Source organism: Massilia sp. GER05 (assembly GCF_052056005.1).
GTDB lineage: Bacteria > Pseudomonadota > Gammaproteobacteria > Burkholderiales > Burkholderiaceae_D > Telluria > Telluria orientalis.
The window spans coordinates 3264740-3320507 of record NZ_CP178858.1; the positions used below are offsets into that span (position 1 = coordinate 3264740).

At 66.3% G+C, this 55768-nt stretch carries 51 protein-coding genes, 9 tRNA genes and 1 pseudogene (1 of these 61 only partly in view); 36 read left to right on the plus strand and 25 right to left on the minus strand.

Features of this window, described 5'->3' with window-relative positions; all coding sequences use genetic code 11:
* The 3 genes in view from ACL58G_RS14655 to ACL58G_RS14665 are tightly spaced (at most 10 nt apart) and all read right to left on the minus strand, a layout consistent with a single transcriptional unit that may run on beyond the window.
* Window positions 1–283, minus strand: partial view of a YciI family protein gene (locus ACL58G_RS14655; protein ID WP_440967534.1) — the start only. 599 nt of this gene lie to the left of the window's left edge; 283 of the gene's 882 nt are visible here — the first part of the coding sequence; the start codon lies at window positions 281–283; its stop codon lies beyond the left edge, outside the window.
* Window positions 284–293: 10 nt separating this feature from the next.
* Complete coding sequence (locus ACL58G_RS14660; RefSeq protein ID WP_413344758.1) at window positions 294–719, minus strand: YciI family protein; 426 nt, start codon at window positions 717–719, stop codon at window positions 294–296.
* A complete protein-coding gene (locus tag ACL58G_RS14665) occupies window positions 716–1204 on the minus strand; it encodes a VOC family protein (protein WP_413344760.1) in 489 nt (162 codons plus the stop codon). Before ACL58G_RS14665 ends, ACL58G_RS14660 begins: the two co-directional genes overlap by 4 nt.
* A 247-nt stretch (window positions 1205–1451) precedes the next feature.
* Here ACL58G_RS14665 and htpG point away from each other — a divergent pair, with 247 nt between their 5' ends.
* Window positions 1452–3374, plus strand: a complete 1923-nt coding sequence (gene htpG / locus ACL58G_RS14670) for a molecular chaperone HtpG (protein ID WP_440967537.1) — start codon at window positions 1452–1454, stop codon at window positions 3372–3374.
* Window positions 3375–3427: 53 nt separating this feature from the next.
* Here the strand turns inward: htpG and ACL58G_RS14675 are convergent, their stop codons facing one another.
* Genes ACL58G_RS14675 through kynU form a run of 4 tightly spaced genes read right to left on the minus strand, consistent with a single transcriptional unit; the run spans window position 3428 to window position 7273 of the window.
* Window positions 3428–4543 carry an acyltransferase family protein gene (locus ACL58G_RS14675; protein WP_440967538.1) on the minus strand — a complete coding sequence of 372 codons (1116 nt, stop codon included), beginning with the start codon at window positions 4541–4543 and terminating at the stop codon, window positions 3428–3430.
* A 14-nt stretch (window positions 4544–4557) separates the two neighbouring features.
* Window positions 4558–5103 carry an RBBP9/YdeN family alpha/beta hydrolase gene (locus tag ACL58G_RS14680; protein WP_413384624.1) on the minus strand — a complete coding sequence of 182 codons (546 nt, stop codon included), beginning with the start codon at window positions 5101–5103 and terminating at the stop codon, window positions 4558–4560.
* 46 nt (window positions 5104–5149) lie between these two features.
* Window positions 5150–5947, minus strand: a complete 798-nt coding sequence (gene kynA, locus ACL58G_RS14685) for a tryptophan 2,3-dioxygenase (protein ID WP_440968041.1) — start codon at window positions 5945–5947, stop codon at window positions 5150–5152.
* Window positions 5948–5998: 51 nt separating this feature from the next.
* Complete coding sequence (gene kynU, locus ACL58G_RS14690; protein WP_440967540.1) at window positions 5999–7273, minus strand: kynureninase; 1275 nt, start codon at window positions 7271–7273, stop codon at window positions 5999–6001.
* A 584-nt stretch (window positions 7274–7857) separates the two neighbouring features.
* Between kynU and flhD the strand changes: the two genes are divergently transcribed.
* The 15 genes and pseudogenes from flhD to ACL58G_RS14765 all read left to right on the plus strand — a co-directional run bounded on the left by flhD (window position 7858) and on the right by ACL58G_RS14765 (window position 20747).
* Entirely contained in the window at window positions 7858–8175 is a 318-nt protein-coding gene (flhD, locus tag ACL58G_RS14695) for a flagellar transcriptional regulator FlhD (protein WP_036230363.1), read from the plus strand.
* Window positions 8176–8293: 118 nt separating this feature from the next.
* Window positions 8294–8842, plus strand: a complete 549-nt coding sequence (gene flhC / locus ACL58G_RS14700) for a flagellar transcriptional regulator FlhC (protein WP_259447566.1) — start codon at window positions 8294–8296, stop codon at window positions 8840–8842.
* Window positions 8843–8862: 20 nt separating this feature from the next.
* Window positions 8863–9636 (plus strand): class I SAM-dependent methyltransferase, encoded by a 774-nt coding sequence (locus ACL58G_RS14705; protein ID WP_413384628.1) that lies wholly within the window; start codon window positions 8863–8865, stop codon window positions 9634–9636.
* Between the two features lie 134 nt (window positions 9637–9770).
* Window positions 9771–10631 carry a flagellar motor stator protein MotA gene (gene motA, locus ACL58G_RS14710; protein WP_413384630.1) on the plus strand — a complete coding sequence of 287 codons (861 nt, stop codon included), beginning with the start codon at window positions 9771–9773 and terminating at the stop codon, window positions 10629–10631.
* A gap of 36 nt (window positions 10632–10667) precedes the next feature.
* Window positions 10668–11573, plus strand: a pseudogene (motB, locus tag ACL58G_RS14715) (flagellar motor protein MotB); the annotation flags it as partial.
* A gap of 270 nt (window positions 11574–11843) precedes the next feature.
* Complete coding sequence (locus ACL58G_RS14720; RefSeq protein ID WP_413384635.1) at window positions 11844–12395, plus strand: chemotaxis protein; 552 nt, start codon at window positions 11844–11846, stop codon at window positions 12393–12395.
* 145 nt (window positions 12396–12540) lie between these two features.
* A complete protein-coding gene (locus ACL58G_RS14725; protein ID WP_036230353.1) occupies window positions 12541–12906 on the plus strand; it encodes a response regulator in 366 nt (121 codons plus the stop codon).
* 35 nt (window positions 12907–12941) lie between these two features.
* Entirely contained in the window at window positions 12942–15119 is a 2178-nt protein-coding gene (cheA, locus tag ACL58G_RS14730; RefSeq protein ID WP_440967543.1) for a chemotaxis protein CheA, read from the plus strand.
* Between the two features lie 35 nt (window positions 15120–15154).
* Window positions 15155–15652, plus strand: a complete 498-nt coding sequence (locus ACL58G_RS14735) for a chemotaxis protein CheW (protein WP_036230347.1) — start codon at window positions 15155–15157, stop codon at window positions 15650–15652.
* A gap of 76 nt (window positions 15653–15728) precedes the next feature.
* The gene (locus ACL58G_RS14740; RefSeq protein WP_413384640.1) at window positions 15729–16586 is read left to right on the plus strand and encodes a CheR family methyltransferase; all 858 of its coding nucleotides are present in this window, start codon (window positions 15729–15731) and stop codon (window positions 16584–16586) included.
* Window positions 16587–16603: 17 nt separating this feature from the next.
* The gene (cheD, locus tag ACL58G_RS14745) at window positions 16604–17203 is read left to right on the plus strand and encodes a chemoreceptor glutamine deamidase CheD (RefSeq protein WP_259447559.1); all 600 of its coding nucleotides are present in this window, start codon (window positions 16604–16606) and stop codon (window positions 17201–17203) included.
* A gap of 17 nt (window positions 17204–17220) precedes the next feature.
* Window positions 17221–18294 (plus strand): protein-glutamate methylesterase/protein-glutamine glutaminase, encoded by a 1074-nt coding sequence (locus ACL58G_RS14750; protein WP_413342043.1) that lies wholly within the window; start codon window positions 17221–17223, stop codon window positions 18292–18294.
* A 156-nt stretch (window positions 18295–18450) separates the two neighbouring features.
* A complete protein-coding gene (gene cheY / locus ACL58G_RS14755) occupies window positions 18451–18846 on the plus strand; it encodes a chemotaxis response regulator CheY (protein ID WP_036230336.1) in 396 nt (131 codons plus the stop codon).
* Window positions 18847–19479 (plus strand): protein phosphatase CheZ, encoded by a 633-nt coding sequence (gene cheZ / locus ACL58G_RS14760; RefSeq protein ID WP_440967546.1) that lies wholly within the window; start codon window positions 18847–18849, stop codon window positions 19477–19479. It begins immediately after the preceding gene.
* Window positions 19480–19538: 59 nt separating this feature from the next.
* The gene (locus ACL58G_RS14765) at window positions 19539–20747 is read left to right on the plus strand and encodes an EAL and HDOD domain-containing protein (protein WP_440967548.1); all 1209 of its coding nucleotides are present in this window, start codon (window positions 19539–19541) and stop codon (window positions 20745–20747) included.
* A gap of 27 nt (window positions 20748–20774) precedes the next feature.
* Here the strand turns inward: ACL58G_RS14765 and ACL58G_RS14770 are convergent, their stop codons facing one another.
* The 5 genes from ACL58G_RS14770 to ACL58G_RS14790 all read right to left on the minus strand — a co-directional run bounded on the left by ACL58G_RS14770 (window position 20775) and on the right by ACL58G_RS14790 (window position 25016).
* Window positions 20775–21530 carry a flagellar brake protein gene (locus ACL58G_RS14770; RefSeq protein WP_440967550.1) on the minus strand — a complete coding sequence of 252 codons (756 nt, stop codon included), beginning with the start codon at window positions 21528–21530 and terminating at the stop codon, window positions 20775–20777.
* 108 nt (window positions 21531–21638) lie between these two features.
* Window positions 21639–22478 (minus strand): pantoate--beta-alanine ligase, encoded by an 840-nt coding sequence (gene panC, locus ACL58G_RS14775; protein ID WP_440967552.1) that lies wholly within the window; start codon window positions 22476–22478, stop codon window positions 21639–21641.
* A gap of 21 nt (window positions 22479–22499) precedes the next feature.
* Window positions 22500–23381, minus strand: coding sequence for a segregation and condensation protein A (locus ACL58G_RS14780; protein ID WP_440967553.1), 882 nt, complete (start codon window positions 23379–23381; stop codon window positions 22500–22502).
* 30 nt (window positions 23382–23411) lie between these two features.
* Window positions 23412–23609 carry a DUF3460 family protein gene (locus tag ACL58G_RS14785; protein ID WP_056137239.1) on the minus strand — a complete coding sequence of 66 codons (198 nt, stop codon included), beginning with the start codon at window positions 23607–23609 and terminating at the stop codon, window positions 23412–23414.
* Between the two features lie 90 nt (window positions 23610–23699).
* A complete protein-coding gene (locus ACL58G_RS14790) occupies window positions 23700–25016 on the minus strand; it encodes an enoyl ACP reductase FabMG family protein (RefSeq protein WP_413384652.1) in 1317 nt (438 codons plus the stop codon).
* Window positions 25017–25297: 281 nt separating this feature from the next.
* Between ACL58G_RS14790 and ACL58G_RS14795 the strand changes: the two genes are divergently transcribed.
* Complete coding sequence (locus ACL58G_RS14795) at window positions 25298–25543, plus strand: hypothetical protein (protein WP_440967556.1); 246 nt, start codon at window positions 25298–25300, stop codon at window positions 25541–25543.
* A gap of 16 nt (window positions 25544–25559) precedes the next feature.
* Here the strand turns inward: ACL58G_RS14795 and metG are convergent, their stop codons facing one another.
* Window positions 25560–27686 (minus strand): methionine--tRNA ligase, encoded by a 2127-nt coding sequence (metG, locus tag ACL58G_RS14800; RefSeq protein ID WP_440967558.1) that lies wholly within the window; start codon window positions 27684–27686, stop codon window positions 25560–25562.
* A gap of 147 nt (window positions 27687–27833) precedes the next feature.
* Here metG and apbC point away from each other — a divergent pair, with 147 nt between their 5' ends.
* Both apbC and ACL58G_RS14810 read left to right on the plus strand, forming a co-directional pair.
* Complete coding sequence (gene apbC, locus ACL58G_RS14805) at window positions 27834–28922, plus strand: iron-sulfur cluster carrier protein ApbC (RefSeq protein WP_440967560.1); 1089 nt, start codon at window positions 27834–27836, stop codon at window positions 28920–28922.
* Window positions 28923–29085: 163 nt separating this feature from the next.
* The gene (locus ACL58G_RS14810) at window positions 29086–30123 is read left to right on the plus strand and encodes an RNA methyltransferase (protein ID WP_440967562.1); all 1038 of its coding nucleotides are present in this window, start codon (window positions 29086–29088) and stop codon (window positions 30121–30123) included.
* Here the strand turns inward: ACL58G_RS14810 and ACL58G_RS14815 are convergent.
* Entirely contained in the window at window positions 30092–30811 is a 720-nt protein-coding gene (locus tag ACL58G_RS14815; RefSeq protein WP_413384662.1) for a 2'-5' RNA ligase family protein, read from the minus strand. The genes ACL58G_RS14810 and ACL58G_RS14815 overlap by 32 nt on opposite strands.
* Window positions 30812–30821: 10 nt before the next feature.
* Window positions 30822–31988, minus strand: a complete 1167-nt coding sequence (locus ACL58G_RS14820) for a diguanylate cyclase (protein WP_440967564.1) — start codon at window positions 31986–31988, stop codon at window positions 30822–30824.
* A gap of 186 nt (window positions 31989–32174) precedes the next feature.
* Here ACL58G_RS14820 and gltX point away from each other — a divergent pair, with 186 nt between their 5' ends.
* From gltX to ACL58G_RS14880, 12 genes are all read left to right on the plus strand, one after another.
* Complete coding sequence (gene gltX, locus ACL58G_RS14825; protein ID WP_440967566.1) at window positions 32175–33566, plus strand: glutamate--tRNA ligase; 1392 nt, start codon at window positions 32175–32177, stop codon at window positions 33564–33566.
* A 52-nt stretch (window positions 33567–33618) separates the two neighbouring features.
* A tRNA-Ala gene (locus tag ACL58G_RS14830) sits at window positions 33619–33694 on the plus strand.
* A gap of 28 nt (window positions 33695–33722) precedes the next feature.
* A tRNA-Glu gene (locus ACL58G_RS14835) sits at window positions 33723–33798 on the plus strand.
* A gap of 69 nt (window positions 33799–33867) precedes the next feature.
* Window positions 33868–33943, plus strand: a tRNA-Ala gene (locus tag ACL58G_RS14840).
* A gap of 36 nt (window positions 33944–33979) precedes the next feature.
* Window positions 33980–34055: transfer RNA gene (locus ACL58G_RS14845), tRNA-Glu, on the plus strand.
* Between the two features lie 104 nt (window positions 34056–34159).
* Window positions 34160–34235, plus strand: a tRNA-Ala gene (locus ACL58G_RS14850).
* A gap of 24 nt (window positions 34236–34259) precedes the next feature.
* A tRNA-Glu gene (locus ACL58G_RS14855) sits at window positions 34260–34335 on the plus strand.
* Between the two features lie 49 nt (window positions 34336–34384).
* A tRNA-Glu gene (locus tag ACL58G_RS14860) sits at window positions 34385–34460 on the plus strand.
* Between the two features lie 34 nt (window positions 34461–34494).
* Window positions 34495–34570: transfer RNA gene (locus ACL58G_RS14865), tRNA-Glu, on the plus strand.
* Between the two features lie 68 nt (window positions 34571–34638).
* Entirely contained in the window at window positions 34639–35787 is a 1149-nt protein-coding gene (earP, locus tag ACL58G_RS14870; protein ID WP_413384670.1) for an elongation factor P maturation arginine rhamnosyltransferase EarP, read from the plus strand.
* A gap of 66 nt (window positions 35788–35853) precedes the next feature.
* Complete coding sequence (locus ACL58G_RS14875) at window positions 35854–36429, plus strand: elongation factor P (RefSeq protein ID WP_259447543.1); 576 nt, start codon at window positions 35854–35856, stop codon at window positions 36427–36429.
* A 124-nt stretch (window positions 36430–36553) separates the two neighbouring features.
* Complete coding sequence (locus ACL58G_RS14880; RefSeq protein ID WP_440967568.1) at window positions 36554–38134, plus strand: amidase; 1581 nt, start codon at window positions 36554–36556, stop codon at window positions 38132–38134.
* Here the strand turns inward: ACL58G_RS14880 and ACL58G_RS14885 are convergent.
* The 10 genes from ACL58G_RS14885 to ACL58G_RS14930 all read right to left on the minus strand — a co-directional run bounded on the left by ACL58G_RS14885 (window position 38118) and on the right by ACL58G_RS14930 (window position 49894).
* Window positions 38118–39527, minus strand: a complete 1410-nt coding sequence (locus tag ACL58G_RS14885) for an MFS transporter (protein WP_440967569.1) — start codon at window positions 39525–39527, stop codon at window positions 38118–38120. The two genes, ACL58G_RS14880 and ACL58G_RS14885, sit on opposite strands and share 17 nt — an antisense overlap.
* A 3-nt stretch (window positions 39528–39530) precedes the next feature.
* Window positions 39531–40037 carry a TssQ family T6SS-associated lipoprotein gene (locus ACL58G_RS14890; RefSeq protein ID WP_440967571.1) on the minus strand — a complete coding sequence of 169 codons (507 nt, stop codon included), beginning with the start codon at window positions 40035–40037 and terminating at the stop codon, window positions 39531–39533.
* Window positions 40038–40057: 20 nt separating this feature from the next.
* On the minus strand, window positions 40058–41284 hold the full coding sequence (locus ACL58G_RS14895) for a hypothetical protein (protein ID WP_440967573.1): 1227 nt from the start codon (window positions 41282–41284) through the stop codon (window positions 40058–40060).
* A 112-nt stretch (window positions 41285–41396) separates the two neighbouring features.
* Window positions 41397–42806: an ATP-dependent RNA helicase DbpA gene (dbpA, locus tag ACL58G_RS14900; protein ID WP_440967575.1), complete on the minus strand. Its 1410-nt coding sequence runs from the start codon at window positions 42804–42806 to the stop codon at window positions 41397–41399.
* Window positions 42807–42855: 49 nt separating this feature from the next.
* A complete protein-coding gene (locus ACL58G_RS14905) occupies window positions 42856–43119 on the minus strand; it encodes a hypothetical protein (RefSeq protein ID WP_413384682.1) in 264 nt (87 codons plus the stop codon).
* 63 nt (window positions 43120–43182) lie between these two features.
* Window positions 43183–43259 (minus strand) — tRNA-Met (locus ACL58G_RS14910).
* 55 nt (window positions 43260–43314) lie between these two features.
* A complete protein-coding gene (locus tag ACL58G_RS14915; RefSeq protein ID WP_440967577.1) occupies window positions 43315–44478 on the minus strand; it encodes a methyltransferase in 1164 nt (387 codons plus the stop codon).
* A gap of 12 nt (window positions 44479–44490) precedes the next feature.
* Entirely contained in the window at window positions 44491–44703 is a 213-nt protein-coding gene (locus tag ACL58G_RS14920; RefSeq protein ID WP_105375634.1) for a hypothetical protein, read from the minus strand.
* A gap of 38 nt (window positions 44704–44741) precedes the next feature.
* Window positions 44742–48617, minus strand: coding sequence for an AAA family ATPase (locus ACL58G_RS14925; RefSeq protein ID WP_440967579.1), 3876 nt, complete (start codon window positions 48615–48617; stop codon window positions 44742–44744).
* The gene (locus ACL58G_RS14930) at window positions 48614–49894 is read right to left on the minus strand and encodes an exonuclease SbcCD subunit D C-terminal domain-containing protein (RefSeq protein ID WP_440967581.1); all 1281 of its coding nucleotides are present in this window, start codon (window positions 49892–49894) and stop codon (window positions 48614–48616) included. Before ACL58G_RS14930 ends, ACL58G_RS14925 begins: the two co-directional genes overlap by 4 nt.
* A gap of 136 nt (window positions 49895–50030) precedes the next feature.
* Between ACL58G_RS14930 and ACL58G_RS14935 the strand changes: the two genes are divergently transcribed.
* The 5 genes from ACL58G_RS14935 (at window position 50031) to crcB (ending at window position 55693) form a co-directional block, all read left to right on the plus strand.
* Window positions 50031–51266 carry a winged helix-turn-helix domain-containing protein gene (locus ACL58G_RS14935; RefSeq protein ID WP_440967583.1) on the plus strand — a complete coding sequence of 412 codons (1236 nt, stop codon included), beginning with the start codon at window positions 50031–50033 and terminating at the stop codon, window positions 51264–51266.
* Between the two features lie 233 nt (window positions 51267–51499).
* Window positions 51500–52096 (plus strand): hemerythrin domain-containing protein, encoded by a 597-nt coding sequence (locus ACL58G_RS14940; RefSeq protein WP_413384695.1) that lies wholly within the window; start codon window positions 51500–51502, stop codon window positions 52094–52096.
* A 116-nt stretch (window positions 52097–52212) separates the two neighbouring features.
* Entirely contained in the window at window positions 52213–54858 is a 2646-nt protein-coding gene (locus tag ACL58G_RS14945; protein ID WP_440967585.1) for a DUF349 domain-containing protein, read from the plus strand.
* Window positions 54859–54866: 8 nt separating this feature from the next.
* Window positions 54867–55325: a molybdopterin synthase catalytic subunit MoaE gene (moaE, locus tag ACL58G_RS14950; protein WP_371763041.1), complete on the plus strand. Its 459-nt coding sequence runs from the start codon at window positions 54867–54869 to the stop codon at window positions 55323–55325.
* Window positions 55310–55693, plus strand: coding sequence for a fluoride efflux transporter CrcB (crcB, locus tag ACL58G_RS14955; RefSeq protein WP_413384699.1), 384 nt, complete (start codon window positions 55310–55312; stop codon window positions 55691–55693). Before moaE ends, crcB begins: the two co-directional genes overlap by 16 nt.
* Window positions 55694–55768 lie beyond the last annotated feature (75 nt).

Consider the following 55768-nt stretch of genomic DNA (forward strand, 5'->3'; position numbering starts at 1 on the left):
GCGCAGCGCCGCGCGACGGCGCCTCGAACACGGCAAAACCGGCCGGCAGGCGCTCGCCGGGCGGGAAGGGACCGGACGTCACGGCTTCGCCGCCGGGCCACAGCTTCAGGCGCCGCGCGTCGGCGTCCGGCGCGAAGGCCAGCGCCAGCGCTGGGGCGCGCGGACCGTCGGCGGTCGCCGTTTGGCCGCCCGGCAGGCGGCGCAGCAGGTCGTCCAGCACGGCCTGCGGGTCGGCGGCCGCGGCGCGCGTGCCGTTGTCGGTACGGATGAGCATGAACTGCATGGTGGTCTCCTTAGCGCGCCGCCATTTGTTCGCGCAGGCGGTCTTCCTGTGCGCGGACGTCGGCCGGGAGGTCCGTGCCGAAGTCGTCGGGGCCGAAGATCTGGCGGATTTCGATCTCGCTCTCGACACCTTCGTGCGGATTCGGGCAGCGCTTGAACCACTCGATGGCTTCTTCCTTCGAACCCACCTCGATCAGCCAGAAACCGGCCACGAGTTCCTTCGTTTCCGTGAACGGGCCGTCGATCACGGTGCGCTGGTCGCCATTGAAGCGAATACGGGCGCCCTTGGAACTGGGGTGGAGGCCTTCGCCGGCCAGCATGACGCCGGCCTTGACGAGTTCCTCGTTGAAGTTGCCCATGTCCGTGAACAGTTTTTCGCTCGGCATGATGCCGGCTTCCGAGGCCGCGCTGGCCTTCACGATCACCATGAATTTCATTGCTGTGCTCCTGCGCAGCCCTGGCCCATCGATTGCAGCATTTCTTCCCGGATCTGCTCGGGCGTCATGTCGCGCTTGTGGGTGGCGATCGACCAGCGGTGGCCGAACGGGTCCTCGAGCTGGCCGTAGCGGTCGCCCCAGAACATGTCGGCGACCTGCATGATCGGCTTGCCGCCCGCTTCGATGGCGCGGGCGTAGGCGGCGTCGACGTCTTCCACGTACAGGTGGATGTACACGGGCGTGTTCTTCAGGGCCAGCGGGCCCACGCAGCCGTAGTCGGGGAAGTCGTCGGCCAGCATGAAGATCGAGTCGCCGATGCGCATCTGGGCGTGCATGATCTTGCCGTCCGGGCCAGGCATGCGGCTCATTTCGACGGCGCCGAAGGCCTGCGCGTAGAACGCCAGCGCCTCGGCCGCGCCGCTGCAGACGAGGTGCGGGGTAATCGTGTGGAAACCTTCGGGGATGGGACGCACTTGCTGGGTCATGATGTATCTCCTTCGTGAGTGGTTGTGGGTGCTGCCATCCGTACGACGATCGGGATTCCACGGTTTCGACATGCCCGCACAAAAAAATTTCGGCCGACCGCAACGTTATGCCGACTCGGTCAAAAAGTCGAGAATCTTAGTGTATGTATAAGAAATGCGATTCGGAAAAAATAGCTCTTGAAATCCCTGTTGGTATCCCAATATCGGACCGGTCTGTCCAACCCTGTTAGCAACGAGGATATAAAAGATGGCTGTCGCCGAAAAAGAAACCCTTGGGTTCCAAGCAGAAGTCAAACAGCTGCTGCAACTGATGATCCACTCCTTGTACTCGAACAAGGAAATTTTCCTCCGAGAACTGATTTCCAATGCGTCCGACGCGGCCGACAAGCTGCGCTTCGAGGCCATCAACAACGACAGCCTGTACGGCAACGACCATGAACTGAAGATCAAGGTCCTGTTCGACAAGGATGCGAAGACCGTCACCATTTCCGACAACGGCATCGGCATGAGCCGCGACGAGGTGATTTCGCACCTGGGCACGATCGCCAAGTCGGGCACCAAGGAATTCTTCAGCAAGCTGTCGGGCGACCAGCAGGCCGACGCCGCGCTGATCGGCCAGTTCGGCGTGGGGTTCTACTCGGCCTTCATCGTGGCCGACCGCGTCACCGTCGAGACCCGCCGTGCGGGCGCCGACGCGGCGGACGGCGTCCGTTGGGAATCGACGGGCGAGGGCGACTACACCGTCGAGCAGGTCGAGAAGACCGGCCGCGGCACCGACATCATCCTGCACCTGCGCGACGGCGAGGAGGAGCTGCTGTCGTCGTGGAAGCTGAAGTCCATCATCCGCAAGTACTCCGACCACATCTCGCTCCCGATCATGATGCCGAAGGAAGAGTGGGACGAGGAGAAGAAGGAAACCGTCGTCAAGGACGAATTCGAGACCGTCAACCAGGCGTCCGCGCTGTGGGCCCGCTCGAAGTCGGACATCACGAAGGAGCAGTACGAAGAGTTTTATAAACACGTCTCGCACGACTTCCAGCCGCCGCTCGCGTACACGCACAACCGCGTCGAAGGCCGCAGCGAATACACGCAGCTGTTGTACGTGCCGGGCCACGCCCCGTTCGACCTGTGGGACCGCAACAAGCGCGGCGGCATCAAGCTGTACGTGAAGCGCGTCTTCATCATGGACGACGCCGAGCAGCTGATGCCGGTCTACCTGCGCTTCGTGAAGGGCGTGATCGATTCGAACGACCTGCCGCTGAACGTCTCGCGCGAGATCCTGCAGGAATCGCGCGACGTGCGCGTGATCCGCGAAGGCTCGACCAAGCGCGTGCTGGGCATGCTGGAAGAGATGGCCAACAGCGACGAGCAGGAAGGCAAGGACAAGTACGCGACGTTCTGGAAGGAATTCGGCCAGGTGCTGAAGGAAGGCATCGGCGAGGATGCCACCAACAAGGACCGTATCGCCAAGCTGCTGCGCTTCGCGTCCACGCACACGGATTCCGCGGACCAGACCGTGTCGTTCGCCGGCTACATTGGCCGCATGAAGGAAGGCCAGGACAAGATCTATTACGTCACGGCTGACAATTACAACGCCGCGAAGAACAGCCCGCACCTGGAGATCTTCCGCAAGAAGGGCGTCGAGGTGCTGCTGCTGACCGACCGCGTGGACGAGTGGATGCTGTCGTTCCTGAACGACTTCGACGGCAAGGAACTGGTGTCCGTCGCGAAGGGCGGCCTGGACCTGGGCAAGCTCGAGGACGAGGCCGAGAAGAAGGAGCACGAAGAGACCGAGACGCAGTACAAGGATCTCGTCGAGAAGATGAAGAGTGCGCTGGCCGACAAGGCCAAGGACGTGCGCGTCACGTTCCGCCTGACGGATTCGCCGGCCTGCCTCGTGGCGGACGAACACGAACTGTCCGCGAACCTCGTGCGCATGCTGAAGGCGGCCGGCCAGAACGCGCCGGAGAGCAAGCCGATCCTCGAGATCAACCCGAACCACCCGCTCGTCACGCGCCTGAAGTACGAGGACGCCGCGAGCCCGCGTTTCGGCGACTGGGCGCACATCCTGTTCGACCAGGCGATGCTGGCCGAAGGCGGCAGCCTGACGGATCCGGCGGCGTTCGTGAAGCGGTTGAACGAGATGCTGCTGGCGACTGCGGCGAAATAAGCAACGCAATCATGGAAGCCGGGCACTGCCCGGCTTTTTTTTTCGACCTGGATTCAGGTCCGCAGGCCCATTCCGCGCGCACCCAGCGCGAGTGCGGCGTCGAACACGCGCCGCAGCCCCCGCTGCAGCGCTTCCGTGAGCGGATTCAGCGCCAGCGCCACGACGGCGATCGCGGTGCCGATCGCGAGCATCTCGTGCGCCGCCCCGCGCTCGATCGGCAGCAGCGATTGCCACAGCCCAATCACGATCCCGTGCGACAGGTACAGCGTGAACGTATGCCCGGCCACGAAGCGGATCGGGCGCGCCAGCCGCAGCAGGGCGTCGAACCGCGCCTGGCGCGCACAGGCGAAATTCAGCAGCACGAGCAGCATGACGGCGTAGTCGGCCAGTACGCGGTCGGCGCTGCCCATGCGGATGCCGGCGAAGGGCCACAGGCCGTTGGCGACGTCGCGCAGATACGGCTCCGGATCGAACCAGCCCCACAGGCCGATCAGGACGACGGAGAGCGCCCAGCCGGCGCGGGCGAGGGTGGCACCGAACGCGAGGCGGCCCTGCAGGCGGTACAGCGCGACGCCGGACAGCCACACGGGCAGCAACAGCCACAGGCGCGGGCCGACCACCGCCAGCACGGCACCGGCGGCGAGCCAGCGGCGCCGCCCCTGCGTGAAATGGAAGACGCCGAACAGCACGTAATACCAGGCTTCGTAATCGAGCGACCAGTACGGGATCAGCCACGGCGGCCGCTCGACGAGGCTCCATACGTCGCCCAGGAAGGCGAGATGGAACGGCACGTACAGCCAGGGGCGGCGCAGTTCGTACGAGTCCCCGATGGGCACGTGCAGCACGTCCTGCACGACCGTCGCCAGGATGAAGGCCAGGGCCAGCACGGGCAGCACGACGGAATACAGGCGCGCCGCCCGGGCCACGACGTAGCTGTGCGCCGTCAGGTTCTTGTGTTCGGCGCTGTACGCGATCACGAAGCCGGACAGCACGAAGAACGCGATGACCGCCTCGCGCCCGAAGTCGGGAATGCGGGCGATCTGGGCGTCGTCGAAGATGCGGAAATAGCCGAAGTGCGCCACCACGACGGCCAGCGCGGCGCAGGCGCGCGCGAGGTCGAGGTAGAGGGAGAAGCGCGCGTCGAGCGCGCCGGCCCGCGCCGGGGTCATCGTGCCGTCCGGCGTTACGGGTTCAGGTCGCGGCAGAATTCGTCGAGCATCGCTTCGCCCTCCGGCCATGGACCGTAGCCGCTGCCGCCGTTGATGTGGCCCGCCGGCCCGATCTCGACCAGCTTGCTGCCCCACGCGCTGGCGAACCTGCGCGCGCGGTCCGGGGCCACGTATTCGTCGTTGCTGCTGGCGACGACGATCGACGGGAACGGCAGCTTCGCCAGCGGGATCGGCTTGAACCCGTTGGCATCGATCGGGTAGGACGCCGCTTCGACGTCGCTCGGCGCGACGAGGAAGGCGCCGGCGATCTTGAGCTTCGATCCGGACTGCGCCCACTGCGCCACCAGCATGCACGCGAGGCTGTGTGCGACGAGGATCGGCCGGCCCTCGCATTCGGCGATGGCGGCATCCAGTTCGGCCACCCATTCGTCCCGGTCCGGGTTGTTCCAGTCGCGATGCGGCACCCGTGTCCAGGCGGGATATTTACGTTCCCAATGCGTCTGCCAGTGTTGCGGGCCCGAGTTCCATAGGCCGGCCAGGGTCAGGATGTCGCACTTCATGTTCGCTCCAGTGTGGTCTTGCCGGCCATTGTACGATGGCGCGCCGCTACAGCGCCGTGCGCAGCGCGAACAGCTCGGGGAACAGCACGACGTCCAGCATCTTGCGCAGATAGCTCACGCCCGCCGTGCCGCCCGTGCCCGTCTTGAAGCCGATGATGCGTTCCACCGTCGACACGTGGCGGAAGCGCCAGAAGCGGACGGCCGTCTCCAGGTCGACCAGCTTTTCTGCCAGTTCGTACAGGGCCCAGTGATGCTCCGGGTCGCGGTAGACCTCGAGCCACGCGGCCATCACGCTGTCGTCGTGGACGGTCGGCTGCGTCGGATCGGCGTCCAGCCGGCTTGGTGCGACTGCGAGGCCGGTGCGGGCCAGCAGGCGCACGGCTTCGTCGTAGATCGACGGCGCGTGCAGTTCGCGTTCGAGCAGCGCGTGGTGCTCGGGCGACGTCTTGTGCACGGCCAGCATGGCGGCGTTCTTGTTCCCGAGGATGAATTCCAGCTCGCGGTACTGGAACGACTGGAAGCCCGACGACGACGCCAGGTAGGGGCGGATCGCGCTGTACTCCGGCGGCGTCATCGTGGCCAGCACGTCCCACGCGTGCACCAGCTGGTCCATGATGCGCGCCACCCGCGCCAGCATTTTAAAGGCGGGCGGCAGGTCGTCGGCCCGGATGTGGGCGCGCACGGCCTGCAGCTCGTGCAGCATCAGCTTGATCCACAGCTCGCTCGTCTGGTGCTGGACGATGAACAGCATCTCGTTGTGGTTCGGCGACAGCGGGTGCTGGGCCGACAGGATCTGGTCCAGGCCCAGGTAGTCGCCGTAGCTCATGCTGCGGCTGAAATCCATCCGCGCACCGTGCCACTGCGCGTCTTTCTTGTCCTTGTCCACGATCGCTCCTCAGGTCACGACGCTGCGTTCGGCGCGGGTGTCGTAGTCCTCGCGGTCGAGGATGTCGCGCAGGGTCTCGACGGCATCCCAGACGTCGGCGAAGCTGGTGTACAGCGGCGTGAAGCCGAAGCGCATGATTTCCGGCTCGCGGTAGTCGCCGATGACGCCGCGTGCGATCAGCGCCCGCATCACCGCGTAGCCGTGCGGATGCGTGAAGCTCACCTGGCTCCCGCGCGCGGCGTGCTCGCGCGGCGTCACGAGGCCCAGCGGGTGCGCGGCGCAGCGGCTTTCCACCAGCGCGATGAACAGGTCGGTCAGCGCCAGCGATTTCGCGCGCAGCGCGGCCATGTCGGTCGCCGCGAAGATCTCGAGGCCGCATTCGACGAGCGCCAGCGACACGACCGGCTGCGTGCCGCACAGCGCGCGCCCGATGCCCTCGGCGGCCTCGAACCCGTGCGACATCGCGAACGGCGCCGCGTGGCTCCACCAGCCCGTGAGCGGATGGCGGAACGCGGCCTGGTGGCGCCTGGGCACCCAGATGAAGGCCGGGGAACCCGGACCGCCGTTCAGGTATTTATAGGTGCAGCCCACCGCGAAGTCGGCATCGGCCCCGTTCAGGTCCACCGGCACGGCGCCGGCCGAATGGGCGAGGTCCCACAGCACGAGGGCGCCGCGGGCGTGCGCGTGGTGGGTCAGCGCGGCCATGTCGTGCATGCGCCCCGTGCGGTAGTTCACGTGCGTGAGCATCAACACGGCGCAATCGGCGTCGACGGCCGCTTCCAGTTCTTCGGGCGAATCGACGAGGTGGATGCGGTAACCGCGGTCGAGCCAGCGCGCGAGACCGTCCGCCATATAGATATCGGTGGGAAAGTTGCTGCGCTCCGTGACGAGAACCTTGCGGGAAGGATGACGGTCGGCCTGGATCGCCAGCGCGGCGGCCAGCGCCTTGAACAGGTTCAGCGACGTCGTGTCGGTGACGACCACTTCGCCGGCGTCGGCGCCGATCAGCGGGGCGAGGCGGTCGCCCAGCCGGCCGGGCAGGGTGAACCAGCCGGCCGTGTTCCAGCTGCGGATCAGTCCCTGGCCCCATTCCTGGCCGACGACGTCGCGCGCGCGGTCGAGCGCGGCGCGCGGGCGGGCGCCCAGCGAATTGCCGTCCAGGTAGATGACGCCCTCGGGCAGGTCGAATCGGTCGCGCAGCGGTGCCACCGGGTCGGCGGCGTCCAGCGCGAGGCAGGCCGCGCGCGTGGTGACGGCGGCGATGTCATGGAGAGGTGGGTTCATGCGGGAAGTGTAGCCACTTTTGCATCAATCGGGCGCAGGAAAAAATTTTCAGGATTTTTTGGTCCGGACCCTAAAGTTCTCCGGAACCCGTCCGATAACCCACCCAGATACCCGGGAAAGGGTCTCGAAAAAATTTTGGCGAAAACCCTAAAGTTTCTCTAAAGGCTGCCGATATCCCTCTCAGATGACGAGGATTGGATCAAAAAAAAGTTTGTCGAAACCCTAAAGTTCGGCAAAAACGGTCCGATAACGAGTCAGTAGGGTTGCTCAAGGGACAAAAAATTTTTTTTGAGGAACCCTAAAGTTCCCGAAACCGTTGACGTAAACCAACACAGCAATACGTTGTTGGCGACGTCGCAGGGCAGGAAATGGCCCCGGTTGCACATCATTCTTCCGGCCCCTTTTCATAGGGGAGCCACCGCGATTCGGCAGGGTTTGTCAGACAAACTCCTACGGATCGATCTCGTCTTTGTCGGACGAAAAATACAGACAGTCTCCTATTCTCCAAAAGTTTCCTCACAGTCAGAATCTATCTCACCGGCAACACACAACGCCTCACAGATAGATCAAACGGAGAGATGGAAATGACTGCGAACGACATGATGGCTGAAATTCGTGATGCGAACCTGAGCTACCTGATGCTGGCACAGCAGATGATCCGCGCAGACAAGGTCACCGCAATCTTCCGTCTCGGCATCTCGGCCGACATCGCCGACCTGATCGAAGGCATGAGCAACGCGCAGATCCTGAAACTCGCCGGCGGCAACATGATGCTGGCCCGCTTCCGCTTCGACGACGCCGCGATCCTCGGCATGCTGACGAGCCACAGCAAGGACCGCGCCCTGGCCCAGTCGCACGCCGCCATCCTGATGGCCGGCCAGCCCGCTGAAGAAATCGCATAGGGTCAGAGCCCGGTTTTTCTTTTGGGGCTCTGACCCGGGTTCAATTGCCCATTTCAGGGCTCTGACCCCGGTTTTCAGCCAGCAGCACTACATCAGAAGCGAAGTCACGGAGAACAGCATGACCAAGAAAAGCGTCGTCTCGGAAGCCCAGGAAATCCAGCTGGCCATCGAACTGATCCAGCTCGGTGCACGCCTCCAACTGCTGGAAAGCGAAGTCTCCCTGTCGCGCGAGCGCTTGATCAAGCTGTACAAGGAACTGAAGGGCGTGTCGCCGCCGAAGGGCATGCTGCCGTTCTCGACCGACTGGTTCCTGACGTGGCAACCGAACATCCACGCTTCGCTGTACATCAACATCTATAAATTCCTGGTCGAGTACGCCGGTGCAACGGGTATCGAGGCCGTGATGAAAGCCTACAAGCTGTACCTGGAACAAATGCCGCCGGCCGCGGGCGAAGAGCCGCTGCTGTCGCTGACCCGCGCCTGGACCCTCGTGCGCTTCTTCCAGGGCAATATGCTCCAGCTGGCACCGTGCTCCAAATGCCAGGGCAAGTACGTCGTCAACGCCCTCGACCTGAACAACGATTACCAGTGCGGCCTGTGCCACATGCCTTCGCGCGCCGGCAAGACCCGCAAGGCCAAGGACGCCGCCGCACTCGCCGCCGCCTGAGCGGTTTTCCCTCCAGGTCGATGACCCCGCCTGCCTCGCGCCGCGCGTTCGCGGCGCCGTCCGTCCGCGCACTGCTGGCCCAGGCCGGCGCTTTCCCTCTCACCCTGATCGCCGTCTGGCTGCTCGCCCGTGCGGGCGTCCACATGTCGTGGGAGGGCGTCGCCCTCGTCCAGGGCGCCCTGGCCGCATTGCTGGCCTGGGGCCTGCGGCTCGCCATCTGGTGGCGGGCCATCGAACTCGTGTTCCCGACCGGCGTGCTGCTGGCGCGCGGCTTCGAGCTGCCGCCGGGCGTGTTCCTCGTATTGTTCGTGCTGTTCCTTCTAATATATTGGTCGACGTTCCGGACGCAGGTGCCGTACTACCCGTCCGGGCGTGCCGCCCGGGATGCCGTCGCCGGTGTGTTGCCCGCGGACCGTCCGCTCGCGATCGCGGACGTGGGCAGCGGCCTCGGTGGTCTCGTGCTCGACCTGGCGCGGCGCCGGCCGGATTCGCAGGTGGACGGTATCGAACTGGCGCCGCTGCCGTGGTTCGTCAGCCGCCTGCGCGGCAAACTGTCGGGCAGCCGCGCGCGCTTCCTGCGCGCCGACTACGAAACGGTGAATTTCGGTCACTACGACGTCGTGTTCGCCTATCTGTCGCCGGCCGCGATGGCCGGGCTGTGGCGCAAGGCGGAGAGCGAAATGCGGCCCGGTAGCATCCTGTTAAGTTACGAATTCGATATTCCCGGAAGAATGCCCGACCGTCGCATTGTGACGACTAACAGTAAGAAAATTCTCTTTCTTTGGCAATTTTGACGGTGGTCCGGGCACTTTTACTTGCCCGTGGGCCATTCTCAAGCTAATCTAGTTCCCTACGTAAATATTTCTCTTTGGATTCGTCAACTTGGATCCAATCCGGGCGACCCCCGGAATCACGCATCGGGAGTCCCGTGTTTGTCATTGTTGGTTACGTAATCGTCTGCGCATGCGTCTTCGGCGGCTTTGCCATGGCCGGCGGTCACCTGGCAGCTTTGTTCCAGCCGCTCGAACTGCTGATGATCGGCGGCGCGGCTACCGGTGCGTTCTTCGTCGGTAACACGCCCAAGGCCGTGAAGGCGACGCTGGGCGCGCTGCCCACGCTGTTCAAGGGCTCGAAGTACACGCGCGAGATGTACATGGAGCTGATGTCCCTGCTGTTCGACGTGCTGTCGAAGGTACGCAAGGAAGGCCTGATGTCGATCGAAGGCGACATCGAGAGCCCCGAGCAGAGCCCCGTGTTCTCGAAGTACCCGCTGGTGCTGGCGGACCACCACATTATCGAATTCATCACCGATTACCTGCGACTGATGGTTTCGGGCAACATGGACGCGTTCCAGATCGAGAACCTGATGGACAACGAGATCGAGACCCACCATCATGAAGGTGCGGTCCCGGCGCAATGTATCGCGAAGCTGGGCGACGGCCTGCCGGCGTTCGGTATCGTGGCGGCCGTGATGGGCGTGGTGCACACGATGGAATCCGTGGGCCTGCCGCCGGCCGAGCTGGGCATGCTGATCGCGCACGCGCTGGTCGGTACGTTCCTCGGCATCCTGCTGGCCTATGGCTTCGTGGGACCGCTGTCCGGCCTGCTCGAGCAGAAGCTGGAAGAATCGAGCAAGATGTTCCAGACCGTGAAGGTGACGCTGCTGGCGAGCCTGAACGGTTACGCGCCAGCACTGGCCGTCGAATTCGGCCGCAAGGTGCTGTACTCGACCGAGCGCCCGACGTTCGCGGAACTCGAGGACCACATCAAGAAGGCCAAGGGCAAGTAATGGTGCGAGCTGACCACATCGGCGCGGGAGTGCTGCATGGCTGACGAAGGCCAGAAGCCGATCATCGTCAAGCGCGTCAAGAAGGGCGGCCATGGTCACCATGGCGGCGCCTGGAAGATCGCGTACGCCGACTTCGTGACGGCGATGATGGCGTTCTTCCTGCTCATGTGGCTGCTCGGCTCGACGACCAAGGGCGACATGGAAGGCATCGCCAATTACTTCAAGACGCCGTTGAAGGTCGCCATGCAGGGCGGCTCCGGCTCCGGTAACAGCAATTCGATCCTGCAGGGCGGCGGCAAGGACCTGACGCGCCGCAACGGCCAGGTCAAGAACGGCGACATCGAGCCCAACAAGAAATCGATGGACCTGAAGTCCGCGCGCGAAGCCCTCGAGAAGCAGGAGGCGGCGCGCCTGGAAGAGCTCAAGCAACGCATCCAGCAGACGATCGACGCCAATCCGCTGCTGCGCAAGTACAAGAACCAGCTGCTGCTCGACGTGACGAGCGAAGGCCTGCGCATCCAGATCGTGGACGAAAAGAACCGCCCCATGTTCGCGTCGGCGAGTGCGCAGTTGCAACCGTACACCCGCGATATCCTCGATGTGCTGGGCCTCGTGCTGAACGACGTGCCGAATCGCATCGGCCTGTCCGGGCACACGGATTCCACGCCGTATTCGACGGCCGAAGGGTATACGAACTGGGAATTGTCGGCCGACCGCGCCAACGCTTCGCGACGCGAACTGGTGCATGGCGGCCTGTCCGACGCCAAGATCCTGCGCGTGGTGGGTCTCGGCTCGGCCGTCCACCTCGACCGCGCGGATCCGTTCAACCCGATCAACCGCCGCATCAGCATTCTCGTGATGAACAAGCGTACCGAGAACGCCGTGCTGCACGACGGCACGCCGCTGGACGTGCCGGGCGAGAGCGCGGATGCGGCAGTCAAGGCTGTTGCAGAAGCGACGGGTGCCGGGGTGGCGGCACCCGTCGAAAAGGGTGCCGGGGTGGCGGCACCCGTCGAAAAGGGTGCCGGGGTGGCGGCACCCGTCGAAAAGGGTGCCGGGGTGGCGGCACCCGTCGAAAAGGGTGCCGGGGTGGCGGCACCCGTCGAAAAGGGTGCCGGGGTGGCGGCACCCGTCGAAAAGGGTGGCGGTCTGGCACAGCCGGCGCAAGCGCCGGCCGGAAAGAAATAACGGGCGGGAGTTCTGGAGGATTTTATGACGACAAGAAAAAAGATTCTCGGGTCACACGTCAAGCGCCTCCTGTCGGGCGTGTCCGACCATGGCCGGCGCCACCTGTCCGAAGTCGAGACCGACCTCGTGCAGACGACGCTGTTGCTGGAGGAAGCCGTCGAGAAGCTGACGAGCAGTTTCATGGCGATCCACCACGTGGTCGACTCGCGCCAGGAGGCGATCAACCGCCTGCTGGCGGGCCAGGCGCCGACGGCCGAGGACAGTGCGTGCCTGACGGGCATGTCGGGCGAGATCGCCGGGCACGTGAACGCGGCCGTGACGAGCATGCAGTTCCAGGACATGACGAGCCAGCTGCTGGACCGCACGCTGCGTCGCGTGACCGGCCTGCGCGAGTTCCTGACGACGCTGTCCGAGCATGGCGACGAGATCCTGCCGGAGAGCGACGGCGACGAGATCGTCGAGCGCCTGGGCAAGGTCAGCATGGCGCTGGCGATCCAGTCGCTGGAGCTGCGGAGTATGCTGCGCAAGTCGGTGGAGCAGCGGCATCTCGAAAGCGGCGACGTGGAATTGTTTTAACCATGGGGTCAGAGCCCGGTGTTCGGGTTGGGCTCTGACCTCATCTGACTATAAAAAAGCGGCCGGGCGACTGGCGCGGATTGAAACCGGGGTCAGAGCCCCAAAAGAAAAACCGGGCTCTGACCCCAACAGCAGGAGCATAAAGATGGCAAAAACTATTCTCGCAGTCGACGATTCCAGTTCCCTGCGCCAGATGGTGGCTTTCAGCCTGAAGGCCGCGGGCTACCAGGTGGTGGAAGCCGTCGACGGACAGGATGGCCTGGAAAAGGCGAAGCTTCAGACCGTCGACCTGGTCCTGACCGACCAGAACATGCCGAAGATGGACGGCCTCACCCTCATCAAGTCGCTGCGCGGCCTGCCGGGCTACCAGAAAACGCCGATCCTCATGCTCACGACCGAGTCGTCCGAAGACATGAAGACGAAAGGCCGCGCGGCCGGCGCCAACGGCTGGCTGGTCAAGCCGTTCGACCCGCAGCGCCTGATCGAGGTGGTCAAGAAAGTCATCGGCTGATCGTTTCACGCCGATCGCACCAGACGGATAATGACATGACCATCGACATCAGCCAGTTTTACAAGGTCTTTTTCGACGAGGCGGAAGAGCTGCTCGCCGAAAAGGAGCGTCTGCTGCTGGCCGTCGATATCGATTCGCCGGACCCGGAAGACCTGAACGCGATCTTCCGCACCGCCCATTCGATCAAGGGCGGGGCATCGACCTTCGGCCTGACCGACATGAGCGAAGTGACGCACGTGCTCGAGTCCCTGCTGGACCGCATCCGCAAGGGCGAGATGGCGCTCACCGGCCAGCACGTGGACGCCTTCCTGGCCGCCAAGGACATCCTCAAGATGCAGCTCGACGGCCACCGCAATGGCGCGGACGTCGACCAGGAAGCGGTCGCCAACGTGCGCATGATGCTGCACGACCTGTCCGAAGGCGTGATCGTGCCGACGCACCAGCCGACCGTGCCGTCGTTCCTGCACGCGGAACAGAAGCAGCAGGTCGCCGAGGGCGCCCACCGCTACAAGATCGAGCTGCCCGACCTCGCCAAGCGCGACGTCGACGCGCTCGTGGACGAACTCGGCCTGCTGGGCCGCGTGTCCGTCGTGCCGCTCGCAGCGGGACGCACGGCGCTGATCATCATGACGCACGAGAGCCTGGACGACATCATCGCCATCTGCTCCTTCGTGCTCGACCCGAACGACCTCAGGATCTTCGAAGCGCCGGCGCTCACCCCCGAGCAGCGCGCCAGCGAAGCGGCGGAACGCGCCCGCATCGAGGACGAGCAGGGCTACGGTTTCTTCGACCCGGCCGATCCGGTGGACACCACCACGAACGAGCGTTCCGAGGACGAACTCGGCTACGGTTTCTTCCAGCCGATCGAGCAGATCCGCCGCGAAGCGGGCATCGTGGCCGAGGCACCGCCGCCCGCGCCGGTGCGCCCTGAGCCGGTACGCCCGGAACCGCTCGAAGTGACGGAGGCGGCGGCCGAAAAGAAAGCCGCCAAGAAGACCGCCGAGGGCAGCCACGCACAGGGCTCCGAATCGTCGTCGATCCGCGTGTCGATCGAAAAGGTCGACCAGCTGATCAACCTCGTCGGCGAACTGGTGATCACGCAGGCGATGATCGAGCAGCGCAGCGACGGCCTCGACCCGATGGTGCACCAGCGCCTGCTGGCGTCCGTGTCGCAGTTGACGCGCAATACGCGCGACCTGCAGGAAGCCGTCATGTCGATCCGCATGATGCCGATGGACTTCGTGTTCTCGCGCTTCCCGCGCATGGTGCGCGACCTCGCCGGCAAGCTGGGCAAGAAAGTCGATTTCATCACCAACGGCGCCGCGACGGAACTGGACAAGGGCCTGATCGAACGCATCGTGGACCCGCTCACGCACCTGGTGCGCAACTCGATCGACCACGGCATCGAGCTGCCCGCCGCGCGCGTGGCCGCCGGCAAGTCGGAGTCGGGACGCCTGTTCCTGTCCGCGGCTCACCAGGGCGGCAACATCGTGATCGAAGTCGCGGACGACGGCGGCGGCCTGAATCGCGAACGCATCCTGGCCAAGGCCAAGCAGAACGGCCTGCCGGTGTCGGACAACATGAGCGACGCCGACGTCTGGCAACTGATCTTCGCGCCGGGCTTCTCGACGGCGGAAATCGTCACCGACGTGTCGGGCCGCGGCGTCGGCATGGACGTCGTCAAGCGCAACATCCAGGCGCTGGGCGGCACCATCGACATCCGCTCGGCGCGCGGCTTCGGCACGACGATCCTGATTTCGCTGCCGCTGACGCTCGCGATCCTGGACGGCATGTCGATCCGCAGCGGCGACGAAATCTACATCCTGCCGCTGGGCTTCGTCGTGGAGTCCCTGCAGCCGGCGCGCGCCGACGTCAAGGAGATCCACGGCCAAGGCCGCGTGGTGAAGGTGCGCGGCGAATACCTGCCGCTGATCCCGCTGTACCAGATGTTCAACATCGAGCCGCGCATCACCGATCCGTGCGAAGGCATCCTCGTGATCCTCGAGGCGGAAGGGCGCAAGGCCGCGCTGTTCGTCGACGAACTGGTCGGCCAGCAGCAGGTCGTCGTGAAGAACCTGGAAGCGAACTACCGCAAGGTCGCCGGGATCTCTGGCGCCACCATCCTCGGCGATGGCGGCGTGGCGCTGATCCTGGACGTGGGCGCGCTGCTGCGCTCGTCGCGCCAGTTGTCCGACGAATCCGTCATCTCCTGATTTAACCCTTACTTTTGCTCCGATAAGGAACCGACATGTCCACTCAACCGACGAACAAGCCGAACGATGCCCACGACGGCAACGGCAGCGAATACCTGGCCTTCACCCTCGGCTCCGAGGAATACGGCATCGATATCCTGAAGGTGCAGGAGATCCGCGGCTACGAAGCCGTGACCCGCATCGCCAACGCACCCGAATTCATCAAGGGCGTGATCAACCTGCGCGGCATCATCATCCCGGTGGTCGACATGCGGATCAAGTTCAACCTGGGCACGCCGACCTACGACCAGTTCACGGTCGTGATCATCCTGAACATCGGCGGCCGCATCATGGGCATGGTCGTGGACAGCGTGTCGGACGTGACCACGCTCACGCCGGACCAGATCAAGCCGGCGCCGGAGATGGGCTCCGCCTTCAATTCCGACTACCTGACCGGCCTCGGCACCGTCGACGAGCGCATGCTCATCCTGATCGACATCGACAAGCTGATGTCGTCCAGCGAAATGGGCCTGATGGACCGGCTGGCGGCATAAGACACACAGCGCGGCGCAAGGGACACACCCGGACCGCACGCGGTCCGCAGAACGACAGCAATCCATAGGTTATAACGTGCCGCCCACCAATACGAACAAACAGGAGACGGGCAAGGAATTCAACTTCACGCGCGCCGATTTCGAGCGCGTGCGGGGCCTGATCTACCAGCGCGCCGGCATCTCCCTGGCCGACAGCAAGCAGGAAATGGTCTACAGCCGTCTCGCGCGCCGCCTGCGCGCGAACGGCATCGCCTCGTTCGCGTCCTACCTCGACGCGCTGGAAGCGGGCCGCATGCCGGCCGAGTGGGAATCGTTCACGAACGCGCTGACGACGAACCTGACGTCGTTCTTCCGCGAGGCGCATCACTTCCCGCTGCTGGCCGAACACGCGCTCAAGGCGCGCGCGAAACACGGCGCGCCGCTCACGATCTGGTGCTCGGCCAGTTCCACGGGCGAGGAGCCGTATTCGATCGCGATGACCGTGTGCGAGGCGTTCGATACCTTGAGTCCGCCCGTCCAGATCATCGCCACCGACATCGACACGAACGTTCTGGCCACGGCCAGCGCCGGCGTGTATCCGTCCGAGCGCGTCGACAAGATGGAACAGGCGCGCCTGCGCCGCTTTTTCCTGAAAGGCAAGGGCGCCCAGGAAGGCCTCGTGCGCGTGCGCCCGGAACTGCGCCAGCTGATCACGTTCCGGCAATTGAACCTGCTGGCCGACGGCTGGGACGTCAAGGGCCCGTTCGACGCGATCTTCTGCCGCAACGTGATGATCTACTTCGACAAGGCCACGCAGCGCAGGATCCTGTCGCGCTTCGTGCCCCTGATGAAGCCGGACGCGCTGCTGTTCGCCGGGCACTCCGAGAACTTCCTGTACGTGTCCGACTCGCTGCGCCTGCGCGGCAAGACGGTCTACGAATTGAACCAAGGCTGACGCCCACGACACCGCCCATGGAAACGAACAGCCATTTCGCCACCAACGTCTATTACGACCGGACCTTCGACTGCGACGCAGCCAAGATCCTGCCCGGCGAGTACTACTACACGGGCAAGGACATGCTGATCGTGACGGTGCTCGGCTCGTGCGTGTCGGCGTGCATCCGCGACCGCGTCAAGGGCCTGGGCGGCATGAACCACTTCATGCTGCCGGACGGCGGCGACCCGGGCAACCCCGTCTCGGCCTCGATGCGCTACGGCACGTATGCGATGGAAGTGCTGATCAACGACCTGCTCAAGGCCGGCGCCCGGCGCGAGCACCTGGAAGCGAAGGTGTTCGGCGGCGGCGCCGTGCTGCGCGGCTTTTCCGCGATGAACGTGGGCGAGCGCAATGCCGCATTCGTCATCCAGTTTCTCAAGACGGAACGGATTCCCGTGCTGGCCGAGGACCTGAACGATATCTACCCGCGCAAGGTGTATTTCTTCCCGCGCACGGGCAAGGTGCTCGTCAAGAAACTGATGCAGACCCATAACGACACGCTGGCGAAGCGCGAGCTCGATTACGCCAGCCGCCTCAAGGTCACGCCCGTCTCCGGCGCCGTCGACCTGTTCTGAAGAGAAAGGCAAAACCAATGACAAAGATCAAAGTGGTGATCGTGGACGATTCCGCGCTGATCCGCAGCGTGATGACCGAGATCGTCAATTCGCAGCCCGACATGGAAGTGGTCGGCGTCGCGCCCGATCCGCTCGTCGCCCGCGACCTGATCAAGCGCACGAACCCGGACGTGCTCACCCTGGACGTCGAGATGCCGAAGATGGACGGCCTCGACTTCCTCGAAAAGCTCATGCGCCTGCGCCCGATGCCCGTGCTGATGGTGTCGTCGCTGACGGAGCGCGGCTCCGAGATCACGATGCGCGCGCTGGAACTGGGCGCCGTCGATTTCGTGACGAAACCCAAGATCTCGATCCAGAGCGGCATGCGCGAATACACCGAACTGATCGCGGACAAGATCCGCGGCGCGTCGCGCGCCCGCATCAAGCCGCGCACCCTGCATGCGGCCACGGCCGGCGCCACGACCCCGCTGCCGCAACTGCGCAGCCCGCTGACGTCGTCGGAAAAGCTGATCATCATCGGCGCCTCGACGGGCGGCACGGAGGCGATCCGCGAATTCCTCATGCAGATGCCGTCGGACTGCCCCGGCATCCTCATCGCCCAGCACATGCCGGAAGGCTTTACCACGTCGTTCGCGCGCCGCCTCGATTCGCTGTGCAAGATCAGCGTCGTCGAGTCCGCCGGCAACGAGCGTGTACTGCCGGGCCACGCCTACATCGCGCCGGGCCACTCCCACTTGCTGTTGACTCGATCTGGCGCCAACTACATGACGAAGATCGAGCAGTCCGAGCCCGTGAACCGTCACCGTCCGTCCGTGGACGTCCTGTTCCGCTCGGCGGCGCAGGCGGCCGGCAAGAATGCCGTCGGCGTGATCCTGACGGGCATGGGAAAAGACGGCGCACAGGGTATGCTGGAGATGAAGAACGCGGGCGCCTACAATTTCGCCCAGGATGAAGCGTCGTGCGTCGTGTTCGGCATGCCGCGCGAAGCGATCGCCATCGGCGCCGCCCACGAGGTGGCCGCCCTGAGCGCATTGCCGGGCCTCGTGCTTGGCCATCTGGCAACGCATGGGGGCCGGGCGTTGCGCGTTTGATCCGCATACGGTGCATTCACTGCGGTTTTATCGCCGTAGAGCAACAAAACTGCTATGCTTTAGCCTGTATTCGCAGTGCCGAACCTACCAACCTATACTAGGGGCTTCGTAGTCCTCGAAGCCCATCATCAGAGTTAAGAAACAACGGAGTATTTCATGGCTGATCCTAAGATGCGTTTCCTGGTTGTTGACGATTTTTCGACGATGCGACGCATCGTCAAAAATCTGCTGAAAGAACTGGGTTACGGCAATGTCGACGAGGCGGAAGACGGTGTCCAGGCACTGGCCAAGCTGCGCAGCGAACAGTTCGATTTCGTCGTGTCCGACTGGAACATGCCGAACATGGACGGCCTGACGATGCTGCAGAACATTCGTGCCGATCCCGCGCTGGCCAAGCTGCCGGTGCTGATGGTGACCGCCGAAGCCAAGAAGGAAAACATCATCGCGGCGGCGCAAGCCGGCGCCAACGGCTACGTCGTGAAGCCGTTCACCGCGGCCACGCTGGACGAAAAGCTGAACAAGATTTTCGAAAAGATGGAAAAGGCCGCGTAAATGAGCCAGCACATCGCCGACTCGACTTCGCCCGACGAGGTTCTGAGCCGGATCGGGCACATGACCCGCGCATTGCACGAAAGCCTGCGCGGGCTGGGCCTGGACAAGCTGATCGAAAAGGCGGCCAGCGACATCCCCGATGCGCGCGACCGCCTCGATTACGTCGTCCGGCTGTCCGAGCAATCGGCCAAGCGCGTGCTCGACGCGACCGATGCCGCCAATCCGCTGCAGGACGGCATCGACGACCGTGCCGCCGAACTCGGCCGTTCGTGGCAGGCGCTGCTGGCTGCCCCGGGCGCCGACGGCGACTGGCGTGCGCTGGCCGAGCGCACCGTCGCCAGCCTGGCCGAATCGCGCGAAGCGGCCAGTGCCACGAAGGCGCATTTGATGGACATCATGATGGCCCAGGACTTCCAGGACCTGACCGGCCAGGTGATCTCGCGTATCACGGGCATCGCCCAGAACCTGGAAAAGCAGCTGGTGCAGGTGCTCGTCGATTTCGCCCCGAGCGAGATCAAGCGCGAGCTCGACAATGGCTTGCTGAACGGTCCGCAGATCAACCCGGAAGGCAATAGCGACGTCGTGGCCGACCAGGGCCAGGTCGACGACTTGCTGGACAGCCTGGGCTTCTGATCCCGACGCGGCGGCATCAAGCCGCCGTTTTTCGTTCCACCCGGCGATCGTTACAAGACATGCACCAGACTCACTTCATCGTCCGTGAACCCCTGCTCGACCCGAAGCAACGCGTGATCGGGTACGAGCTCTGCTGGCAACAGCGCGCTGGCCAGCCACTCGGCGACGCCGACCTCGAACGCCTCGTCGCCTTCGTCGCCGACCACGTGGTCGACGAGGAGCAGGGCTGGCTCCTGCGCGACAAGATCCTGTTCCTCGACGCCGTGCCCGCGATGCTGTCGCTGGATGCGCTGCACGCGCTGCCTCCGGAACGCACCGTGCTCTCGCTGCCTGTACGCGATCTCGCGAACCCCGATACCCGTGCGGCCGTGCAGGCGCTGCGCGCGGGCGGCGTCGGCATCTCGATCCGCGGCGCCGACCCGGCCCTGCTGGGCAAGAACCTGTCTCCCTTCGCGTCCTATGCCGAAGTGCGCTTCGCCGGCGCCGACGTGGCCGCCCAGGCGCGCGCGTACGCCGCCGCGAAGCAGTCGGCGCTGCGCCTCGTCGGCCGGCCCGTGTCGACGTGGCAGGATTTCGACGCCTGCGCCGCGCTGGGCCTGGATGCCTTCGTCGGCAAGCTGCACCTGACGCCGCGCCCGGGCAACCCCGTCAAGGGCATGAACCCGGCCCAGACCATCATCCTGCAGCTGATGCAGATGGTGCAGAACAACGAGGACGTGCCCAAGATCGAGGCCGTGCTCAAGCGCGATCCGGCACTGATCTATAAACTCCTGCGCTTCATCAATTCGGCCGGTTTCGGCTCGGGCCGCGACATCCAGTCGCTGCGCCAGGCGATCGCGATGCTGGGCTACGCGCCGCTGTACCGCTGGCTCGTCCTGCTGCTGGCGACAGCCAGCACGAGCGGCTATTCGCCCGTGCTGATGGAAACGGCGGTCGTGCGCGCGCGCCTGTGCGAACTGCTGGGCCAGACGTATCTGCCGCGCGGGGAGGGCGAGCACCTGTTCGTGGCGGGCATGTTCTCGCTGCTGGACCGCCTGCTGGGGCTGCCGATGAAGGAGGTGCTGGACACGATCCAGCTGCCGGCGCAGGTCGTGCAGGCGTTGCTGGGGCGCGATGGCGTCTACGGACCCTATCTCGCGCTGGCGGAGGCGTGCGAGCTGAATTCGGACCTCGTGGCGTCGCTGGCGGCGTCGCTGGAGATCGGGCCGGTCGACGTCAACAAGGCGCATCTCTCTGCGCTGGCTTGGGCGCAGAACGTCGCCGCATGAAAAACGGCCCATCACGGGCCGTTTTGCTTATCTGCGCTTCTGGATCTTGACGACAGCCCGTTCGAGCGTCTGCCGCATCTGCATCGTGATATTCGAAATGCGGCAACCCACCTGTACCTGCTGACCCAGCAGGAAGGTGCGGAACGGCCGCAGCAGGCGGATTTCGAGGTCGGCCGAGACCGCCAGCGACGTGCCCAGTTCCAGCTGCACGCCTTCCAGCTTCTTGCCGACGTACAGCTCGAGCGCCTGTTCCGGCGTCGCGCGCAGCCCGACGCCCCCGCGTGAGAAATCGTACAGCGGCATCTCGAACACCTTGCCCAGCAGCGTGAAGCGGGCGCCGTAATTCATGCCTAGCGGCGATTCCAGGCGGGGCTCGGCGCGCCGGTTCAGCACAAGACAGACCTCCGGCAGCGGCAGTTGCACGAGATCCGGGCGTCCCTCCACGATGGCCCAGCCGGCGTCGAGCTCGAACTGGATCTTCGCATTGCTCCCGAGCGCCGCGACGAACATGGCCTCGCCTTCCGCCAGGACGTCGTTGCCGGCGAGCTCGAGGGTGAACACCTGGTGCTCGGGATCGACGCTGTCGATGCGCGCCATGACGAAGTCCCGGCCGCGTGGATACACGGTCACGGGTTCGCCGGTCAGGGCGAGCGTGGTCAACGCGTCGCCGATGTCGAACGGGTCGCGCATGTCATGGGCGCCGGAATCCGGGCGGATCCGGTCCACGGCGTCCGCCGGTTTGGGCGGGCCCTTGCGCATTTGAAGCATCGAGAGGTCGGTCAAGACGCTACTCCTTCTTTTTACGTGGATTGGGTAAAAAGCCAAGCCACGAGTCTAACAAGAAGAGTTGCCAATTCCTACAACATATTTGCAACAAAGGAACTTCTAGAGTCAGATCTCGAGATTATCGATCAAACGCGTCGCACCAAGTTTGGCGGCCGTCAGGACGACGAGCGGTGCGCCCGTTTCATATTCCTCGCGGCCTGGCGCCTGCAGGTTCATGCGCTTGCGGATCGACACGTAGTCGGGCTGCCAGCCGCGCGCAGCCAGGCGCTCCATCGCGTCGCGCTCCAGCGCGGCCAGGTCGGCGTGGCCGGCGCGGGTCTGTTCCGCCACGTACTGCAGCGTCTGGTACAGGAACGGCGCTTCCGCGCGTTCCGCCGTGCTCAGGTAGCCGTTGCGCGACGACAGCGCCAAGCCATCTTCCGCGCGGAACGTCTCGGCGCCGATGATTTCCGTCGGCAGCGCGAACTGGCGCGCCATGTTACGGACGATCATCAACTGCTGGTAATCCTTCTTGCCGAACACGGCCACGCGCGGCTGCACGCAGGAGAACAGCTTCGTCACGACCGTGCACACCCCGTTGAAGAAGCCGGGACGGAACTCGCCTTCCAGGATATTACCAAGGTCGTCGGGCGGCTGCACGCGGTATTCCTGCGGCTCCGGATACAGGTCCTTTTCGGTCGGCGCGAACAGCACGTACACGCCTTCCTTCTCCAGCTTGGCGACGTCCGCTTCGAACGTGCGCGGGTATTTGTCGAAGTCCTCGTTCGGGCCGAACTGCAGGCGGTTGACGAAGATCGAGGCGACGACCGGGTCGCCGTGGCGGCGCGCCAGTCGCATCAACGACAGATGGCCTTCGTGCAGGTTGCCCATCGTCGGCACGAAGGCGGTGCGCAGTTGTCCGCGCAGCTGGTCGCGCAGTTCGTCAATGGTGGAGATGATTTTCATGGTATCGGATTCGTAATGGCGTCACGCGGGAGAATAGGCGAGCCGCACATAGATGGGGGCGAAAGGTTCGGCCTGGGTTATTTCGATTAAGGTTTCTTTCGCCAGTTCGAGCATGGCGACGAAATGCACGACGACGACGGGCACGCTGGCCTGGCCGCCGAACAGTTCCGAGAACTCGACGAAGCGGGCCGACTGCAAGGTGCGCAGGATGGCCGACATGTGCTCGCGCACGGACAATTCCTCGCGGCCGATGCGGTGGTGCTGGGTCAGCTTGGCGCGGCGCAGCACGTCCATCCAGGCGCGCTGCAGATCGTGCGGGTCGACCTGCGGCCAGACCGGCCCCAGCGCCTGCTCGATGTGCAGCTGCGGGCGCACGAAGTCGCGGCCTTCCTGGGGCAGGGCGCCCAGTTGCTGGGCCGCGACCTTGATCTGCTCGTAGTCCAGCAGGCGCCGCACCAGCTCCGCGCGCGGGTCTTCCGCTTCCTCGACGAGCGTGTCGACGCGCTTGGGCAGCAGCATGCGCGACTTGATCTCGATGAGCATCGCGGCCATCAGGAGATATTCCGCCGCCAGCTCCAGGTTGCTCTTGCGGATCTGCTCGACGTATTCCAGGTACTGCAACGTGACCTGGGCCATCGGGATGTCGAGGATATTGAAATTCTGCTTGCGGATCAGGTAGAGCAGCAGGTCGAGCGGACCTTCGAAGGCATCAAGAAAGATCTCGAGCGCATCGGGCGGGATGTACAGGTCGGTGGGCAGGTGCAGCAGCGGCTCGCCGTACAGGCGTGCGATGGCGCTGTCGACGTGGGCGTCGACACTCGCGGTATCGGCAGGCGAGGCCGTGGTGCCGTCGCCCGTGTCGGGATCGGCGCGCCCCCCGGGCGTCGCCTGCTCGGGCACCATCGTCGTCGGCCTGGGAATGATCGGGAAGCGTCAGACTTTCGTCTGGTACGGATACGCCTGCTGGCGGAGACGCGACTCGTCGATGCGGCGCTGCTCGTCCAGCGACAGCGGGGCTTTGTCCCACAGCAGCGAGCGGCCGGCCTGCTGGCGCTCTTCCATGCCCGGGGTCTTTTCCTTCAGTTCCTTGATGAACTTCGTGTGCTCGGATTCGTACTGGATGTGTTTCATGGCTTTTCTAGGCAGGTCGTACAAACGGCGGCCTCGCTTATCGAGAGCCGCCGCATCATAAAAACAAGGAATGATACTGCGAGTCAGCGCTTATTGGTGCAGCGCATTCAGTTGACGGGCAATGATGTCGTGGTTGAGCCACAGCACCGGTGCGATCTTCTCGGCCGCGCCGTGGAACATCAGCGGGCCGGTGCCTTCCAGCACGAGGGCCGACAGGTGGTCCGTGATCAACGCCTTCTTGTCCGTGTGCAGCGACGTGATTTCGTCGGACGTGCCGATCATCAGGTCGGCCAGTTCCGGCGTGTTGTCCATCGGCCAGGCCTCGAAGTTGCGGAACGAGGTGCTGGTGGCGGTCTGCAGATACGCTTCCAGCTTGTCGAGGATCGATTGCAGCGAGACGCCTTCGCCCAGCAGTTTCTGGCAGATGTCCCATTGCTCCTGTGCCCATGCAGCGCCGCCTTCTTTTTTCAGGGCCAGCAAGAGCGGGAAGAGCGACAGTTCCACGCCGACGAAGATGTCGGACGAGTTCGTGCGGATTTCCGGGCAGTTGAACACGGTGGCGGTGACGCCTTGGGCCCAGGCGGCCTCGGCGATCGACTCCAGGCGCATCTTGGCATAGCCCTGCGTGTAGTTCGTGTAGGTCTGCCACACGTACTCGTCGCCGATCAGGATCTCGGTGCCGTGGTAGCCGTACGCCGTGTAGCGCACCTGGCCGCCCTTGGCTTCCACGCGCGCGCGGATCGGGGCGGATGCGTCGATCAGGTACTTCAGCGTGTTCGCCGACACTTCGTCGAAGTTCATCAGGATCAGCTTGCCGAGGTCGCTGTCCAGCAGGGCGCGCGACGACATGAAGCGGTCGCCGCGGCCTTTATAAATGCGGTTGGCGATGGCGAGGAAGGCCTTGATCTTCGGGATGCCGCCGGCCATCGTGTGCGCGAAGAACACGTTGGCGCCGTCCGGGATCAGCTTGTCGATCTCGGCCATGACGTCCTGGGCGGACTGGGTGAAGCGCTGCACGCCGGCGGTGCGGCAGGCTTCGATCTTGGTCCAGTCCAGCTTGTCTTCTTGCCAGCTTTTGAGGGTAATACCGGACAGCATCTCGGTCGGATTCTGCTCGCCCGGGGGCGCGTCCATGTCGAAACCGGCCATCAGGGGCACATTGACGATGCGGCCGCCGAGCTTGGCTTCCGCTTCCGCGTGTTCTTCCGGCGTCAGCGCGCGCAGGGTGCCATCGTCGTTGCGGCGGCCGACGGTGATGCCGAGGATCGTCATGCCGGCGGCGCGCGCCTCGTCGATCAGGCCGTTCACATAGCCGCGGCCGAACAGTTCGCCGAACAGGACGAAGACGTCACCTTGGCGGAACAGATTCGCTTGCGGGATGTGCCTCAGGGCTTTGTATTCGGTCATATTAGTCGCTACTACTCAAAAGTAAGTTTATTTTATGGGGTCAGAGCACGGTTCTTCTGTTAGGGCTCTGACCTCATCTAATTTTTATGGGGTCAGAGCACGGTTCTTCTGTTAGGGCTCTGACCTCATCTTATTTTATGGGGTCAGAGCACGGTTCTTCTGTTAGGGCTCTGACCTCATCTAATTAAACAGCGCATTATACTGCTACCCGCGTGCGGGAATTAATAGTATTCTGGCAAGGTATTTATCTTTCCCTCAACCTATTCCCGTACAGGTGATCCATGAAAGCCGTCCTGCCTTGCGCTGCCTTGTCATTTGTCCTGGCCGGGTGCGCCAGCACGAATGAACCTGCCGCCGCAGACATGCCGGCGCTCGGCGCCGCATCCACCTCGACGACGGACGAGACGGCCCCGATCACCGGCAGCCGCATCCCGGCCAAGCGCACTGAAAAAATGGTCAGCCAAATCGGCGGCAAAGACTATAAAGACAACAAGAGCTCGCTGATGGCGCCGTTGCAGAGCAACTGACGCCACCAGGCCGGGCTTAGCGAATGCGCATGCCCGGCTGCGCGCCGCTCACCGGCTCCAGCAGGTACAGGCCCGGATTCGCTTTTTCATCTTTCGCGGACGCGCACAGCACCATGCCTTCCGACACGCCGAATTTCATCTTGCGCGGCGCCAGGTTGGCCACGAGCACCGTCAGTTTGCCGATCAATTGCTCCGGCTGGTAGGCCGACTTGATACCCGAGAACACATTACGATAGCGGCCTTCGCCCACGTCCAGCGTGAGGCGGAGCAGCTTGCCAGCACCTTCGACGTGCTCACAATTGACGATCTTCGCCACGCGCAGGTCGATTTTCGTGAAGTCGTCGATCGAGATTTCCGGTGCCAGTTCTTCGATGTCGGAGGCTTCCGGGGCCGGAGCTTCTGCCGCGGCCTCGGCGGGAGCGGGCGCAGCAGCCGGCGCCGGCTTGTCGAACAGATCCTCGACCATCTTGGCATCCACGCGCTGCATCAGGTGGCTGTAGGCGCCGATGGTGCGGCCCAGCAGCGGGGCGTAGACGCGCTCGCCCTGGGTGTCGTCCCACGAGTACGCGTCCTCGCCGAGGAATTCGCGCACGCGCGCGGCCACGTGCGGCAGCACCGGCGACAGCATGATCGTCAGCTGGCGGAACAGGATCAGTGCGGTCGTGCAGACGTCGTGCAGTTCGGCCGTTTTCGTCTCGTCCTTGGCCAGGATCCACGGCTTGTTCTCGTCGACGTAGCGGTTGGCGACGTCGGCCACTTCCATGATTTCGCGCAGCGCCTTGCCGAACTCGCGCGCTTCGAAGTTTGCCGCGATGGCGGCCTGGCGCTCGCCGTTGTCGCCGTTCAGGGCGCGAGCGATCCATTGTTTCGCGTCATCCGACAGCGCCGATGCCAGCTTGCCGTCGAAACGCTTGGCGATGAAGCCGGCGCAGCGGCTGGCGATGTTCACGTACTTGCCGATCAGGTCGCTGTTCACGCGCGCGACGAAGTCCTCGCCCGTGAAGTCCAGGTCTTCGACCCGGGCGTTCAGCTTGAACGCGAGGTAGTAGCGCAGCCATTCCGGATTCATGCCCAACTGCAGGTAGCGCAGCGGCGAAATGCCCGTGCCGCGCGACTTCGACATCTTTTCGTTGTTCACGGTCAGGTGGCCGTGGACATTGACCTTCAGCTTGTCGATGATCGGGTGGCCCGAGAAATTCAGCATCGCCGGCCAGAACAGCAGGTGGAACGACACGATGTCCTTGCCGATGAAGTGCACTTGCTCGGCGGACGGATCGTTCAGGAACGCTTCGTAATCGATGCCCTGTTTTTCGAAATAATTCTTCAGGCTGGCCAGATAGCCGACCGGCGCGTCCAGCCACACGTAGAAGAATTTACCCGGCGCGTCCGGGATCGGGATGCCGAAGTAGGGCGCGTCGCGCGAGATGTCCCAGTCGGCCAGCTTTTCGCCGTTCTCGCCCAGCCATTCGGAGACCTTGTTGACCATTTCCGGCTGCAGGCGGCCCGGCGTGTTCAGCCACTCCTTCAGGAATTGGAAGCAGCGCGGGTCGGACAGCTTGAAGAAGTACTGTTCGGACGGCTTCAGGATTGGCGTCGAACCCGTGAACACGGAGTACGGGTTGATCAGCTCGGTCGGCTGGTAGGCGGCGCCGCACACTTCGCAGTTGTCGCCGTACTGGTCCTTCGCGTGGCAGACCGGGCACTCGCCCTTGATGTTGCGGTCGGCCAGGAACATGCCCTTGGCCGTGTCGTAGAAGCGGTCGACGGTCTTCGTGGTGATCAGGCCGTTGTCGCGCAGGCGGCGGTAGATGCCCTGCGACAGGTCGACGTTTTCCGGCGAGTCCGTGGAATACCAGTTGTCGAACGCGATGTGGAAGCCGTCCAGGTATTGCGCGCGGCCGGCCGCGATCTTCGCGACGAATTCCTGCGGCGTGACGCCTTCCTTTTCGGCGGCGATCATGATCGGCGTGCCGTGCGTGTCGTCGGCGCCGACGAAGTGCACGACGCGCTGCGCACCGGCGTCGCGCTGCATGCGCTGGAAGCGGACCCAGATGTCGGCCTGGATGTATTCCATCATGTGGCCGATGTGAAAGGCAGCGTTGGCGTAGGGCAGGGCGGTGGTGACGAACAGCTTGCGTGTCATGGTCGAAGGTCGAGGTTGTCGAGGAAAACAGGCATTTTACCAGCGGATGACCCCAAGCGCGCAGGGGGTACTTCGTGCATTTGCCGGCCTGACAACAGGGGACGCCGCGTTTTGCGCTAAACTTGCGCATCACATCCGGAGAACCCAATGAGCATCACTGTAGATGACGTCAAGGCCGCCCTGGCCGCTGTCGTCGATCCCAACACCCATAAAGATTTCGTCACCTCCAAGGCAGTCAAGAACATTCAGGTCGACGGCGGCAACGTCGCCCTCGACATCGAGCTCGGCTATCCGGCGAAGAGCCAGGTCGCGGGCATCCGCGCGGCCGTCGTCGACGCGCTGCGCAAGCTTCCGGGCGTGGACAACGCCAGCGTCAACGTCACGAGCAAGATCCTGTCGCACGCCGTGCAGCGCGGCCTGAAAGTGATGCCGAACGTGAAGAACATCATCGCCGTCGCGTCCGGCAAGGGCGGCGTCGGCAAGTCGACGACGGCCGTCAACCTCGCGCTGGCGCTGGCCGCCGAGGGGGCGACGGTAGGCCTGCTGGATGCCGACATCTACGGCCCGTCGCAGCCGATGATGCTGGGCGTGAACGGCCGCCCGCAGAGCCTGGACGGCAAGACGATGGAGCCGCTGGAAAACCACGGCGTGCAGGTGTCGTCGATCGGCTTCATGATCGATCCGGACGAGCCGATGGTGTGGCGCGGCCCGATGGTCACGCAAGCCCTGCAGCAGCTGCTGGAACAGACCAACTGGAAGAACCTCGACTACCTCGTCGTCGACATGCCGCCGGGTACGGGCGACATCCAGCTCACGCTGTCGCAGAAGGTCCCCGTGACGGGCGCCGTGATCGTCACGACGCCGCAGGACATCGCCCTGCTGGACGCGCGCAAGGGCCTCAAGATGTTCGAGAAGGTCGGCATCCCGATCGTCGGCGTGGTGGAAAACATGAGCACCCACATCTGCTCGAACTGCGGCCACGTCGAGGCGATCTTCGGCGAAGGCGGCGGCCAGAAGATGTGCGAAGACTTCCACGTGGACTTCCTCGGCAAGCTGCCGCTGCAGCTGTCGATCCGCGAGCAGACGGATTCGGGTACGCCGACCGTCGTGGCGGAGCCGGACGGTGCCGTGGCCGCGATCTATAAAGAGATTGCGCGCAAGGTCGCGGTGAAGGTGGCGGAGCAGTCGAAGGATATGTCGGCGAAGTTTCCGACGATCGTCGTCAAGAACGACTGAGTCGCCACCGATATATACGTCGTTCTCGCGCTATAGACACGTCATCCCCGCGCTATAAACACGTCATCCCCGCGCAGGCGGGGATCCAATTTTGCTTGCGTTTCGACTGCGCGTGCAGAACTTGGGTCCCCGCCTTCGCGGGGACGACGTTTTTGGGCAAACCATGAGAATTGAAGCAATCCGTGCGCATTTGCGTACATTAGGCGCCCAGCCCCTGCACGCGGACCGCGTGCTGCGCGACTGGGTCCGCGTGATGGCCCACGACCGCGGCCGCCGCCGTCCCGACGACTTCCTGCCGAAGCCCGTCCGTGCAGCGCTGCCGCAGCTGGATGCCGAGCTGGACGCGCTCGCCCGCGTCCTCAGTACCCATCCCGCCGACGACGGCTCGGCGCGCCTGCTGGTCGGCCTCGCCGATGGCCAGACGGTGGAGTCCGTGCTGCTGCCGCGCGACGGCGTGTGCGTGTCGAGCCAGGTCGGGTGCGCGGTCGGCTGCCAGTTCTGCATGACGGGTCAAAGTGGCCTGATCCGGCAGGTGACGAGCGGCGAGATCGTCGCCCAGGTCGTGCTGGCGCGCCGGATGCGGCCCGTCAAGAAAGTCGTGTTCATGGGCATGGGCGAGCCCGCGCACAACCTCGACAACGTGGCGGAAGCCATCGAGCTGCTCGGCATCGAAGGCAATATCGCGCACAAGAACCTCGTGTTCTCGACGGTGGGCGATCCGCGCGTGTTCGAGCGCCTGCCGCAGGGCCGCGTGAAACCGGCGCTGGCGCTGTCGCTGCACACGACGAAGACGGACCTGCGCGCACGCCTGCTGCCGCGCGCGCCGCGCTTCACGGCGCGCGAGCTGGTCGAAGAGGGCGAGCGCTACGCGCGCCTGACCGGCTACCCGATCCAGTACCAGTGGACCTTGCTGGACGGCGTCAACGACGGGCCGGACGAACTCGAGGCGCTGGTCGACCTCTTGCGCGGCAAGTATGCCGTGCTGAACATGATCCCCTACAACACGAATCCGGGTTTGCCGTTCCGCCGGCCCGACTGGGACAAGGCGCGGACGATCGCCGCCTGGCTGTTCGAGCGGGGCATCCTGACCAAGCTGCGCGATTCGGCGGGGCAGGACGTCGATGGCGGCTGCGGGCAGTTGCGGGCGCGCGCCGCCGGCGAGCAGGCCGTCACGTTGCGTCGGACGGCGGCCGCAGCGTAAATGTCGCGACCGGTTCGACCGCCGCGCTCGACATATACCAGTCGTTGATCACGAGCTCGAGTCTGCTTACCCGCATGGTCCCGAGCGGCACGTCGCGCAGCGCCGCCAGCACTGCGGCCAGCCGCGCCGGATCGGCGGGCGGGGCGATGAAGCGCAGCGCCGTCGAATGCGCGGTGACGAGCCGGTAGCGCTGGTCCAGTGTCCCGTCGAGCCCGCGTGCGCGCAGCGCGTCGCGCAGGCGCGCACGCAGCCGTTCCAGTGTGCCGTCGCGCGGGAATCCCTTGAACAGCACGGCACCGCGCGAGATCGTGATGCCTTCGAAGCCGATGTCGAACGCGCGCAGATCATTCGTTGCCGCGCGTGCGGCCGCGGCGTAATCCGCACGCCGGGCCAGGTGCGGTGCGTAATCTTCCGTGACCGTGAACAGCGACAGCACCGTCATGTGCAGGTCGGAAAGGGGTTGCCGGTACTGGCGCGGGTCGGCGGCGAGCAAGGCGTCCTGCACGGCTTCGAAGCGGGTCGCCAGCGCTGCGTCGGGACGCGCGATCAGCGTGAGGCCGCGGCGCGGATCGAGGCCGCCGGCCAGGTGCGGGTCGCACTCGACCTCGCCGCGGGAGATGTCCGGCCAGGCGCGGTCCCACATGGCGTCGTAGTGGGCGCGCAGATCGGGTAAGGAAGAATCGCTCATCCGGGCGATTCTATGCCACGCGTGCCATACCCGTCTCGACCTGGCGTGCGCGCACCTGGTTGCGGCCGCCCCGCTTGGCGACGTACATCAGGTCGTCCGCGACGGCGATCAGCGATTGCGGCGTGATGGCCTGGTTCGCCGCGAAGTCGGCGCCGACGACGCCGAAGCTGGCGGTCGTGGCCAGCGCGGTGTCGCCGTACGGAATGCGTTCGGCGGCGAACGCGGCGCGGACACGTTCGGCCAGTTCGACGGCGCCGTCCAGCCGGGTCTCCGGCAGGATGATCAGGAATTCCTCGCCGCCGTAGCGCACGACCGTGTCGATGGATTCGCGCGTCATCGCCTGCAACAGGTTCGCGAAGCACCGCAGCAGTTCGTCGCCCGCGTGGTGGCCGTATGTGTCGTTGATGGCCTTGAAGCCGTCCAGGTCGCACATGATCAGCGACAGGCTCAAGCGGTAGCGCCGCGCGCGCGCGATCTCGCCGTCGAGCAGGGCCGCGTTCAGGTGGCGCCGGTTGTAGCAGCCGGTCAGCGGGTCGCGCACGGACAAATTCGTCAGCACCTGGCGCGTGCGATATTGCTCGCGCCACAGGCGGGCGTGGCGGTTCGCGGCGACGGCGCCGAAGGCGTTGGCGAACAGGACCAGCATCGTCATCGACACGAGGTGGCGCGTCGTTTCGAGGTGCTGGATCCACGCCAGCGCGACGAACACGAGGCTGGAACCCAGCGCGATGGCGACGGACGTGCGCAGGCGGTTCGGGATGAAGATCAGGATCACGACGGCCATCAGGCCGACGGACGTGCCGTGCAGCAGCGTGTCGGCCGGGCGGCGCCACGCGACGAACATATAGGTGAACATCCCCAGCAATGTAAACACGCTCGCCACCCGGTACGCGGCCTTGACGGGCGCGGCGGCGCGGCGCGCATGGCGCAGGCCGGCCCAGGCGAGGACCGGCACGAGGGCGCGGGCGAGCAGGGACGGGGCGGCACCCGGCAGGCCCAGCGCCAATACGTCGGCCACGCTGAACAGCAGGTAGAACAGCGAGCACACGATCAGCGCGCGGCGCAGGTCGCGCAGGATCGTCGGCGCCTGCTCGTGCAGGAAGCCGAGTTCCGTCGTCGCGCAGACGAATTCGCCGCGCAGGCGCGCAATGGCAGCGGTGCTCGGGTCGCTCGTCATGGGTAGAGTGATATATGCATGAGGTGGGAAAGCCGGACGAGACTGTAGCCAAAACTTTAATTTCTGTAAAGTAATTTTCGGTCATCGTGAGTAACCATGTTGCAGGATCGCTCGCTTCGCCATTGCCGGGCCTCGCGGTAAAATAGCCGCTTCACTAATATTCATGCGTTCCCTTCGCATCCGACCATGACCGTCCGTACCCGTTTCGCTCCCAGCCCGACCGGCTATCTCCACCTCGGCGGCGCGCGCACCGCGCTGTATTCGTGGGCTTTTGCCCGCCATTTCGGCGGCACCTTCGTCCTGCGCATCGAAGACACCGACCTGGAGCGTTCGACGCCGGAAGCCGTGCAGGCCATCCTGCAGGGGATGGAATGGCTGGGCCTCGCGCACGACGAGGGGCCGTTCTACCAGATGCAGCGCATGGACCGTTACCGTGAAGTGGTGAAGGGCATGCTGGAAGCCGGCACGGCCTACCTGTGCTACTGCTCGCCGGAAGAAGTGGAAGCGATGCGCGAGCGCATGCGCGCCGCCGGCGACAAGCCGCGCTACGACGGTACGTGGCGCCCGGAGCCGGGCAAGGTGCTGCCGCCGGTACCGGAAGGCGTCAAGCCCGTGGTGCGCTTCAAGAATCCGCTGGACGGCGAAGTCACGTGGCACGACGTCGTCAAGGGCCCGATCACCATCGCCAACAAGGAACTGGACGACCTCGTGATCGCCCGTCCGGACGGCACGCCCACCTATAACTTCTGCGTCGCCGTCGACGACTGGGACATGAAGATCACGCACGTGCTGCGCGGAGACGACCACGTCAACAACACGCCCCGCCAGATCAATATCCTGCGCGCGCTGGGCGCCGAGCTGCCGCAGTACGGCCACCTGCCGATGATCCTCGGCCCGGACGGCCAGAAGCTGTCGAAGCGCCACGGCGCCGTCAGCGTGATGGAATATCCGGAGCAGGGCTATCTGCCGGAAGCGATGCTGAACTACCTGGCACGCCTGGGCTGGAGCCACGGCGACGACGAGATCTTCTCGATGCAGCAGTTCACCGAGTGGTTCAACCTCGACCACCTGACGGCGTCGGCCGCGCAGTTCAATCCGGAAAAGCTGGGCTGGCTGAACAACCACTATATCAAGCAGGCCGACAATGAGCGCCTGGCCGGCCTCGCGCGTCCGAAGATGGAGCGCGAAGGCGCGGTGTTCGACGGCGCGCCGCCGCTGGCCGCCGTGCTGGGCCTGATGAAGGAGCGCACCAACACGATCAACGAATTGGCCGATGCCGCGATGCTGTTCTACCGCGAGCCGAAGCCGGACGCGGCGCTGCTGACCCAGCACCTGACGGATGCCGTGCGCCCCGCGCTGGCCCAGTTCGCCGAGCGCCTGCGCGACGTGGAATGGACCAAGCCGGCATTGTCCGCGATGATGAAGGAAGTGCTGGCCGCGCACGGCCTCAAGATGCCGCAACTGGCCATGCCGCTGCGCCTGCTCGTCACCGGCCAGTTGCAGACGCCGGCCATCGACGCGGTGCTGGAATTGTTCGGCCGCGACACCGTGCTCAAGCGAGTTGGCAAGGGGCTGTGACTATTTGCGTAATGCAAGTGCGTCCGCTATAATGCTCGCACTTCAGCGCTGCGGGGGTATAGCTCAGCTGGGAGAGCGCTTGCATGGCATGCAAGAGGTCAGCGGTTCGATCCCGCTTACCTCCACCAACTCTGAAGTGCAGTAGTCGTAGTCCAGGTCCCCATCGTCTAGAGGCCTAGGACATCACCCTTTCACGGTGAGTACCGGGGTTCGAATCCCCGTGGGGACGCCAGATTCGGCAGCGACGTTGAAAAACGACGTAAGCAGTAAATGTAGTGTGTTATAGTGCTGTTTTCCCGTAGGGGGTATAGCTCAGCTGGGAGAGCGCTTGCATGGCATGCAAGAGGTCAGCGGTTCGATCCCGCTTACCTCCACCAAGCAGGGAAAAACAGGGTAACACAGTGCAGTCCAGGGTCCCCATCGTCTAGAGGCCTAGGACATCACCCTTTCACGGTGAGTACCGGGGTTCGAATCCCCGTGGGGACGCCAAGATTTTTATCTACTGGGGTCAGAGCCCGAATTTCTCGGGTGGGCTCTGACCCCGGCAGAACAGAAGGTTGTGCAAGGAAGCCGCCTTGAGCGGCTTTTGTTTTGGGGGTATAGCTCAGCTGGGAGAGCGCTTGCATGGCATGCAAGAGGTCAGCGGTTCGATCCCGCTTACCTCCACCAAGAATACGTAGTAGCGAAGTTCAGGTCCCCATCGTCTAGAGGCCTAGGACATCACCCTTTCACGGTGAGTACCGGGGTTCGAATCCCCGTGGGGACGCCAGTTTTGATGTAAGATGCCTGCGATCAGGCATAGCGGTAAAAGTTCCAGGGTCCCCATCGTCTAGAGGCCTAGGACATCACCCTTTCACGGTGAGTACCGGGGTTCGAATCCCCGTGGGGACGCCAAGAATACGGCAAGCAGTAGTAAAAACAGTTTTAGGTCCCCATCGTCTAGAGGCCTAGGACATCACCCTTTCACGGTGAGTACCGGGGTTCGAATCCCCGTGGGGACGCCAGTCAAAGACCGGAGCAGACCACCCGCACATGCGGAAAGGTGCTCCGGTTTTTCTTTGGGTCCGCGACCATGCACAACGATCAACGCTCCACGACTCTCGCCATCTTCTGCAAGGTGGTCGACAACTTCGGCGACATCGGCATCTGCTGGCGCCTCGCGCGGCAGTTCCACCGCGAGCATGGCATCGCGGTGACCCTGTGGGTCGACGACCTCGCCAGTTTCCGCCGCATCTGGCCGGGCGTGTCCGTCGCTGCCGACGAGCAGGTGGTCGACGGCGTGCGGGTCCTGCACTGGCGCGACCAGGACGGCGCCTGGGCGCCGGCCGACGTGGCCGACATCGTCATCGAATTCTTCGGCGTCGACATCCCGCCGGGCTATATCGCCGCGATGGCGCAGTGCGAGCCGCGGCCGGTGTGGATCAATTACGAAGGCCTCAGCGCGGAGGAGTGGGTCGAGGGTTGCCACGCGCTGCCGTCGATGCATCCGCGCCTGAAGCTGACGAAGCATTTCTTCTTCCCGGGTTTCACGGACAAGACGGGCGGGCTGCTGCGCGAACGCGATCTGCTCGAGGCGCGCGACCGCTTCCAGGCCGACGCGGCGGCGCGGGCCGGTTTCCTCGCGCGGCTGGGCGTGACGACGGACGAGGCAAGCGCGCTGACAGTCAGCCTGTTCTGCTATCCGCACGCGCCGGTCGCGGAGATGTTCGCCGCATGGCGCGATGGCGACCGGCCCGTGACCTGCCTCGTGCCGCAAGGCGTCGCGCGCGAGCAGGTGGCGGCGTTCGCCGGCGCCGGCGCCGTGGCGACGCACGGCAATCTCACGGTCCGCACGGTCCCGTTCCTGGCGCAGGACGATTACGACCGCCTGCTGTGGTCGTGCGACGTGAACTTCGTGCGCGGCGAGGATTCCTGGGTGCGCGCGCAATGGGCGGGTCGACCATTCATCTGGCACATCTATCCGCAAGATGAAAACTTGCATCATGTTAAACTCCGCGCGTTCCTGCAACAGTACGCGGCGAACCTGGGCAGCCTGATCGATTTTTCCCTGCGCTGGAATGGCGTGGAAGGTAATGCTCCGGCGGATTGGCGCGCGCTGTGGACATCGCTGCAAGCCAGTTTGCCGACGATTCGTGAACGCAATGCCGAATGGCAGGCGCAGATGTTGGCGCATGGCGACCTGGTGAGCAATCTGCTGGATTTCGCCCGGTCGCTGCGGTAGGCGGCGGACGAGGAACATGGTATCATGCTTGATTACTGCAACTCATTTTTAGGTTAAAACCCTCCTATGAAACCCGCAAAAGAAATCCGTGTCGGCAACATCATCATGGTTGATGCCAAGCCTTTCATCGTGCTGCGCTCCGACGTCAATGGCTCGAGCCGCACGGGCTTCACGTACAAGTGGAAGATGAAGAATCTTCTCACCAACGCACCGCTGGAAAACGTGTTCCGCGGCGACGACAAGTTCGACGTCGTCGTCCTGGACAAGAAGCCGGTGACCTACTCGTACTTCGCCGACCCGCTGTACGTCTTCATGGATGAAGAGTACAACCAGTACGAAATCGAAGAAGAAAACCTGGGCGACGCCATCAACTACCTGAAAGACGGTATGGAATGCGAAGCCGTGTTCTATGACGGCAAGGCCATCTCGGTCGAACTGCCGATCACCATCGCGCGCCAGATCATCTACACGGAACCGGCCGTCAAGGGCAATACCTCGGGCAACGTCCTGAAGGAAGCCAAGATCGAGAACGCCATCGAGTCGAAGCAGTTCACCATCCAGGTGCCGCTGTTCGTCAACCAGGACGACGTCATCGAGATCGACACCCGTACCGCCGAGTACAAGAAAGTCGTCCGCAACTAAGCCGACGCGCTCTTACGAAAAACGCTGTCCATCGGGCAGCGTTTTTTTTGGGCGGTACCTCCGACACGCGCTCATGTCAAATAAGCAAGATCCTGTTATGCTGGAGCATTCACGAGGAGAATGCATGGACCGCAGGGATTTCGTTCGACTGGGCCTGGCGGCGAGCGCCGCTGCCGGCGTGACTGCGCCGGCAGCGGGCACGGAACTCGATGCCGTGCTGGACGCCGGCGTACGCGAGCAGCAGGCGCTCATGGAAACGGGCAGGCTGACGTCGAAGACGCTCGTGCAGCGCTACCTCGCGCGCATCGCCGCCATCGACAAGGCCGGGCCGCGCCTGAACGCCGTCATCGAACTGAATCCCGACGCCGCCAGGATCGCCGCTGACCTCGACCGCGAGCGCAAGGCTGGCAAGGTGCGTGGGCCGTTGCACGGCATCCCCGTCCTGTTGAAGGACAATATCGCGACGGGCGACAGGATGAGCACGAGCGCCGGCTCGCTCGCGCTGGACGGCGTGCGCGCCACGCGCGATGCGTTCGTCGCGGCGCGCCTGCGCGCGGCCGGCGCCGTCATCCTCGGCAAGACGAACCTGTCCGAGTGGGCGAACATGCGCTCGACGCATTCCGTCAGCGGCTGGAGCGGACGCGGCGGCCAGACGCGCAACCCGTACGCGCTCGACCGCAACACGAGCGGTTCCAGTTCCGGCTCGGGCGCCGCGATGGCGGCCGCGCTCGCCACGCTCGCCATCGGCACGGAGACGGACGGGTCGATCGTGTCGCCGGCGTCGATTTGCGGCATCGTCGGCATCAAGCCCACATTGGGCCTGGTCAGCCGCAGCGGCATCATCCCGATCGCGCATTCACAGGACACGGCCGGCCCCATGACACGCACCGTGGCCGACGCCGCGCTGCTGCTCGCGGCCATCGCCGGCGCCGATCCGGACGATGCCGCCACGGGCACCATGCCGGGTAAGCCGGCCGATTACGCGGCGGCCCTGCGGACCGACGGCCTGCGTGGCCGCCGCGTCGGCGTCGCGCGCAATTTTTTCAATAACCCGGCCGTGAACGCCGTGATCGAAGCCGAGCTGGCCGTCCTGGGCGCGCAGGGCGCGACGCTCGTCGACGTGCAGGTGCCCAACGTCGACAAGTACGGCGACTCGGAACTGGAAGTGCTGCTGTCCGAATTCCGTCCCGAACTGGAGGCGTACCTGGCCGGCTACGCACCGCACGCGTCCGTGAAAACGATGGCCGACGTGATCGCGTTCAACGACAGGCACGCCGCGCAGGAACTCCGCCACTTCGGCCAGGAACACCTGATCGCGGCGGCGGCCCGGCCGGGCCTCGACGCCAGGGCTTACCGCGACGCGCTCGCCAACAACCATCGCTACAGCCGCGAAGAGGGCATCGACCGGATCCTGCGCGAGGAAAAGCTGGATGCGCTGGTCGCGCCGACGGGCGGCACGGGCTGGCTGATCGACTACATCAACGGCGACCACGATGGCCCCGGCTTTTCGTCGCCCGCGGCCGTGGCCGGTTATCCGCACGTGACGGTCCCGGCCGGCTTCGTGCACGGGCTGCCCGTCGGGCTGTCGTTCGTCGGCGGCGCGTGGAGCGAAGCGGCGTTGATCGCGATGGCCTATGCGTACGAGCAGGCGAGCCAGCGGCGCCGCGCGCCGACGTATCCGGCGTCCGTCAACCCGCGCGCCTGACCCAGGCGAACGCGCAGATCGACGCCGCCAGCGCGCAGGCGGCGCACACGACCATCGCCACGTGGAACGGCGCCAGCAGTGCGCGGCCTTGCGCCGTCAGGACGACGCCCAGCAGCGCCGTCGCGATGAGCCCGCCGCCGCGCGCGACGGCGCTGTTGAAGCCGGACGCGACACCCGTGTGATGGGCGTCCACGGACGACAGCACGGCCGTCGTCAGCGGCGCCGCCACGCACGCCATGCCGACGGCGATGACGAGGATGGCGGGCAGCACGGTCGTGGCATAGCCGCCGTCGCCGATGCGCGCGCCCAGCAGGAATCCGCCCGCGACGATGAGCGCGCCGATCGATAACGGTAGCCGCGCCCCGTGGCTGCCGGCGACCTTGCCCATCAATGGAGAGCCGATCGCGAGGACGATGGGAAACGGCAGCAGCGCCGCGCCCGCCTGCTTCGCCGAATACTGCAGCGCCTGGATCAGCACGAACGGCACGAGCAGCATCAGCGCGCCGAGGGCGCCGTAGAGCAGGAACGTCATCAGGTTCAGGCCGGAAAAGGTGCTCGATCCGAACAGTGTCAATGGCAGCATCGCCTTGTCGCCCGCCCGCCGCTCCGCCCACAGGAACCCCAGCAGCACGAGCACGCCGGCCGCCATCGCGCCGCCGGACGCGGCCGTCACGCCCTTGTCGGCCGATGCCGCCGCCAGGCCCCACGTCAAGCAGCCCAGGCCCAGGCTGGCCAGCAGCGCGCCGGCCGGATCGAGCGCAACGGGCTTCTCGCCGCGCGGCACGCGCACGTAGCGCCAGCCGAGGAACATGGCCACGGCCGCGATCGGCAGGTTAATGTAAAACGCCGCGCGCCAGCCGACCGTATCGATGAGCCAGCCACCGAGCAGCGGTCCGATCGCACCGGCCGCCGCGCCGGCCGCGGCCCAGATCCCGATGGCCTTGCCGCGCGCCTTGCCGTCGAACGTGGCGCCGAGGATCGCCAGGCTGTTGGGCAGAAGGAAGGCTGCGCCCATGCCTTGCAGCACGCGCCCGCCGACGAGCAGCCACAGCCGTGGCGCCCACGCGCACAGCAGCGAGGCCAGCGCGAACGTCGCGATGCCGGCGAGCAGGATGCGGCGCCGGCCGTAGCGGTCGCCGGCCGCGCCGCCCAGCAACAGTAACGAGCTCAAGGGGAGGAGATAGCCGCTCACGACCCACGACAGGTCCGCGCCCGCGCCGCCCAGGTCGCGGCCGATGGCGGACAGGCCCACGTTGACGACGGAGCCGTCGATGAAGGCGAGGCTGCTGGCCAGGATCGACGTGGCCAGCACCAGGTGCGGGTGGTCGGTGTGGCCGCTCGTCGGCGTACTGTCGGCCAGCGGGCGATCGCAATGGGCCGGCAGCGCGCTCACGTTCTAGCGCGGCGTCGCGGCCTGCTTGGCCTTCGTGAAGACGGGCCCCCACAGCGGATGGCCGTGCTCGCCGGGTGCCAGGTCGAACGACGGGTCGAGGCGCAGCGCGCGGTCGAACGCCTGGCGGCACGGGCCGGGACGCGACGTCACGCAATAGCTGAACGCCATGTATTTCAAGGCCGTGAGGCGCGTGGCGAGCGGGCCGTTGTTCACGTCGCGCGCGGACAGGCGCCGGATCGCGCCGTTGTAGTCGCCGTCGTTGTACAGCCGGATGCCTTCCTGCAGGCCTGCGCTGGGCGTGGACACGTCGTCGCGGTCGCGCGGTTTTTCCTTCGGCCGCGCCGGGGCTTCGCGCACCGCCGGGGTGTCCCGTTCCACGGTCGATGTCGCCTTTGGATGGCTGGGGCTGCGTGCCGGTTTCTTGTCGAAGCCGGGCAGGTCGGCGCAGCCGCCGAGCAGGGCGGCTGTCGCGGCCAGCAGGATGGCGTGGGCGAAGCGGTGGGTCTTCATCGGTCTCCGGTCGTGGGTCATCAGGGTTCCGCCGTGAAGTCGACGGTGATCTGGCCGTCGCTGCTCGCCGTGTCGACCTCGAGCACGCGGTCGTGGAAGTTCGGGTTCGTCACGCGGATCGTGTGGCGGCCGGGCGCCAGCACGAGGCGCTTGACGGGCGGACTCACGCCGCGGTCGACGTCGTCGACGTAGACGACGCCCCACGGCTGGATCTGCAGCTTGTAGACGTTGCCGTTCGGTGTGACGACGACACCGGGCAGCCGGGTGTCCGGCGCGGACTGGGCCTGGCCGGCGGCGATGGGCGCGGCCGGGCTGGCGGGCGTTTGCGGTACGGCCGCCGGCCTCGCTGCCGGCGAATCCGGTGCGACATAGCCCTCGCCACTGTCCAGTGCGCCCGCGGCTGCGGCGCCGGTCGCGACGGACGGTTTATCGGCCTGCTGGGGCAACGTGAGCACGACGTGGTCGAACGAGCCCGAATCGCGCATTTCCGCGAACATGGCGAGTGCCAGCGCGATGAGGACGGCGCCGCCGCCGGCCGCGACGGCCCAGCGTTGCCAGCGGTTCAGGTTCAGGGTTCGGCGGGGGCGCTCGGCGGCCTGCATGAACGCGGGCGGCACGGCTGCGGGACCGAGGTCGGGCGCGGGCACCGGCGCGGGCGCGGGCGTGGGCACAGGCGTGGGTACAGGCGTGGGTACAGGCGCGGGCGCGGGCGCAGGCGTGGGCACAGGCGCGTCGGGCGGCATCGGTGGCGTCATGTGCGACGCCACCGCGGCCCCGACGGGCGGACCGAGCGGGACGATGCCGAGCAGGTCGCGTAGCTGTTCGATGCTCTGGGGACGGCGCGCCCGGTCGGGATCCATGCAGCAGTCGATGGCATTCACGAGCGAATCGCTGTAGCCCTCGGCCCGACCGGCCAGCGGGCCCGTGGGGGCGAGCTCGCGCGTGATGGCGTAATGGATGATGCGTGCCAGGGCGTTCAGGTCATCGGCCTCCTGCGCTTCCGGCGGGCCGAAGTCGGTGGGAATCAGCAGCGGCTCGCCATTCTCGTGGAACACGATCGTGTCGGGCGTGATGGCGCGATGCGGCATGTGCATCGCGTACTGCAGTTCGAGCGACTGCAGGATCTGGCGTAGGATCTTGCGGCACCAGACTTCGTTGACCTGTTCGGGACTGTACTCGACGATGTCCCTGACGGTGCGGCCTTCGAGGTGCTGCTGCTCCGGTCCGATGGTAGTTAGGCTGGTCATTTTGCTAAGGCATGGGCTTGGCAAAATCATGCCAGATTTGTAGCACCGGTGCCCGAGTACAACTCAACCGTGCGCGCCTGTTACAACTGTTACAAGCGCGGCCTGTCGACTATCAGTCGTCGATGAAACGCATCTTGAAGTTACGGCCCTTGATGGTGCCGAATTCCGGTCCAAGCGGATTGTCGCTGTTCAGCCGGTCGAACGCCTGCTGTGCGACCCGGCGGTCGAGCGCGACGTAGCTGACGAATTCGAAGATGGCGATCTTGCCGACCTGTTCCTTCGTGAGGCCCGCGTCGCCGGTGAGGGCGCCAAGCAGGTCGCCCGGACGCAGCTTCTCTTTCTTGCCCCCGGATACGCACAGCGTGATCATCGGTGCCGGATCCACCGCGCCGTCGTCGTCGGCAAGTTCGTCGAGCGCATGCCACTCGGCCGTGAAGCCTTGCGCGTCCTCGACCAGCTTGACCCAGCGCTTTTCGTTCGGCGCGCACAGCGACAGCGCGACGCCGTTCGCACCCGCGCGCCCCGTGCGGCCGACGCGGTGCACGTGCACTTCCGGATCCTTGGACACGTCGACGTTGATGACGGCTTCCAGCCCCGCGATGTCGATGCCGCGCGCGGCCACGTCGGTGGCGACGAGCACCGCGCAGCTGCGGTTGGCGAAGCGCACGAGCGTCTCGTCGCGCTCGCGCTGTTCCAGCTCGCCGTACAGCGCGAGCGCGGAAAAGCCTTGTTCGCGCAGGGCGTCCGCGACTTCGCGGCAGCGCGCCTTCGTGTTGCAGAATGCGATCGCGGACGCGGGGCGGTAATGGCGCAGCAGCCGCGCGACGGCATCCACGCGGCCGTCGAAGCCGATCTCGTAGAAACGCTGTTCGATGCGGGCCGGCGCGTGCGCCGTGTCGACGGCGACCTCGAGCGGATCGCGGAGGAAGCGCGCGGTGGCGGCCCGGATGTCGTCAGGATACGTCGCGGAGAACAGCAGGGTCTGGCGATGCGCGGGGCATTCGCGCACGATGGCCGCGATCTCGTCGTAGAACCCCATGTCCGTCATGCGGTCGGCCTCGTCCAGCACGAGGGTGCGCAGGCGCGCAAGGTCGAGCGTGCGGCGCTGCAGGTGGTCGCGGATGCGGCCCGGCGTGCCGACGACGATGTGCGCGCCGAACTGGAGTGACGCGATCTGCGGACGCATCGAGATGCCGCCGGTCAGCACGACGACCTTGACGTTGCCGATGCCCCGCGCCAGGCGGCGGAGCTCGTTCGCCACCTGGTCGGCCAGCTCGCGCGTGGGGCACATGACGAGGCCTTGCACGGCGAACAGGGTCGGGTTCAGCTTCAGCAGCATGCCAATGCCGAACGCGGCCGTCTTGCCGCTGCCCGTCTTGGCCTGCGCGATGAGGTCGCGGCCTGCGAGTGCGAGCGGCAAGGTGGCCGCCTGCACGGGCGTCATGTCCTTGTAGCCGAGCTGGTCGAGATTGGCGAGGAAGGGGGCTGCGAGCTGCAGGGAAGAAAAGGCGGTGTCGGACATGGTGGCGGCGTTTCGTTGGCGCGACGAACCGGCGTTCATGTCGCGTGCTTCAGGGTGCCGGCTTCCAGACAGGCAAGCCGGTAAGGTCCAGATCGGGATCGTGTTTCCAGACCGGCAGGCCGGTCGCATCCGTTTCTGCCAGGTTCATCAGCATCAGCTGTTCCTGTTTCTGTGCCGTGCGGCGCGCCCGGGGACGCTTGGCGGGCGCCGGAACTGCGGACGGAGACGAAGAAAGAGCCGCGGCGTCATCGTCATGTGGCGCCGGCTCGAAGCCGGGCAGGTCGAAGGTCGCGTTGTCTTTCTTGTCTCTCATGCGCTGCGCTGGCCCAGAAAACAAAAGCCCGGCTACGAGAGTCGGGCTTGTTGTTACGGAATTTGGTTGCGGGGACAGGATTTGAACCTGTGACCTTCGGGTTATGAGCCCGACGAGCTGCCAGACTGCTCCACCCCGCGTCTGAGAACGCTATTTTAACCCGATCGGCGCCGGAGCGCAAATCGGGTTGTCGATTCATGAGCTGGCCACCCGCAGGCGCCACAGCGACGTCACCTCGGCCATGCGTGCCGCGGCCAGCGGATCGTCGGGATCGCTGGCCTTCGGGTGCGTGGGACGGATGTCGTGGCGGCCGGCGACGTCCAGCCCCGCCTCGGCGATCCAGCCGAGCAATTGATCGCGCGACCGCAGGCCCAGGTGCTCGGCCAGGTCGGACAGGATGAGCCAGCCTTCGCCGCCGTCGCGCAGGTGCTCTTTCAATCCCGCGAGGAAACCTTTCAGCATGCGGCTGTCGGGATCGTAGACGGCGTATTCGATGGCGGAGCTCGGCTTACCAGGCAGCCAGGGCGGATTGCAGACGACGAGGTCGGCGCGGCCCTCGGGATACAGGTCGGCGCGCACGATCTCGACCTGGCCGGCGAGACCCAGGCGTTCGACGTTGGCACGGGCACAGCCGAGCGCGCGCTCGTCCACGTCGGTGGCGAGCACGCCCTGCATGCCGCGATGCGCGAGCACGGCCGACAGCACGCCCGTACCGGCACCGATGTCGAACGCGAGGTTCGCGCCGGCAGGCAACGGTGCCTGCGCGACGAGCTCGACATATTCGCCCCGCACGGGCGAGAACACGCCGTACCACGGGTGGATGCGCTCGTCGAGGGCGGGAATGAACACGCCCTTGCGGCGCCACTCGTGCGCGCCGATCACGCCCAGCAGTTCGCGCAGCGAAGCAACGTACGGTTCCGTCGCCCCACCGTAGGCTTCCGTGCATGCTTCGCGGACGTCGGGCGCGCGGCGCAGCGGGATGCCGTGGTCCGCGTCGAACGGCATCAGCAGCATGGCCAGCGTGCGTGCGCGCTGCAGTTGCGCGAGGCGGTGGCGGTGGAATTGTTCGGTGAGCGTCGCCGGTGCCTTGCCGGCCTTGGCGCGTTTGGCGCGCGAACCTTTATGGTCGACGCGGCGCACGAGTGCCTGCAGCAGCTGGCGTGCGTTCTGGAAGTCGCCGCGCCATAGCAGCGCCGTGCCGTCCAGCGCATGGCGCCAGGCCGCATCGGCGCTCATCGTGTCGTCCGCGAGCACGACCTTCCGCGGCGCCGGCCACCCGCTTTCCGAGCGCCAGCGCGCCGAGCGTTCCTCGCCGTGTTCGATCCAGTGGATGCGCGCCGCGCCGTCGGGAGTCGTCATCGCCGCGTCCGATCAGTGGTGGTGGTGCCAGTGGAGTTCGTTCGACTCGACGAAGGATTTCACGGCGTCCGGATTGCCGGTCGCGTGGCGCTTGATTTCGCCGCATTCGCAAATGCCCTGGTAGGGCTGGATATGCGAGCAGGCAGATACTTTCTGCAGGGTGACCTTGACCGGCTTGGCGCATTTGGCGCACTTGAAGGTCAGGAAACGGGCGGGTTTGGTCATGATGAAAGTGAGCGATGAATCAATGGAAGGGGCGCATTTTAGCACTGCACGGTCACGGCACTGCTGCCCCCGCCGGCCGGCCGGACGAGCACCTTGGTGGCGATGCGTTCCGTCATTTCCTGCACGTGCGAGATGACGCCGACCTTGCGGCCCAGCGACTGCAGCGCGTCCAGTGCATCCATCGCGACGCCCAGCGTATCGCTGTCCAGGCTGCCGAATCCTTCGTCGATGAACAGCGATTCCACCTTGACGCGGTTCGACGACAGCGAGGCGAGGCCCAGCGCGAGCGCCAGCGACACGAGGAACGATTCGCCGCCGGACAGGGAGTTTACGGAGCGCACTTCGCCGCCCATGTCCTGGTCGCGCACCATCAGCGCCAGCGACGGACCGGCCGTGCTGACGACGCGCTCCAGGCGGTAACGCCTTGCCAGCTGGGCCAGGTGCGTGTTGGCATAGCCGAGTAGCACGTCGAGCGTGAATTGCTGGGCGTAGTTGCGGAATTTCTTGCCGTCCGCGGAGCCGATCAGGTCCGCCAGCTTGGCCCACCGGTCCTCGATGGCGCGCTGGCGCTCGATCTCGGCCATCATCGAGCGCGCACGCTCGCGCCGCTGCTCGTCCTCGCGGATGCGCATGGCGAGGCTGGCCGCCGCTTCGTGTGCGGCGTCCCGTTCGGTTTCGGCGCGGCGCAGGGCGGCGGCGACCGCGTCGGCGTCCTCGGCCTGCGCGGTTGCCTGCGCGGTTGCCTGCGCCGTCGCTTGTTCCATTGCGAGCGCGCCGTCCCCGGCCCGCGCGTCCGGCTGTTCGACGTCTGCCTGCGCCGGCGCCACGTCTTCGCGCAACCGCTCGTGCTGTTCGCGCTGCGCACGGCGTTCGGCCAGCACGGCCGTCGCCTGGCGCAGGGCCGCGTCCAGTTCCTGCAGGGCCGCGCGTTCCTGGGCGATCCAGCCCGCGCCGACCTGGAGCAGGGCAGCGAGCTGCTGTTCGTTGGCCACGCTTTCCAGCGCCGGGTCGCTGCCGTCGAATTCCTGGATCCAGTGTGCGAGCCGCTCGCCCGCATCGGCCAGCTCGCCCTGCAGGTCGGTGATGCGGCGCGCGGCCAGCGACTGCCCCTCGCGCACCCTTGCTTCCGCCTGCGCAGCCTGCAGGCTCGCGGCCTGGCAGGTATTCACGGCTTCGCGTGCCGCGTTCACGGCACCCGCGAGCTGTTGTTCGACATCGCGCGCGGCGCGGCCGTCGAACAGTTCCGCACGTTCGACGCGGCGCGCGGCCAAGTCCGCATCCAGGCGGGCAAATTCGGCCTCCGCCTCGACGAGGCGCCGGCCGGCATGTTCCACACGCGTGGCCAGCGCGGCGTGCTCGGCGTCGAGGGCCCCGATGGCGCCCTGCAGCCGCGCAAGGCGTGCCGCCTGGTCATTCCATTCGCGCGCCTCGTGGGCACGGGCCTGGCGCCAGCCGGCAGGGTCGCGCTGCCATTGACCCTGCCAGCCGTCGCCGCACGCTTCCGCCAGCACGGGGTCCAGTTCGGTGAGCAATTCGCCCAGCGTGGCCGCGGCTGCTTCGCGCCGCGCGGCCAGCGCGGCAATGTCGGCATCCAGGCGCGCCAGCGTGCCTTGCGCCGTCTGCGCCGCGTCGAGCAGGCGCGCGTGTTCGCGGTTGGCCTGGTCCCAGGCCTGCTGGGCGGCATCGCGCGCGAGTTCGGCGCGGCGCAGGTCGCCGTCGCGCGTCTCGAGTTCCGCGTACGCCTTGCGCAGCGCGGCCTGCTCGGCGGCCAGCCAGCGGCCGCGCGCGTCGGTGCCAGCATCGCTGTCCGGTGCGTCCGCCGCGAGCGGATTGTCGGCCCATTCCGCATCCAGCTGGGCGAGCGCGGCGGCGAGGTTGTCGCGTTCACGCGCCAGCGCCGCCAGCCGTTCGCCGGCAGCATCGTACGCGGCGCGCTGGCCAGCCTGCAGGTCGACGTTGGCGCGCTGTTCGGCGCGCCGCGCGGCCAGTTCGGCGGACAGCTCTTCCAGCACGGTATGCAGCCGGTCGTCCTGGTGCCGGTAGGGGTGTTCCGTGCCGCCGCACACGGGGCAGGCGTCGCCGTCCACGAGCGTGCCGCGCAGTTTTTCGACGCCGTCGGCGCACGCCAGCTGGGCCGTCTTCAGCATGCGCTCGGCCTGGGTGACGGCCGCGTCCAGCGCGCTACCCGCGGCGCGTGCGGCGTCGAGTCCTTCCTGGGCTTTCGCCCGCGCCTGGGTGGACTGGGTGGCCTGCGCATCGAGGTCGGCCAGGCGGCCGCGCTGCGTGCGCAGTGCCTGCCACGTGTGGTCGAGCGAGGCCAGGTGTTCGCGCCGCTTGTCGAGCGAGCGGCGTTCCGCGCGCAGGGCGTCGGCGTCGATGCCGTCCAGCGCCTCGGCCGCCTGCCGGCGCGCCGCCTCGCGCACGTCCAGCAGTTCGACGGACGCCGACAGCGCGTGCGCCGTGCGCTGCGCCATCGCGGCGGCCTGTTCGGCACCGGCGCGGGCGGCGCTCAAGGCTTGCGCGCTGGTGGCATCCTGGCGCGCGGCCTGCTCGGCCTGGGCCAGGCGCTGGTCCCAGCGCGTCCATTGCGTGCCGAGCAGTTCGCGGGTGCCGTGCGCGGCGAGCCAGACCGTCGTGTCGCGCAGCGCGCGCCGGCTCGCTTCCAGTTCCTCCGTCTTGGTCCGCAGGGCGGCCTGGGCCTGCGTCGACTCCGTGCGCACGCCGTCCTGCGCCGCGCGCGCCTTCGCGTGGGCGGGCGCGAGCGTGTCCAGCGTGGCGTCGAGGGCTTTCGCGCGGTCCAGCTGCGGCGCGGCCGCGCGCTGCGCGTCCTCGGCCGCCTCCAGCTTGCGTTCGGCCTCCATCAGGCCGCGCGCCGCCTGTTGCTGGGCATCGAGGGCACGTGCCAGTTCGTGTTCGCTGCCGGCCAGTTGGGCCTGCACCTGGCGCTGTTCGCCGGCCAGGCGGTTCAGGTCGGCGACGAGGGCGCGTGCCGGTTGCACGGCGTCCAGCGTGGCCAGCCGGCGCCGGCGGTCGGCAGCGGCGTCGGTCTCGGCCCGGGCCCGGGCCAGCGCGCCGTCCGCCTGGGTTTCGGCCGCACGCAGCCGGTCCAGTTCCTGGTACCAGCGCAGGTGACGTTCCAGCGCGGCGCGGCGTGTCTCGGCCGCCGTCAGCGCGGCCTGGGCGGCGGCATGGTCGGCGTCGAGCCCGGCGCGTGCGTCCGGGCCGAGCGGCGCCTGATCCTGCAGGCGCGCCGTCAGGCGGCGCATGGCTTCCTGCTCCACGCGCCAGCGCTCGAAGGCGCGGCGCGAGATGTCGCTGTAGACGGCGCTGCCCGTCAGCGTTTCCAGCAGTTCGCCGCGCTCGTTCTCGTCGGTACGAAGGAAGGCGGAAAACTCGTTCTGCGCCAGCAGCACGGAGCGCGTGAACTGTTCGAACGAGAGGCCGATGCGGCGCTCGATTTCGGCCAGCACCTCCGTCTTCGTGCCGCCCAGAGGTTGCAGGCCGGGCAGTTGTTGCAGGCTCATCGTGGACGGCTGCAGGGCGCCGGCCGCGCGGTTGCGCGAGCGCCGCACGCTCCAGCGTGCCCGGTAGCGCTGCTCGTCGTTGCCGACGAAGTCCACTTCGGCGAACGCGTCCGCCGTTCCGCGCCGCATCAGCGTGCGGCGGTCGGCGACGGACAGCGTTTCGTCGCCCACGTCGGGCAGGTAGTTGCCCACGCGCGGTCCCTTGATGAGGCGCGGCGTGGCGTCGTACAGCGCGAGGCACAAGGCGTCCAGCAGGGTGCTCTTGCCGGCGCCGGTGGGGCCGCTGATCGCGAACAGGCCGGACGAGACCAGCGGCTCGCTCTCGAAATCGACTTCGAATTCGCCGGCCAGCGAGGCCAGGTTCTTGCCGCCGATGCGCAGGATCTTCATGCGGCCTCCCGGTTCCTGGCGGTGCCATCCGTCGGCAGCAGCAGTTCCGTGAATGCGGCCAGCTGGTCGTCCGGCGCGTCCTCGCCGAAGCGCTGCTGCCACAGGCGGCGGAAGATGTCGTCCGGCTGCAGCTGGGCGAGCTGGTCGAGGCTCAGCGCGGGTTCCACGCCGGCCGTCGTGACCACGCGGCGCGTCGGTTCGATCTTCGCCAGGCGCACCGGCTTGCCTTCCAGTGCCGCCTCGACCTGCGCGCGCAGGCCCGGCTCGGGCGCGTCGAGCAGCACGCGCACTTCCACGTAGGGCCACACGTCGCGCGGCAGGTCCGGCAGGTCGAGAGCGACCAGTTCCGCGATCGCCTGCTTGACGGGCGCCGGGCTCGCCGGCACGCGCAGCAGTTCGACCGCGCGCGGCACGTGCAGAGGTTCGATGGCGGCGGCGCGCGGGCCGTCCAGGTCGATGCGCAGCACCTGGTGCCTATAGCCGACCTCGGCAAACGACAGGGGGAGGGGACTGCCGGAGTAGCGCAGGTGCTCCTGCTGGCCGACCCGCTGGGCCAGGTGCAGGTGGCCCAGCGCGGCGTAGGCGACGTCCGGGCCGAACATCGACGCAGGCAGGGCCTCGGTGCCGCCGATGACGATGCGCCGTTCGGAATCGGGTGACGCATTCCCGCCGACCATGTGGCAGTGGCCCATCGCGAGGATCGCCTGGCCCCCGGTGGCCCGGGCGCGGGCCAGGTCGTACGCCTGCTGGTAGAGCAGGCGGATGCCGGCCAGGTAGGCGTCGAACGCGTCGTCGCCCGGCGCCGCGCCGGCCACTGCGGCCACGCGCGGCACGTCGCCCGGCCGCAGGAACGGGATCGCGACGCACCAGGCTTTTACCGCACCGTCCTTGCCGGTCAGCGGCACGATGCAACGCTCCAGGTCGATGCTGCCTGCGGCGTCGCGCACGACGTGGCCCACGACGCGCGTGCCGTGCGCTTCCAGCAGCGGCCCCGGCGCCTCCAGCCGGCCCGGCGAGTCGTGGTTGCCGGCGATGATGACGATGTCCAGTTGCGGCGCGCGTGCCCGCGCCTGCTGCAGGAAGCGGTACAGCTGGCGCTGCGCTACGGCGGACGGGTTCGAGGTGTCGAACACGTCGCCCGCGATCAAGAGGGCGTCCGCTTCCTCGGCGACGATCGTGTCGAGCAGCCAGTCGAGGAAGCACTGGTGTTCGTAGGTCCGGTCGAAATTGTGCAGGGTCTGGCCGAGGTGCCAGTCCGATGTGTGCAGCAGCCGCATGGTCGTTAAGAAATCCGCAACAGGGGTTGAGCCAGGGCGCCAACTATATCGCATGCGACGAGATACTGTAAAAAAAACCAGTACTTTTTCGCGGCGACCTGTACAAATGTTGATGAGATGTCATTAGAATGCCGGGATGAATGAACCAATTTTGACTCCTGCTGTCGCTCGAAACCTGCACCTTGCGGCCCAGGGCATGCTGCAGGCGAAACGCGCCCGTGCCACCCAAGCCGATGTCCTGGCCGCGATCCGCCGCATGGGCGTGTTGCAGATCGACACCATCAGCGTCGTCGCGCGCAGCCCGTATCTCGTGTTGTGGAGTCGCGTGGGCGACTACGACCCGGACTGGCTCGACCAGTTGCTGGCCGAGGGCCGGCTGTTCGAGTACTGGGCCCACGAGGCGTGCTTCATTCCGATCGAGGATTATGGCCTGTACCGGCACCGGATGGTCGATCCGGGCTCGCTCGGCTGGAAATACGCGGGGACGTGGCTGGCGTCGCACCGGGAGGAGGTCGAGCGCGTGCTGGCGCATATCCGTACCAACGGGCCGGCCCGCTCGGCCGACTTCGGGCGCACGGACGGCAAGGCCGGCGGCTGGTGGGCATGGAAGCCGGAAAAGCGCGCGCTGGAAGTCCTGTTCACGACGGGGCGGCTGATGATTGCGCGCCGCCAGCAATTCCACCGCGTGTACGACCTGGCCGAGCGCGTGCTGCCCGGCTGGGACGATGCGCGCATGCCGTCGATCGACGCGACGCGGCGGCGGTTCGTGCTGGACGCCGTGCGTGCGCTGGGCGTGGCGAAGGCGGCCTGGATTCCGGACTATCACCGCACGAAGCCGCCGCACCTCGATCCGGCGCGGCTGGCCGACGAGGGTCTGCTGCTGCGCGCCCGCGTCGAGGGCTGGAAGGAGCCCGTGTACGTCCACCCCGACCATGCGGCGCTGCTCGGGCAGGCCGTCGATGGCGGGCTGCAGGCGACGCTCACCAGCGTGCTGTCGCCGTTCGATCCCATCGTCTGGGACCGCCGCCGCGCCCTCGACCTGTTCGGTTTCGACTACCGGCTGGAGTGCTACACGCCCGCCGAGAAACGGCGCTACGGCTATTTCACGCTCCCCTTGCTGCGGCGCGGGGCGCTCGTCGGCCGGGTGGATGCCAAGGCGCACCGCAAGAGCGGCGTGTTCGAGCTGAAATCCCTCGTGCTGGAGCCCGGGGTACGTAGCAGCGACCGGTTCGTGCGCGACCTGGCCGCGGCGTTCGCCCGCTGCGCGCGCTGGCACGGCTGTCCGCGGGTCGTGCTGGCGCACGCCGAGCCGGCCGCGCTCGCCGCGCCGCTGGCCGCCGCGCTGGGCCAGACGCTGGCGGCCGCGGCCTGATGCCGGGTGGCCGTTTGTGATAGATCAAACGGGTGCCAGCCCCGCCTCCTTACACTAGACCTTCCTTCAGGCCAAAAACCGACCAGAGGACGCCTCGCAATCCGAGACTCGCGATTCGAGAGTGCCCCGGGCCTGTCAACAACGCTCCCACGGACCTTGCATAGCGCCGCGCATGCCATGCGGCCGGGGAGCGGATTTGTCGAACTCACTTGTGAGAAAAAGGTGGAGACCGAATGCTGACATCGACTTATACCCTCGTCGCCCTGTCCGTCGAACAGACGACGGTGCGCGCGGCCCTGCAGTCGCTGCTCGACGAGCTGCGCGCGCTGCCGGGCGACTTCAGTACCCTGGCCGCCGGCCGGGCCGCACAATTGTGTACTGCACTGCGCCAGGTGTACGACAACTGTCATTGGCGCAAGCTCGACAAGTTCCTCGTGCCGGCCCTGCGTCGCAGCACCGCGGCGGCCGACAGGTTGCTGGAGGAGCTCGAACGGCTCAGTGGCCACGCGGCCAGCGCGATGGCCACGGCCGAGGCCAGCGTCGGCGCGGCGGACCGTCCGGTGCCGCGCGACGTGTTCTGCGGCGCCGTCGAGGGCTGCGTCGCGGCCTTGCGCTGCCGGCTGGAGCGCGAGGAACACGAGTTGTTCCCGTTGGCGCGCGCGGCGGTCGGCGGCGATGCGTGGTTCGCGATCGCGAACCAGATGCTCGCGCACGATGCGTACGCCCAGGAGCACCGCGCCGATCCGCGCCGCCTGCGTCATGAACTGGTCGGGCATGCCGGCCACGATGTGCATGGGCGACGGCATGCGACGTTGACCGCGGCCCACTGACAGTATCGATATTGTCAGTGGGAAATGATGAACGATAGCTCGCACGCGCCAGGCTGGTGTCACGAGGCCATCAGGGTTCTTTGCTATGATGGCGATTTTGGAAGTGCGATTTCATCATGTTCGAGTTCCTATTCAAGCGGCCGGGCGACAAGCCCGGCGACAAGCCGGCCGGGCAGGGAGGACAGGCGGAGGCGCAAGCGGAACCGTCCGCGTCCGCCGCCACGCATTCGTCCAACCATCAACGCGTGGCCCAGGCTGAAAAGCTGGGCCGCATCGGGGATGATGAAGCCGCCGCGGTGGAATTCATCCTCCAGTGCGAATTTTCCGAACTGCGGCTTGCTGCCGCCGAGTTCGTTCACAGCCCGGCGCTGATCGAGCGTGTGCACACCGCGATGCGCAATACCGATCGCCGCGTCGCCAAACTGATGCAGTCGCGCCTCGACGCGCACCGTCACCGCGAAGCCGAGCACCGGCGCGCACAGGCCGCCGTCGAGCAGGCCGAATCCCTCCTCAAGGATGCGTTGCTGACCCCGAACCACGTGGCCGAGCTGGACCGCAGATGGTCCGTGATCTCCGCGCCCGAACTCGATGCCACATTCCAGACCGCGCGCGCCGCGCTGGCCCAGCGCCTCGAAGCGCAGGTGGCCCTGCAGCGCGCCATGATCGACCGCGTGGCTGCCTTGCGCCAGTTGGGCGGCGCCGGCCTGTCGGCAGCGGAACTGGGGCAGCGTCTGGATGTGCTGGCGCAGGAACAGGACGAGGCCCTGCGTTCGCCCGAACACCCGTCGCTGCCGCGTGCCCTCGTCGCCGAATTCGCGGCCGGGATGGAGAAGCTGCGCGCCGGCTTGCAGGTGCAGGAAGCCGGCCAGGCCGCGCTCGCCGCGCGCGCCGCATTCATCGACGCCCAGCAGGCGAAGCCGGTTGCCGAGCTGAATGCGGAGACGCTACGACGTGAATGGAAAGCGCTGCCGCATCTGCCCCAGGACGAGCAGGCCGCCGAACTGCAGCGCCGCTTCGACGCCCTGCTGGCCACGGTGCCGCAGCCCGAGCCACGCAAGCCGAAGGAGCCGCGCGAGCCCAGGCCGGCGCAGGAAGGCGCCGTAAAAGCCCCCGCCAGGGAGGGCACGAAGGACAACAGGCCGCGCGGTGCGGACCAGCATTTCATCGATACGATGGATGCGATGGAAGCCGCCCTGCAACAGGGCTCGCTGGGCGCCGCCGCCGACCACGACAAGACGCTGAAGGACGCGCGCGAAAAGGGCATGCGCCTGACGCCCGCGCAATCCGACCGCCTGGCCCACCTGCGGGCCGAGCTCAAGCGCCTGTCCGACTGGGCGCGCTGGGGCGGCAACGTGTCGCGCGAGGAACTCATCAAGACAGTCGAGGCCTTGCCCACGCAAAACCTGGCGATGAGCGAGCTGGCCAAGAAGGTCGGCAGCATGCGCGACCGCTGGAAGGCGCTCGACAGCCTGTCCGGCGCCGCGCCGAAGAGCCTGTGGGAGCGGTTCGACGCCGCCTGCACGACCGCCTACGCGCCGGCCGCTGCCCACTTCCGCCACCTGGCCGACGAGCGCCATGCGAACGCGGCACGCGGCCAGGCGCTCGTCGAGGAAGCGCAAGCCGAGATCGCGCGCCTGCGCGAGGGCAGCGTCGAGTGGAAGCACGTGGCGGGCACGGTGCAGCGGCTGCGTCTCGCGTGGAGCCACCTGGGCGCCATCGACCGCAAGGAAAAGAAGCGCCTGGACGCCTTGTTTGCCGATGCGCTGAACGTGCTGCAGGGGCCGCTCGAAGAGCAGCGCAAGGCCGAGATGGCCGAGCGCGAAGCCATCATCGAGGAAGCCACCGCCATCGATCCGCACGACCGCCACGCGATCGACACGATGCGCGCCCTGCAGCAGCGCTGGCAGGATCATGCACGCTCGCTGCCGCTCGAACGCAAGAGCGAGCAGGCGCTGTGGCAGCGCTTCCGCGCCGTATGCGACGACGTATTCCAGCGCCGCAAGGAAACGATGCACGAGGCCGACATCGAGCGCCGCGCCCACGAGGCCGCCAAGGAAGCCATCAGCGCGCGCCTGGAAGCGGCGGCGGACGGCGTCACGCCGGCCACGGTCGGCAAGCTGCTGCGCGAGGCGCAGGCGGAATGGCAGGCGATCGGCCCCGTGCCGCGCGCGCATGAAGCCCGCGTGGAAAAACGTTATCACGCGGCCGTGGCGCTCGTGCAGCAGCATGCGGACCAGGCTCGCCGCGCCGCCGGCGTCGCCCAGGCGGGCATGCTGCGCGACAAGCTGAGGCTCGTTCAGGAACTGGAGCAGGCCGTCGCGGCGGACAACGCCGGCGACACCGATTGGGAGGCACGCTGGTCCGGCTTGACGCCCCTGGACGCCGACATGGAACGCACGTTGCGTACCCGTTTCGACGCCGCGCTGGCCGCGCTGCGCGGGAGCGCGGAACAGAGGGCCGCGTATGGCCACAAGCTGGAAGACAATCGCGGCAAGCTCCTGCACGAACTGCTGCGCCAGGAAATCGGCGCCGGCATCGACAGCGGCCCGGAGTTCGCGCGCGAGCGGTTGAAGCTCCAGGTCGAGGTGTTGCAATCGTCATTGAAATCAGGACAAAGCGCGGGACAGGGCAACGGCCGCGGCGCCCAGGGCGGCGCGACGGCGCAGCTGCGCGACCTGTGCGCGCTGGCGGCGCTCGCCGATGCGCGTACGGCGTCCCGGCTCGAGCAGCTCGCGCTGCGTGTGGCCAAGGAGGGCAAGTGAAGAAGGATGTGACGGAAGTCCGCGTCGAGGCCGCGGATTTCGACGTGAGCGCGGAAATCGCGCGCCTGCGCGCGGGCGATGCGCGCGTGGGGGCCGTCGTCAGTTTCGTCGGCACGGTGCGCGACATGAACGACGGCGACAATGTGGCCGAACTCGAGCTGGAACATTATCCGGGCATGACGGAGCGTGCGCTGCACGACATCGTGGAGCAGGCGCGGGCGCGCTGGCCGCTGTATGGCGTCCTCGTGATCCATCGCATCGGGCCGATGCGGCCGCTGGACCAGATCGTCCTCGTCGCCTGCACGTCCGCGCACCGCGGCGAAGCGTTCGCCGCGTGCGAATTCATCATGGACTACCTCAAGACCGACGCCCCGTTCTGGAAGAAGGAGCAGACGCCGAACGGTGCGCGCTGGGTCGATGCGCGCGTGACGGACGACACGGCCCGGGCCAAGTGGGCCAGCCGCTGAGCTGGATCGCGGTCGCCGTAGGCGCGGCCCTCGGAGCCTGGCTGCGCTGGGGCCTGACCATCTTCCTCGGCCAGCTGCATGCCCACATCCAGCTGGGGACGCTCGTCGCCAACCTCGTCGGCGGCTACCTGATCGGGCTGGCGCTGGGCTTCTTCGACGCCATGCCGGCCCTGTCCCCGGCCTGGCGTTTGTTCGTCATCACGGGCTTCCTCGGAGGCCTGACCACGTTTTCCAGCTTTTCCGGCGAAGCCATGGTGCTGCTGCAGCGGGGCCATTACGCCTGGGCGCTGGCCCATTCGGCGGTGCACCTGCTGGGGTCGATCGGCTGCTGCGTCGCAGGATATGCGACCTGGCGTGCCATCGCATGATACCGGCGCGTCATTCGCTTGCGCGCAATGCGTGAGAACTGCAATCTGGCAATGTCTTAATTTTCACTGACCGGA

What these genes read in the sequence shown, in the direction of transcription:
- ACL58G_RS14795 (WP_440967556.1), top strand. Translation starts at nt 25,298, where the DNA reads ATGAAAGCCGTCCTGCCTTGCGCTGCCTTGTCATTTGTCCTGGCCGGG.
- ACL58G_RS14660 (WP_413344758.1), bottom strand. Translation starts at nt 719, where the DNA reads ATGAAATTCATGGTGATCGTGAAGGCCAGCGCGGCCTCGGAAGCCGGC.
- ACL58G_RS14785 (WP_056137239.1), bottom strand. Translation starts at nt 23,609, where the DNA reads ATGAAACACATCCAGTACGAATCCGAGCACACGAAGTTCATCAAGGAA.
- ACL58G_RS14890 (WP_440967571.1), bottom strand. Translation starts at nt 40,037, where the DNA reads ATGAAGACCCACCGCTTCGCCCACGCCATCCTGCTGGCCGCGACAGCC.
- ACL58G_RS14940 (WP_413384695.1), top strand. Translation starts at nt 51,500, where the DNA reads ATGCTGACATCGACTTATACCCTCGTCGCCCTGTCCGTCGAACAGACG.
- ACL58G_RS14895 (WP_440967573.1), bottom strand. Translation starts at nt 41,284, where the DNA reads ATGACCAGCCTAACTACCATCGGACCGGAGCAGCAGCACCTCGAAGGC.
- ACL58G_RS14735 (WP_036230347.1), top strand. Translation starts at nt 15,155, where the DNA reads ATGTCCACTCAACCGACGAACAAGCCGAACGATGCCCACGACGGCAAC.
- cheA (WP_440967543.1), top strand. Translation starts at nt 12,942, where the DNA reads ATGACCATCGACATCAGCCAGTTTTACAAGGTCTTTTTCGACGAGGCG.
- ACL58G_RS14780 (WP_440967553.1), bottom strand. Translation starts at nt 23,381, where the DNA reads ATGGTGCCCGAGCAGGCGACGCCCGGGGGGCGCGCCGATCCCGACACG.
- ACL58G_RS14820 (WP_440967564.1), bottom strand. Translation starts at nt 31,988, where the DNA reads ATGACGAGCGACCCGAGCACCGCTGCCATTGCGCGCCTGCGCGGCGAA.
- ACL58G_RS14750 (WP_413342043.1), top strand. Translation starts at nt 17,221, where the DNA reads ATGACAAAGATCAAAGTGGTGATCGTGGACGATTCCGCGCTGATCCGC.
- ACL58G_RS14720 (WP_413384635.1), top strand. Translation starts at nt 11,844, where the DNA reads ATGACGACAAGAAAAAAGATTCTCGGGTCACACGTCAAGCGCCTCCTG.
- metG (WP_440967558.1), bottom strand. Translation starts at nt 27,686, where the DNA reads ATGACACGCAAGCTGTTCGTCACCACCGCCCTGCCCTACGCCAACGCT.
- ACL58G_RS14880 (WP_440967568.1), top strand. Translation starts at nt 36,554, where the DNA reads ATGGACCGCAGGGATTTCGTTCGACTGGGCCTGGCGGCGAGCGCCGCT.
- cheY (WP_036230336.1), top strand. Translation starts at nt 18,451, where the DNA reads ATGGCTGATCCTAAGATGCGTTTCCTGGTTGTTGACGATTTTTCGACG.
- gltX (WP_440967566.1), top strand. Translation starts at nt 32,175, where the DNA reads ATGACCGTCCGTACCCGTTTCGCTCCCAGCCCGACCGGCTATCTCCAC.
- ACL58G_RS14815 (WP_413384662.1), bottom strand. Translation starts at nt 30,811, where the DNA reads ATGAGCGATTCTTCCTTACCCGATCTGCGCGCCCACTACGACGCCATG.
- ACL58G_RS14930 (WP_440967581.1), bottom strand. Translation starts at nt 49,894, where the DNA reads ATGCGGCTGCTGCACACATCGGACTGGCACCTCGGCCAGACCCTGCAC.
- flhC (WP_259447566.1), top strand. Translation starts at nt 8,294, where the DNA reads ATGACCAAGAAAAGCGTCGTCTCGGAAGCCCAGGAAATCCAGCTGGCC.
- earP (WP_413384670.1), top strand. Translation starts at nt 34,639, where the DNA reads ATGCACAACGATCAACGCTCCACGACTCTCGCCATCTTCTGCAAGGTG.
- kynA (WP_440968041.1), bottom strand. Translation starts at nt 5,947, where the DNA reads ATGGATTTCAGCCGCAGCATGAGCTACGGCGACTACCTGGGCCTGGAC.
- ACL58G_RS14935 (WP_440967583.1), top strand. Translation starts at nt 50,031, where the DNA reads ATGAATGAACCAATTTTGACTCCTGCTGTCGCTCGAAACCTGCACCTT.
- ACL58G_RS14790 (WP_413384652.1), bottom strand. Translation starts at nt 25,016, where the DNA reads ATGACCGAATACAAAGCCCTGAGGCACATCCCGCAAGCGAATCTGTTC.
- cheZ (WP_440967546.1), top strand. Translation starts at nt 18,847, where the DNA reads ATGAGCCAGCACATCGCCGACTCGACTTCGCCCGACGAGGTTCTGAGC.
- ACL58G_RS14925 (WP_440967579.1), bottom strand. Translation starts at nt 48,617, where the DNA reads ATGAAGATCCTGCGCATCGGCGGCAAGAACCTGGCCTCGCTGGCCGGC.
- kynU (WP_440967540.1), bottom strand. Translation starts at nt 7,273, where the DNA reads ATGAACCCACCTCTCCATGACATCGCCGCCGTCACCACGCGCGCGGCC.
- ACL58G_RS14680 (WP_413384624.1), bottom strand. Translation starts at nt 5,103, where the DNA reads ATGAAGTGCGACATCCTGACCCTGGCCGGCCTATGGAACTCGGGCCCG.
- cheD (WP_259447559.1), top strand. Translation starts at nt 16,604, where the DNA reads ATGGAAACGAACAGCCATTTCGCCACCAACGTCTATTACGACCGGACC.
- ACL58G_RS14675 (WP_440967538.1), bottom strand. Translation starts at nt 4,543, where the DNA reads ATGACCCCGGCGCGGGCCGGCGCGCTCGACGCGCGCTTCTCCCTCTAC.
- ACL58G_RS14875 (WP_259447543.1), top strand. Translation starts at nt 35,854, where the DNA reads ATGAAACCCGCAAAAGAAATCCGTGTCGGCAACATCATCATGGTTGAT.
- ACL58G_RS14765 (WP_440967548.1), top strand. Translation starts at nt 19,539, where the DNA reads ATGCACCAGACTCACTTCATCGTCCGTGAACCCCTGCTCGACCCGAAG.
- ACL58G_RS14665 (WP_413344760.1), bottom strand. Translation starts at nt 1,204, where the DNA reads ATGACCCAGCAAGTGCGTCCCATCCCCGAAGGTTTCCACACGATTACC.
- ACL58G_RS14705 (WP_413384628.1), top strand. Translation starts at nt 8,863, where the DNA reads ATGACCCCGCCTGCCTCGCGCCGCGCGTTCGCGGCGCCGTCCGTCCGC.
- ACL58G_RS14810 (WP_440967562.1), top strand. Translation starts at nt 29,086, where the DNA reads ATGAGAATTGAAGCAATCCGTGCGCATTTGCGTACATTAGGCGCCCAG.
- dbpA (WP_440967575.1), bottom strand. Translation starts at nt 42,806, where the DNA reads ATGTCCGACACCGCCTTTTCTTCCCTGCAGCTCGCAGCCCCCTTCCTC.
- ACL58G_RS14725 (WP_036230353.1), top strand. Translation starts at nt 12,541, where the DNA reads ATGGCAAAAACTATTCTCGCAGTCGACGATTCCAGTTCCCTGCGCCAG.
- ACL58G_RS14920 (WP_105375634.1), bottom strand. Translation starts at nt 44,703, where the DNA reads ATGACCAAACCCGCCCGTTTCCTGACCTTCAAGTGCGCCAAATGCGCC.
- ACL58G_RS14905 (WP_413384682.1), bottom strand. Translation starts at nt 43,119, where the DNA reads ATGAGAGACAAGAAAGACAACGCGACCTTCGACCTGCCCGGCTTCGAG.
- ACL58G_RS14915 (WP_440967577.1), bottom strand. Translation starts at nt 44,478, where the DNA reads ATGACGACTCCCGACGGCGCGGCGCGCATCCACTGGATCGAACACGGC.
- apbC (WP_440967560.1), top strand. Translation starts at nt 27,834, where the DNA reads ATGAGCATCACTGTAGATGACGTCAAGGCCGCCCTGGCCGCTGTCGTC.
- ACL58G_RS14945 (WP_440967585.1), top strand. Translation starts at nt 52,213, where the DNA reads ATGTTCGAGTTCCTATTCAAGCGGCCGGGCGACAAGCCCGGCGACAAG.
- panC (WP_440967552.1), bottom strand. Translation starts at nt 22,478, where the DNA reads ATGAAAATCATCTCCACCATTGACGAACTGCGCGACCAGCTGCGCGGA.
- flhD (WP_036230363.1), top strand. Translation starts at nt 7,858, where the DNA reads ATGACTGCGAACGACATGATGGCTGAAATTCGTGATGCGAACCTGAGC.
- htpG (WP_440967537.1), top strand. Translation starts at nt 1,452, where the DNA reads ATGGCTGTCGCCGAAAAAGAAACCCTTGGGTTCCAAGCAGAAGTCAAA.